Source organism: Streptomyces sp. NPDC058579, assembly GCF_042718575.1.
GTDB lineage: Bacteria > Actinomycetota > Actinomycetes > Streptomycetales > Streptomycetaceae > Streptomyces.
Map to the genome: position 1 here is coordinate 56,121 of NZ_JBHXPI010000004.1, position 56,204 is coordinate 112,324.

52 protein-coding genes and 1 tRNA gene (2 of these 53 cut by a window edge) are annotated in these 56,204 nt (G+C 72.6%); 25 read left to right on the top strand and 28 right to left on the bottom strand.

The window, feature by feature from the left end; all coding sequences use genetic code 11:
• Window positions 1–915, top strand: the final stretch of a protein-coding gene (gene treY, locus ACFWRO_RS07355) for a malto-oligosyltrehalose synthase (protein WP_384505594.1). It extends 1,446 nt beyond the left edge of the window; the window shows 915 of its 2,361 coding nt (coding positions 1,447–2,361); its start codon lies beyond the left edge, outside the window; its stop codon occupies window positions 913–915.
• Here treY and ACFWRO_RS07360 read toward each other — a convergent pair.
• From ACFWRO_RS07360 to ACFWRO_RS07370, 3 genes are all read right to left on the bottom strand, one after another.
• Window positions 899–2,038, bottom strand: coding sequence for a cytochrome P450 (locus tag ACFWRO_RS07360; protein WP_384505596.1), 1,140 nt, complete (start codon window positions 2,036–2,038; stop codon window positions 899–901). The genes treY and ACFWRO_RS07360 overlap by 17 nt on opposite strands.
• A 117-nt stretch (window positions 2,039–2,155) precedes the next feature.
• Window positions 2,156–4,363, bottom strand: coding sequence for an MMPL family transporter (locus tag ACFWRO_RS07365; RefSeq protein ID WP_384505599.1), 2,208 nt, complete (start codon window positions 4,361–4,363; stop codon window positions 2,156–2,158).
• Between the two features lie 119 nt (window positions 4,364–4,482).
• On the bottom strand, window positions 4,483–5,031 hold the full coding sequence (locus ACFWRO_RS07370) for an FHA domain-containing protein (protein WP_384505602.1): 549 nt from the start codon (window positions 5,029–5,031) through the stop codon (window positions 4,483–4,485).
• Between the two features lie 168 nt (window positions 5,032–5,199).
• On the opposite strand from ACFWRO_RS07370, the gene ACFWRO_RS07375 reads away from it, so the two are divergent.
• The gene (locus tag ACFWRO_RS07375) at window positions 5,200–6,189 is read left to right on the top strand and encodes a GNAT family N-acetyltransferase (RefSeq protein WP_384505605.1); all 990 of its coding nucleotides are present in this window, start codon (window positions 5,200–5,202) and stop codon (window positions 6,187–6,189) included.
• A gap of 99 nt (window positions 6,190–6,288) precedes the next feature.
• Window positions 6,289–8,040 carry a malto-oligosyltrehalose trehalohydrolase gene (treZ, locus tag ACFWRO_RS07380; protein WP_384505607.1) on the top strand — a complete coding sequence of 584 codons (1,752 nt, stop codon included), beginning with the start codon at window positions 6,289–6,291 and terminating at the stop codon, window positions 8,038–8,040.
• Between the two features lie 25 nt (window positions 8,041–8,065).
• Here the strand turns inward: treZ and ACFWRO_RS07385 are convergent, their stop codons facing one another.
• From ACFWRO_RS07385 to ACFWRO_RS07400, 4 genes are all read right to left on the bottom strand, one after another.
• Window positions 8,066–9,163, bottom strand: coding sequence for an aminopeptidase P family protein (locus ACFWRO_RS07385; RefSeq protein WP_384506314.1), 1,098 nt, complete (start codon window positions 9,161–9,163; stop codon window positions 8,066–8,068).
• 233 nt (window positions 9,164–9,396) lie between these two features.
• Window positions 9,397–10,365, bottom strand: coding sequence for a hypothetical protein (locus tag ACFWRO_RS07390; protein WP_384505609.1), 969 nt, complete (start codon window positions 10,363–10,365; stop codon window positions 9,397–9,399).
• A gap of 59 nt (window positions 10,366–10,424) precedes the next feature.
• Window positions 10,425–11,297 (bottom strand): LysR family transcriptional regulator, encoded by an 873-nt coding sequence (locus ACFWRO_RS07395; protein WP_384505611.1) that lies wholly within the window; start codon window positions 11,295–11,297, stop codon window positions 10,425–10,427.
• A gap of 54 nt (window positions 11,298–11,351) precedes the next feature.
• On the bottom strand, window positions 11,352–11,939 hold the full coding sequence (locus ACFWRO_RS07400; RefSeq protein ID WP_384505613.1) for a hypothetical protein: 588 nt from the start codon (window positions 11,937–11,939) through the stop codon (window positions 11,352–11,354).
• Between the two features lie 137 nt (window positions 11,940–12,076).
• On the opposite strand from ACFWRO_RS07400, the gene ACFWRO_RS07405 reads away from it, so the two are divergent.
• The gene (locus tag ACFWRO_RS07405; RefSeq protein WP_384505615.1) at window positions 12,077–12,817 is read left to right on the top strand and encodes a hypothetical protein; all 741 of its coding nucleotides are present in this window, start codon (window positions 12,077–12,079) and stop codon (window positions 12,815–12,817) included.
• On the opposite strand, the gene ACFWRO_RS07410 is transcribed toward ACFWRO_RS07405, so the two are convergent.
• Window positions 12,814–13,449, bottom strand: a complete 636-nt coding sequence (locus ACFWRO_RS07410) for a nucleoside/nucleotide kinase family protein (protein WP_384505617.1) — start codon at window positions 13,447–13,449, stop codon at window positions 12,814–12,816. The two genes, ACFWRO_RS07405 and ACFWRO_RS07410, sit on opposite strands and share 4 nt — an antisense overlap.
• Before the next feature lie 47 nt (window positions 13,450–13,496).
• On the opposite strand from ACFWRO_RS07410, the gene ACFWRO_RS07415 reads away from it, so the two are divergent.
• Window positions 13,497–13,889, top strand: coding sequence for a VOC family protein (locus tag ACFWRO_RS07415; RefSeq protein WP_384505620.1), 393 nt, complete (start codon window positions 13,497–13,499; stop codon window positions 13,887–13,889).
• A gap of 48 nt (window positions 13,890–13,937) precedes the next feature.
• Here the strand turns inward: ACFWRO_RS07415 and ACFWRO_RS07420 are convergent, their stop codons facing one another.
• On the bottom strand, window positions 13,938–15,293 hold the full coding sequence (locus ACFWRO_RS07420) for a TerD family protein (RefSeq protein WP_384505622.1): 1,356 nt from the start codon (window positions 15,291–15,293) through the stop codon (window positions 13,938–13,940).
• A gap of 116 nt (window positions 15,294–15,409) precedes the next feature.
• Between ACFWRO_RS07420 and ACFWRO_RS07425 the strand changes: the two genes are divergently transcribed.
• On the top strand, window positions 15,410–16,654 hold the full coding sequence (locus tag ACFWRO_RS07425) for a benzoate/H(+) symporter BenE family transporter (RefSeq protein WP_384505624.1): 1,245 nt from the start codon (window positions 15,410–15,412) through the stop codon (window positions 16,652–16,654).
• A gap of 17 nt (window positions 16,655–16,671) precedes the next feature.
• Here the strand turns inward: ACFWRO_RS07425 and ACFWRO_RS07430 are convergent, their stop codons facing one another.
• The 7 genes from ACFWRO_RS07430 to ACFWRO_RS07460 all read right to left on the bottom strand — a co-directional run bounded on the left by ACFWRO_RS07430 (window position 16,672) and on the right by ACFWRO_RS07460 (window position 22,416).
• Window positions 16,672–17,274 (bottom strand): NAD(P)H-dependent oxidoreductase, encoded by a 603-nt coding sequence (locus ACFWRO_RS07430; protein WP_384505627.1) that lies wholly within the window; start codon window positions 17,272–17,274, stop codon window positions 16,672–16,674.
• 58 nt (window positions 17,275–17,332) lie between these two features.
• Window positions 17,333–17,405 (bottom strand) — tRNA-Ala (locus ACFWRO_RS07435).
• Between the two features lie 155 nt (window positions 17,406–17,560).
• Entirely contained in the window at window positions 17,561–18,934 is a 1,374-nt protein-coding gene (locus ACFWRO_RS07440; RefSeq protein WP_384505629.1) for a hypothetical protein, read from the bottom strand.
• Between the two features lie 119 nt (window positions 18,935–19,053).
• Window positions 19,054–19,464, bottom strand: coding sequence for a peptide-methionine (R)-S-oxide reductase MsrB (gene msrB, locus ACFWRO_RS07445; RefSeq protein ID WP_384505632.1), 411 nt, complete (start codon window positions 19,462–19,464; stop codon window positions 19,054–19,056).
• A gap of 10 nt (window positions 19,465–19,474) precedes the next feature.
• A complete protein-coding gene (gene murC / locus ACFWRO_RS07450) occupies window positions 19,475–20,866 on the bottom strand; it encodes a UDP-N-acetylmuramate--L-alanine ligase (RefSeq protein WP_384505635.1) in 1,392 nt (463 codons plus the stop codon).
• Window positions 20,867–21,017: 151 nt separating this feature from the next.
• Entirely contained in the window at window positions 21,018–21,506 is a 489-nt protein-coding gene (locus ACFWRO_RS07455; protein WP_384505637.1) for an indole-3-glycerol phosphate synthase, read from the bottom strand.
• A gap of 106 nt (window positions 21,507–21,612) precedes the next feature.
• Window positions 21,613–22,416, bottom strand: a complete 804-nt coding sequence (locus ACFWRO_RS07460) for a pyrimidine reductase family protein (RefSeq protein WP_384505640.1) — start codon at window positions 22,414–22,416, stop codon at window positions 21,613–21,615.
• Between the two features lie 69 nt (window positions 22,417–22,485).
• On the opposite strand from ACFWRO_RS07460, the gene zapE reads away from it, so the two are divergent.
• The 5 genes from zapE to ACFWRO_RS07485 all read left to right on the top strand — a co-directional run bounded on the left by zapE (window position 22,486) and on the right by ACFWRO_RS07485 (window position 27,523).
• Window positions 22,486–23,568 (top strand): cell division protein ZapE, encoded by a 1,083-nt coding sequence (gene zapE, locus ACFWRO_RS07465; RefSeq protein ID WP_384506317.1) that lies wholly within the window; start codon window positions 22,486–22,488, stop codon window positions 23,566–23,568.
• A gap of 34 nt (window positions 23,569–23,602) precedes the next feature.
• Window positions 23,603–24,028, top strand: coding sequence for an OsmC family protein (locus ACFWRO_RS07470; RefSeq protein WP_384505643.1), 426 nt, complete (start codon window positions 23,603–23,605; stop codon window positions 24,026–24,028).
• Between the two features lie 175 nt (window positions 24,029–24,203).
• The gene (locus ACFWRO_RS07475; RefSeq protein WP_384505646.1) at window positions 24,204–25,562 is read left to right on the top strand and encodes an alkaline phosphatase PhoX; all 1,359 of its coding nucleotides are present in this window, start codon (window positions 24,204–24,206) and stop codon (window positions 25,560–25,562) included.
• 114 nt (window positions 25,563–25,676) lie between these two features.
• A complete protein-coding gene (locus ACFWRO_RS07480) occupies window positions 25,677–26,600 on the top strand; it encodes a PPK2 family polyphosphate kinase (RefSeq protein ID WP_384505649.1) in 924 nt (307 codons plus the stop codon).
• Between the two features lie 17 nt (window positions 26,601–26,617).
• On the top strand, window positions 26,618–27,523 hold the full coding sequence (locus ACFWRO_RS07485) for a polysaccharide deacetylase family protein (RefSeq protein ID WP_384505651.1): 906 nt from the start codon (window positions 26,618–26,620) through the stop codon (window positions 27,521–27,523).
• On the opposite strand, the gene ACFWRO_RS07490 is transcribed toward ACFWRO_RS07485, so the two are convergent.
• From ACFWRO_RS07490 to ACFWRO_RS07505, 4 genes are read right to left on the bottom strand one after another with little or no spacing between them, the layout of a single operon-like run.
• Entirely contained in the window at window positions 27,520–27,726 is a 207-nt protein-coding gene (locus ACFWRO_RS07490; RefSeq protein ID WP_384505653.1) for a hypothetical protein, read from the bottom strand. The two genes, ACFWRO_RS07485 and ACFWRO_RS07490, sit on opposite strands and share 4 nt — an antisense overlap.
• A gap of 14 nt (window positions 27,727–27,740) precedes the next feature.
• Window positions 27,741–28,394 carry an ABC transporter gene (locus tag ACFWRO_RS07495; protein WP_384505656.1) on the bottom strand — a complete coding sequence of 218 codons (654 nt, stop codon included), beginning with the start codon at window positions 28,392–28,394 and terminating at the stop codon, window positions 27,741–27,743.
• A complete protein-coding gene (locus ACFWRO_RS07500; RefSeq protein WP_384506320.1) occupies window positions 28,391–29,254 on the bottom strand; it encodes an ATP-binding cassette domain-containing protein in 864 nt (287 codons plus the stop codon). Before ACFWRO_RS07500 ends, ACFWRO_RS07495 begins: the two co-directional genes overlap by 4 nt.
• A complete protein-coding gene (locus ACFWRO_RS07505; RefSeq protein ID WP_384505658.1) occupies window positions 29,251–29,925 on the bottom strand; it encodes an AIM24 family protein in 675 nt (224 codons plus the stop codon). The genes ACFWRO_RS07500 and ACFWRO_RS07505 overlap by 4 nt, the downstream gene beginning before the upstream one ends.
• 197 nt (window positions 29,926–30,122) lie before the next feature.
• On the opposite strand from ACFWRO_RS07505, the gene ACFWRO_RS07510 reads away from it, so the two are divergent.
• The 5 genes from ACFWRO_RS07510 to ACFWRO_RS07530 all read left to right on the top strand — a co-directional run bounded on the left by ACFWRO_RS07510 (window position 30,123) and on the right by ACFWRO_RS07530 (window position 36,194).
• Window positions 30,123–30,782, top strand: a complete 660-nt coding sequence (locus ACFWRO_RS07510) for a peptidyl-tRNA hydrolase (RefSeq protein WP_384506323.1) — start codon at window positions 30,123–30,125, stop codon at window positions 30,780–30,782.
• A 236-nt stretch (window positions 30,783–31,018) separates the two neighbouring features.
• Window positions 31,019–31,774, top strand: a complete 756-nt coding sequence (locus tag ACFWRO_RS07515) for a DUF4142 domain-containing protein (protein WP_384505660.1) — start codon at window positions 31,019–31,021, stop codon at window positions 31,772–31,774.
• A 150-nt stretch (window positions 31,775–31,924) separates the two neighbouring features.
• A complete protein-coding gene (locus ACFWRO_RS07520) occupies window positions 31,925–33,373 on the top strand; it encodes a DUF692 domain-containing protein (protein WP_384505663.1) in 1,449 nt (482 codons plus the stop codon).
• A 7-nt stretch (window positions 33,374–33,380) separates the two neighbouring features.
• Window positions 33,381–34,424 carry a TIGR04222 domain-containing membrane protein gene (locus ACFWRO_RS07525; RefSeq protein ID WP_384505666.1) on the top strand — a complete coding sequence of 348 codons (1,044 nt, stop codon included), beginning with the start codon at window positions 33,381–33,383 and terminating at the stop codon, window positions 34,422–34,424.
• A gap of 69 nt (window positions 34,425–34,493) precedes the next feature.
• Complete coding sequence (locus tag ACFWRO_RS07530) at window positions 34,494–36,194, top strand: alpha/beta hydrolase (RefSeq protein WP_384505669.1); 1,701 nt, start codon at window positions 34,494–34,496, stop codon at window positions 36,192–36,194.
• A gap of 8 nt (window positions 36,195–36,202) precedes the next feature.
• On the opposite strand, the gene hemQ is transcribed toward ACFWRO_RS07530, so the two are convergent.
• Together hemQ and hemG are read right to left on the bottom strand one after the other, a co-directional pair.
• On the bottom strand, window positions 36,203–36,916 hold the full coding sequence (gene hemQ / locus ACFWRO_RS07535; protein ID WP_384505671.1) for a hydrogen peroxide-dependent heme synthase: 714 nt from the start codon (window positions 36,914–36,916) through the stop codon (window positions 36,203–36,205).
• 17 nt (window positions 36,917–36,933) lie between these two features.
• Window positions 36,934–38,436, bottom strand: a complete 1,503-nt coding sequence (hemG, locus tag ACFWRO_RS07540; protein ID WP_384505673.1) for a protoporphyrinogen oxidase — start codon at window positions 38,434–38,436, stop codon at window positions 36,934–36,936.
• A 150-nt stretch (window positions 38,437–38,586) separates the two neighbouring features.
• Here hemG and ACFWRO_RS07545 point away from each other — a divergent pair, with 150 nt between their 5' ends.
• The 3 genes from ACFWRO_RS07545 (at window position 38,587) to ACFWRO_RS07555 (ending at window position 41,415) form a co-directional block, all read left to right on the top strand.
• Window positions 38,587–39,513, top strand: a complete 927-nt coding sequence (locus ACFWRO_RS07545; RefSeq protein WP_384505676.1) for a DUF4349 domain-containing protein — start codon at window positions 38,587–38,589, stop codon at window positions 39,511–39,513.
• A gap of 27 nt (window positions 39,514–39,540) precedes the next feature.
• Complete coding sequence (locus tag ACFWRO_RS07550; RefSeq protein ID WP_384505679.1) at window positions 39,541–40,914, top strand: FAD-dependent oxidoreductase; 1,374 nt, start codon at window positions 39,541–39,543, stop codon at window positions 40,912–40,914.
• A 66-nt stretch (window positions 40,915–40,980) separates the two neighbouring features.
• Window positions 40,981–41,415: a hypothetical protein gene (locus ACFWRO_RS07555; protein WP_384505682.1), complete on the top strand. Its 435-nt coding sequence runs from the start codon at window positions 40,981–40,983 to the stop codon at window positions 41,413–41,415.
• Window positions 41,416–41,439: 24 nt separating this feature from the next.
• Here ACFWRO_RS07555 and hemE read toward each other — a convergent pair whose 3' ends face one another.
• The gene (gene hemE / locus ACFWRO_RS07560) at window positions 41,440–42,498 is read right to left on the bottom strand and encodes a uroporphyrinogen decarboxylase (RefSeq protein WP_384505685.1); all 1,059 of its coding nucleotides are present in this window, start codon (window positions 42,496–42,498) and stop codon (window positions 41,440–41,442) included.
• A 91-nt stretch (window positions 42,499–42,589) separates the two neighbouring features.
• Here hemE and ACFWRO_RS07565 point away from each other — a divergent pair, with 91 nt between their 5' ends.
• From ACFWRO_RS07565 to ACFWRO_RS07585, 5 genes are all read left to right on the top strand, one after another.
• Complete coding sequence (locus tag ACFWRO_RS07565; protein ID WP_384505688.1) at window positions 42,590–43,270, top strand: DUF3000 domain-containing protein; 681 nt, start codon at window positions 42,590–42,592, stop codon at window positions 43,268–43,270.
• Window positions 43,271–43,575: 305 nt separating this feature from the next.
• A complete protein-coding gene (locus ACFWRO_RS07570; protein WP_015037008.1) occupies window positions 43,576–44,241 on the top strand; it encodes a response regulator transcription factor in 666 nt (221 codons plus the stop codon).
• Between the two features lie 135 nt (window positions 44,242–44,376).
• Entirely contained in the window at window positions 44,377–45,651 is a 1,275-nt protein-coding gene (locus tag ACFWRO_RS07575) for an HRDC domain-containing protein (RefSeq protein ID WP_384505692.1), read from the top strand.
• A gap of 271 nt (window positions 45,652–45,922) precedes the next feature.
• The gene (locus tag ACFWRO_RS07580) at window positions 45,923–47,137 is read left to right on the top strand and encodes a thiolase family protein (protein ID WP_384505695.1); all 1,215 of its coding nucleotides are present in this window, start codon (window positions 45,923–45,925) and stop codon (window positions 47,135–47,137) included.
• On the top strand, window positions 47,134–49,272 hold the full coding sequence (locus ACFWRO_RS07585) for a 3-hydroxyacyl-CoA dehydrogenase NAD-binding domain-containing protein (RefSeq protein WP_384505698.1): 2,139 nt from the start codon (window positions 47,134–47,136) through the stop codon (window positions 49,270–49,272). The genes ACFWRO_RS07580 and ACFWRO_RS07585 overlap by 4 nt, the downstream gene beginning before the upstream one ends.
• A 75-nt stretch (window positions 49,273–49,347) precedes the next feature.
• Here ACFWRO_RS07585 and ACFWRO_RS07590 read toward each other — a convergent pair whose 3' ends face one another.
• On the bottom strand, window positions 49,348–50,451 hold the full coding sequence (locus tag ACFWRO_RS07590) for a hypothetical protein (RefSeq protein ID WP_384505701.1): 1,104 nt from the start codon (window positions 50,449–50,451) through the stop codon (window positions 49,348–49,350).
• A gap of 127 nt (window positions 50,452–50,578) precedes the next feature.
• Between ACFWRO_RS07590 and ACFWRO_RS07595 the strand changes: the two genes are divergently transcribed.
• Complete coding sequence (locus ACFWRO_RS07595) at window positions 50,579–50,947, top strand: NTP pyrophosphohydrolase (RefSeq protein WP_384505703.1); 369 nt, start codon at window positions 50,579–50,581, stop codon at window positions 50,945–50,947.
• Here the strand turns inward: ACFWRO_RS07595 and ACFWRO_RS07600 are convergent.
• The 4 genes from ACFWRO_RS07600 to ACFWRO_RS07615 all read right to left on the bottom strand — a co-directional run.
• Window positions 50,944–52,461: an amino acid permease gene (locus tag ACFWRO_RS07600; protein WP_384505705.1), complete on the bottom strand. Its 1,518-nt coding sequence runs from the start codon at window positions 52,459–52,461 to the stop codon at window positions 50,944–50,946. The two genes, ACFWRO_RS07595 and ACFWRO_RS07600, sit on opposite strands and share 4 nt — an antisense overlap.
• Window positions 52,462–52,614: 153 nt before the next feature.
• On the bottom strand, window positions 52,615–54,531 hold the full coding sequence (gene dxs, locus ACFWRO_RS07605) for a 1-deoxy-D-xylulose-5-phosphate synthase (RefSeq protein ID WP_384505708.1): 1,917 nt from the start codon (window positions 54,529–54,531) through the stop codon (window positions 52,615–52,617).
• Between the two features lie 209 nt (window positions 54,532–54,740).
• Complete coding sequence (locus tag ACFWRO_RS07610) at window positions 54,741–56,090, bottom strand: sugar ABC transporter permease (RefSeq protein WP_384505711.1); 1,350 nt, start codon at window positions 56,088–56,090, stop codon at window positions 54,741–54,743.
• On the bottom strand, window positions 56,087–56,204 hold the 3' portion of the coding sequence (locus ACFWRO_RS07615) for an ATP-binding cassette domain-containing protein (protein WP_384505714.1). It continues 689 nt past the right edge of the window; only the last 118 of its 807 coding nucleotides appear in the window; its start codon lies beyond the right edge, outside the window; the stop codon is at window positions 56,087–56,089. The genes ACFWRO_RS07610 and ACFWRO_RS07615 overlap by 4 nt, the downstream gene beginning before the upstream one ends.

Sequence of the window (56,204 nt, forward strand, 5' to 3'; positions counted from 1 at the left end):
CGTCCGGGCATCGGGCCCGAGGAGTTCCACGCGTACTGCCTGCGGCTGGCCCGGGACTGGCCGGCCACCGGGACGGTGCTGTCCACGCACGACACCAAGCGCAGCGCGGACGTCCGGGCGGGGATCGCCGTGCTCTCCCAATGCCCGCAGGTGTGGCGGGAGTTGCTCGACGAGGTGGCGGGCGTCCACGCGCCGGATCCGCATCTGGCGTGGACGGCGTGGCAGACGGCGTTCGGCTTCGGCACCCCGGACGCGGAGCGGATCGGCCCGGCGGTCCTCAAGTCCGTACGGGAGGCGGGGCTGCACACGAGCTGGACCGAGCCCGACCCGGCGTACGAGCGGGCGGTGACCGACTTCGTGGCCGCCGGGCCCGGCCGGATCCCGCTGCGGGCGGCCTCGGAGGCGGCGTTCGCCCTGGAGCCGCACATCCGGGCACACATGCTGGGCGCGACCCTGGTCCAGCTGACGATGCCGGGGGTGCCGGAGCTGTACCAGGGGACGGAGCGGGAGTACCGGGCGCTGGTCGACCCGGACAACCGGCGGCCGTTCACGGTCGGCGAGGACGACGACAGGACGGCGCTGGTACGGGCGGCGCTCACCGTGCGGCGGCTGCGGCCCGAGGCGTTCGCCGCACCGGACTCGTACGCCCCGCTGACGGTGACCGGGGCCGCCGCACCGCACTGTCTGGCCTTCGCGCGCGGAGGCCCGGGCGCCGCGCCCGAGGTGGTCACGGCGGTCACGCGGCTGCCGCTGCGCCTGGTGGAGGCGGGCGGCTGGCAGGACACCGAGCTGGTCCTTCCGCCGGGTCGCTGGGTCGATCTCCTGGACGGGGAGCGGGAGTTCGCGGGCGGGGCGGTGAAGCCGGTCGATCTGTTCGACGCGCGTCCGGTGGCGCTGCTCAGCCGCCGGGCCTGACGAGCAGGCTCCGCGGGGCGCGGGTGATCAGGCCGGTCCGCTCGGGCCGGAAGCCGTCGGCGAGCCGGAGGCGGGGCATGGCGTCGAGGAGCGCCCGCAGGGCGTACTCGGCTTCGAACCCGGCGAGGAGAACGGCCGGGCAGGCGCCGGTGCCGTACGTGAGCTGCCCGGGGTCGTCGCGGAGCGGGTCGTAGCGGTCGGGTTCGCGGAAGCGTTCCGGGTCACGGCAGGCGGAGCCGATCAGCAGGGCGACGGGCTCCCCCGCCGGGATCGTGCCGCCGCTGACCCGCACCTCGGCGGCGGTGCGGCGCACGGCGATCTGGACGGGCGGGTCGCGGCGCAGCGACTCCGTCCAGGCGCGGGCGAGCTGTCCGGAGGGCGCGGCGTGGAGTTCCCGCGCGTGGTCCGGGTCGGCGAGCACGTTGGCGAGGAAGGAGGCGAGGGCCTTCTCCCGTACGGCGATCTGGCCCGTGCACTGGCCCGCGAGCGCGGCTGCGGCGCGGCCCCTGACCAGGCGCATCATGTCCCGGTACGGCACGCCGACGGCGGCGGCGACGGTGCCGGAGGGCAGCCAGTGGCAGAAGTCGGCGACCAGATCGGCGTGGGGCCGGTCGGCGATCCGGCGGGCGAGGACGTGGGCGGTGCGCGCGGCGACGCTGCGCAGCTCGGCCTCATCGACGTCGACGTGACTGCGGGCGCAGGGCGGGTCGCCGGGGCGGTGGCCGTGGGTGAACCGGGCATCGGTGAGGGCGGTGGCCACGTCGGCGTACCGGCTCAGGACCCAGGCGCGCAGCAGCGGGTCGTAGGTGAGCGGGAACTCCTCGCGCAGGACGCGGTGGACCCGGTGCGGGTACCGCGTGCCGCCGGGGTCGAGGGGGCTGGGGGCCACGGTCCGGCCGGTAGCGGCCGTCCCACCGGTCGCCGTGGACCCGCCGGCCGCTGCGGACCCGCCGGGCGTCGCGGACCGCCCGGCGGCGGAGGGCGCGGCGGTCCGGAACCGCCCGGCGGCCGTCGCGGCGGCGAGCGTCGCGCGGGCAGGAGCGGCCGGGGGCGGCCCGGGGTCCATGGGCGGCAGGTCGGCCCAGCGGTCGGGGGGCGTCCCCGGCTTCGACTCGTCGCTCATCGCGCCCCCCTGTCGGGTCCGGCATGCGGGTGTCCCCCCACCTGACCACCGCCGGGGGCGGGGCGCAGCCGGCGTACCGCCGAACGGGTGAAAGGACTCCGCCCCGGCGGGGCTGGCTCAGACGAGGAGCTTCCGGTCGGCCGGCGAGGACGTCTGGCCCTGCGCCTGGGCCCCCGCCTGAAGGGGTGTAGGACCGGCCTCCGACGGGCGGTGCGGCCACCAGGCGCGTTCGCCGAGGAGGGCCAGCGCCGAGGGGAGGATCACCGCGCGCAGCACGATCGCGTCGAAGAGGACCGCGACCGTCAGGCCCACCGCGAGCTGCTTCATCTCGATGCGGTCGATGAAGAGGAAGCTCACGAAGACCGACACCATGATCACCGCCGCGCTCGTCACCACGCTCGCCGAGCCCGCGATCCCGTCGACCACCGCCTCCCGGGTCGGCACCCCACGCCGTACGGCCTCGCGGATGCGGCTGACCACGAAGATCTGGTAGTCGGTGGAGAGCCCCACCAGGATCGCGAAGACCATCAGCGGCATGCGGGAGCCGACGAAGCCCAGGGACTCGAAGCCCAGCAGGCCCTCCGCCCACGTTCCCTGGAAGACCAGGGTGAGCACGCCCCAGGCCACCATGACCGCGGCCAGGTTGAGGACCGTGCCGAGCGCCGCGAGGACCACCGAGCGGAACGCCGCGTACATGATCGCCAGGCTCGCCAGCGAGACGAAGAGGACCACCCAGGGCAGCCGCCGCTCCTGGTGCGCCGCGTAGTCCGCGCCGTACGCGATCTCGCCCGAGACCGCCCCGTCCAGACCCCGCGCGCCCGCGACGGCCGCGGGCAGCAGAACCTCGCGGACCCGGTCGAGGGAGCGCGCGGCCTCCGGCGAGTTCGCCGCGTACGGGACGGGCAGCGCGAGCAGAGCCGTACGCCCGTCCTCGGCGACCCGCACCACCGGCGCCGTGTCCTGCGCGAACAGCGCGTCGCCCCGGGTCGCCGCCGCCACCTTCCGCAGCGGCGCGGCCGGGTCCTCGCCCCGTACGAGTACGAGATGCGCGGGCCCCTCCGAAGGGAAGGCGGCCACGAGCCGGTCGTACGCCGCCACGGCCGGGACGCTGTCGGGGAACGTCTCCTTGCCCTCGGTACCGAGCCGCATCCCGAGCGCGGGCGCGGCCAGCGCGGCCGTCGCCGCGACCCCGGCGAGCAGCGCCACGAGCGGCCGGCGCACGACCGGCCCGAGCAGCGCCGCCCACACGCGCCCCTCGCCGCCCCCGCCCCCACGCCGGGCGGCGCGTCGACGGGCGAGCCGGCCGCCGTCCATCCGGTGGCCCGACTTCGCGAGCAGGGCGGGCAGGACGGTCAGGGAGCCGCCGACCGCCACCAGCGTGACCAGGATCGCGCCCGTGGCGATCGACGAGAAGATGACGTCCCCGACGAGGTAGAGACCGGCGAGAGAGAGGGCGACGGCGAGCCCGGAGTCGACGACCGCCCGGCCCGACGTCGCGGCGGCCAGTTCGACGGCGCGGGCGTGCGAGATCGTGCCGCCGGACCGCTCGCGCTCCTCACGGGCCCGCTTGAGGTAGAAGAGCGAGTAGTCGACGCCGACCGCCATGCCCATCATGAAGATGACGCTGAGCGCCGCGCCGCCCGCGTCCGGGAAGACCCAGGAGGCGATCCCGTACAGGCCGACCGCGCCGCCGAAGGCGAACAGGGCGAGGAGCACGGGGATTCCGGCGGCGAGCACCGCGCCGAAGACCACCAGGAGGATGAGGAAGGTGACCGGGAGGCTGATCATCTCGGTCCGCTGGAGTTCCTGCCCCTGCTTGTCGTTGACCGCGACGGAGACGGAGGCGCTGCCGGTCTGCTCGATCGTCAGGTCCGGGTGCGCCCGCTGGACGCCGGCCGTCTCGGCGAGGAGCGTCTCGACGTCCTTCTTCGCCGTCTCCCGGTCCCCGCGCAGCGTGACCGCGACCCGCACCGTGTCCGGGCGCCCGGCGGAGGCGACGGGTGCGCCGACCTCCTCGACGGCGGGCAGCGCCGCCATCCGCCGCCGGATCTCCTCCGCGGCGGTAGTGGCTCCCGCCTCTGTCTTCCCCTCGATCAGCACCTGCTCCACCGGCGGAGGCGTCAGGCCGCTCCCGGAGGCCATCGCCTCCGCCCGTCCCGCCTCACCGATCCAGAAGTCGGCGAAGGTCCCCTTGTTCGTGCCGACGGCCGCCCCCGCGCCGACGCACAGGCCGATCAGCAGCACCCAGCCCGCGATGGCCTTCCACGGGTGGGTCGCGCACCACTGCGCCGTGCGGACCGTGACCGGAACGTCTGTTCTTCTCATGGTGAGAAGCCTCCCGGCGGAGGCGGTACGCGGTCACTGGTGGACTCCCGCGTACGGAAGGGGGGTTACCCCCACCCTCAAGGGAAGTCCCGGTACTTCACTGGGCGTTGGGGAGTCGCTCAGCGCAGCGACAGCCTGAACGTCATCTGCCCGAAGCCGACCGCGTCCCCCACCCGGACCGCCACCGCGCCCGTGACCCGGCGTCCGTTGACCGTCGTGCCGTTGGTCGAGCCGAGGTCGCGCAGGACCCAGAGCCCGCCCTGGAGGGAGAGTTCGGCGTGCAGCCGGGAGACCGTCTCGTGGCTGAGCCGCAGCCCGTTCACCGGGTCGCGGCCGATCCGCAGCGGGTGCGGCCCCGGCTCCGGCATCAGCAGCTTCGGCAGCCGCTCGGTGTGCCAGGCGCGGCCGAGCTTCGCCGTGAACGCGGACACCTTCTCCACCGCCCCGACCAGCCGCCGCGTCCAGCCGGACTCGGTGCGCAGGTCGGCGGTGAGAAGGGCGAGTTCGTCCGGCTGCCGGGCGGCGAGGGCCCGCTCCATCCGGAACAGGAAGGTGTCGTGCGAGAGCCTGCCCTGCGCGGCACCCTCACGGAGGAGCTCCAGCGCGCGGTCCCGCTCGGCGTCGGAGAGCCGAGCGGGGTGCGTGGAGAACTCGAAAGGGGTGGTCACACGGTGATTGTCCGTCCGAGGGGCCCGAGGTGTCCAGAACGGGTGCGAAGGGGGCCGCACGACGCCCCGTCGGTGGTTCGGGGCAGGCCGCATCGCCCCGTAATCCCGTACCGGCCGCGTCAAGATCGCTGGTAGCTTCTGCGGACTCGACTCCCTGGGGGATATGACGTGACCGCGTCCTCGACCGCCACGCCCGACGGCGTGATACTCCGCCCGCTCGCCGGACCGGAGGAGCTGGAGCTGTTCCAGCGGCTCAGCTACGTCCTCGACCACGAACTCGAGGACGACCTCGCCACCGGCCGCCGCGTGCCGGCCTGGATGTGGGTCGCCCTGCGCGGCGACCGGGTCCTCGCCAGGATCTCCTGGTGGACCAAGAAGGCGGGCGGCGAACCGCTCGCCCTCGACTTCTTCGACCTCGACCCCGAACTGCCCGAGGAGGAGCGCGCCGAGATCGGCCTCCGCCTTCTGGAGACGGCGACCGCCGCGGTCGTACCGGCGGGCACGGACCGTCCCGAGTTCAACCGGTTCCTGCCGGCGGACTGGCGCGAGGTGCCGGGGACGCGGGCCGAACTGGAGACGCTGTTCCGTGTCCTGGAGACCTCGGGCGCGCGCCCGCTGGTCGAGCGGCTGCGCCTGGAGTGGCTGCCCGGCACCCCCGTGCCGGAGCCGACGGGCCGGCTCGACTTCCGCCCGGTGCGCGACCGCGAGGACCTGGTCGCGCTGATGGCCCCGGTCCTTGAGGGCACCCTCGACGCGCACGGGCAGGCCGACCTGGCGTCCGGGTTGACGCCCCGCGAGGCCGCGGAGCAGCACTACGACGAGGAGTTCGCGCAGTACGCCTCGCCCCGCGCGTGGTGGCGGGTCGCGCGGCTGGCGGAGACCGGCGAGCCGGTGGGCTTCGTCGTGCCCGCGCGCAACAACTACAACCACACGATCGCCTACATCGGTGTGCTCCCCGCCCACCGGGGCAAGGGCTACATCGACGACATCCTCGCCGAGGGCACCCGCGTCCTGGCCGGAGAGAACGTGCCCCGCATCCGGGCGGCGACCGACCTGGGCAACGTACCGATGGCCAAGGCCTTCGCCCGGACGGGGTACGCGACCTTCCAACGGGCGATCGACTTCGTGTGGGACACGCCGGGCGCGGCCGGGTCCTGACTGCCAGGATGGTCGCCGTATCCGCAGTTCCTGGCGGAAGCAGCCGTGGTTCCTGGCGGGGCTGCTGTGCGCGAGGACCATCGACGAGGGGATCGGCCGGTGCTGTTCGAGGTGTGGGCCCCGCAGGCCCGTGACCGGGTGACGCTGGAGCTCGACGGCACCGGGCACCCGCTGGAGCGGGACGCCGAGCGGGCCGGCTGGTGGACCGGCGTCGTGCCGGCCGAGGACGGCGACCGGTACGGCTACTCCCTGGACGGCGGCCCCGTCCTGCCCGACCCCCGGTCCCGCCGCCAGCCGGACGGCCCGGACGGGCTGAGCGCGGTCGTCGACCACTCCGCGTACGTCTGGTTCAACGAGGCCCCGCGGCTGCGGCTGCGCGCCGCCGTCCTGTACGAGCTGCACGTCGGGACCTTCACCCCGGACGGGACCCTGGACGCGGCGGCGGAGCGGCTCGGGGAGCTCGCGGGGCTCGGCATCACCCATGTGGAGCTGATGCCGCTCTGCCCCTTCCCGGGCACCCGCGGCTGGGGGTACGACGGCGTGGCGCCGTGGGCGGTCCACGAGCCGTACGGCGGCCCGACGGCGCTCAAGCGCTTCGTCGACACCGCCCACGGGCTCGGGATGGGCGTGGTCCTGGACGTCGTCCACAACCACCTGGGCCCGGACGGGAACCACCTGCCGTCCTTCGGCCCGTACTTCACCGACACCCACCACACGCCGTGGGGCGCGGCGGTGAACCTGGACGCGCCGGGCTCGGACGAGGTCCGCCGCTATCTGCGGGACAGCGCGCTCGCCTGGCTCCAGGACTACCGGATCGACGGGCTCCGCCTCGACGCCGTGCACGCCCTGGTGGACGACCGGGCGCTGACGTTCCTGGAGGAGCTGAGCGAGGCGGTGGACGAGCTGGCGCGGGAGCAGGGCCGCCAGCACTTCCTGATCGCCGAGTCGGACCTCGCCGACCCGCGCACCACGACCCCGCGCGTCTCGGGCGGCCTCGGCCTGCACGCCCAGTGGAACGACGACTTCCACCACGCCCTGCACACGGCGCTCACCGGCGAGGACCAGGGCTACTACGCCGACTTCGCGAGCGCCCCGCTGGCCGCGCTCGCCAAGACGCTGACCCATGTCTTCTTCCACGACGGCACGTACTCGAGCTTCCGGGCCCGCCACCACGGGCGCCCTGTGGACCGGGTCCGTACGCCCGCGCACCGCTTCCTCGGCTACGCCCAGACGCACGACCAGATCGGCAACCGGGCGCTGGGCGACCGGCTTTCGGCGACCCTCTCCCCCGGGCTGCTCGCCTGCGCGGCGACGCTCGTCCTGACGGGGCCCTCGGTGCCGATGCTGTTCATGGGTGAGGAGTGGGGGGCGACCACGCCCTGGATGTACTTCACCGACCACACCGACGAAGAGCTCGCGGAGGCGGTACGGCGGGGCAGGCGGCGGGAGTTCGCCGAGCACGGCTGGGCGGAGGAGGACATTCCGGACCCGCAGGACCCGTCCACCAGGGACCGTTCCGTCCTGGACCGCACGGAGCGCGAGCGCGCCCCGCACAACCGGCTGGCGGCCTGGCACCGGGAGCTGATCGCGCTGCGCCGCACCCTGCCGGACCTCACCGACCCGGACCTGGCGGCGGTCCGGGTCGCCTTCGACGAGGAGGCCCGCTGGCTGGCGTTCCGGCGCGGGGTGCTGCGGATCGCGGTCAACCTGGGCAAGGAGCCGGTGGCGATCCCGCTGGGCACCAACGGCCGCGACCGGGTCCTCGCGGCCTGGGAGCCGGTCGAGGCCCCGGGCGCCGACGGCCTGCTGCGGCTGCCCGCGGAGTGCGCGGTGGTCCTGACGGACGGGTGAGCCCAGGGGGTGTCTCGGGGCTGGGCTACTCGACGATCGCCATCTCGTGCGGGGTGTTGTTGAAGCGGTGGCCGGAGCCGGTACCGTCCGGGCCGCCGTCCTCCGTCGCCGTCACGATGTCCTCGATACGGACCCCGAAGCGGCCCGGCAGATAGACGCCCGGCTCGATGGAGAAGCACATGCCCGGCACGATCGGGCGCTCCTCGCCCTCGATCATGTACGGCGGCTCGTGGGTCGTGACGCCGATGCCGTGGCCGGTGCGGTGGATGAAGTACTCGCCGTAGCCCGCGTCCGTGATCACCTTGCGGGCCGCGCGGTCGACGTCCTGGCAGGCCGCGCCGGGCCGTACGGCCTCGAAGCCGGCCTGCTGCGCCTCCCGTACGAGGTCGTGGACGCGCCGCTCCTCGCCGGTCGGTTCGCCGACGTGGACGGTACGGGTGGTGTCGGAGCCGTACCCGTGCTTGAGGCCGCCGAAGTCCAGGACGACCATGTCTCCGCGCTCGATGACCCGCTCGCCCGCCTCGTGGTGCGGGTTGGCGCCGTTGGGTCCGGAGCCGACGACGGTGAAGTCGACCTGGGAGTGGCCGAACCTCATGAGCAGCGCGGCGAGGTCGGCGGCCACCTCGGTCTCCCGACGGCCGGCGAAGGCGACCTCGATGATCTCCCCGTACGCCCGGTCGGCGGCGGCGCCCGCCGCCGCGATCCGCTCCAGCTCGTGGGCGTCCTTGACGGCCCGCAGCATCGGCAGCGCCTCGGTGAGGGAGACGTACGACGTGTCGGGGAGCCGCTTCTGGAGGCCGAGCAGGTGCATGGCCCAGGCGTTGTCGCTGACCCCGAACCGGCCGTCGACGTCGAGGAGCGGCGCGGTGACGGCGTACGGGTCCTTGCCGTCGGTCCAGTCGCGCAGCGCGAGCGCGGCGGCGCCGGGGGCCTTCTGGGCGTCCGGGGCCTCCAGGGTCGGCACGACGAGCACCGGGTCCTGTCCTGCGGCGAGGACGAGGACGGTGAGGCGTTCGGTGATCGCGGTCGGCTGGTAGCCGGTCAGGTAGACGAGGTCGGGGCCGGGGGCGACGAGGACACCGGCGAGTCCGGCGTCGGCGGCGGACTCGGCGGCGCGGGTCATCCGGGCGCGGTAGTCCTCGGCGGTGAAGGGCGCGGGAGCGGACTCGGTGGTACGGGCTTCGGACGTACGGGACTCGGACGTACGGGACTCGGGGGTACGGGACTCTGGCGTACGGGACTTGGGCGTACGTGACTCGTGCGTACTCGGCATCTCGGGCGTACTCGGCATGGGGTCATCCTGCCCGCCGGGGACGGGGGACGCGACTGGTCAGCGTGTGTCGGGGCCGGGCCCGGTCAGCGTTCGGGGCCGGGCCCGGGGCCCTGGGAGATGAGGCGTTCGAGCAGGTCGTGGAAGTCCTCGCCGACGACGATCCGCAGCTCTCCGCCGTCCTCGTCGTGGTCGCTGAGCTGGGTGAGCGTGCCGCCGCGCCACCAGAAGACGTACGGGCTGATGGCGCCGGGGGTGTCCTCGTAGCCGGAGGCGGCGAACGAGGCCATCGCGCCGAGCGCGGGGACGATCGTCGTGTCGCGGATCGGGTGGAAGGCCAGCTGGTGCCGGAACGGCATGGCGACCAGGGCCCCGTGCTCGCCGAGCGGCCGCCCGGTGACGCGCCGTACGACGGCGTCCAGGTCGAGGACGCGGCTCGCGGTGTAGAAGGAGTCGCCGAGGACGACCTCGAAGCACATGCCGTCGGCGTCCCGGACGGTCTCGTGCCCCTCGACGGGCAGCCCGCGCAGGTTGGCGAGCGCGCGGTCGCGCAGGTCGTCGAGGTCGCCGAGGGGTTCGAGCGCCTCGTCGGTGAGCATCATGACGCTCTCGGGGAGGTCGAGGGCGAGGATCTCGTACAACCCCGGCGCGACGCTGCGGGCGTAGCCGAAGGCGCCGGGGTCGATGCCCTCGCCGCTGACGACGCGGGGGTAAAGCTGGGCGCGGATCTGCTCGGGCCGGAGGGTGTCGAGGGCCGAGGGGCCGTCCATGGTCCGCAGCACGAGGCCGACGTGGCGGCGGATCAGCGCGGGCCAGACGCGCGGTCCGCGCCGGTCGTTGTGGCAGACGGCGGCGAGGTTGCCGAGGCCGAAGGCGCGTCCGTCGGCGTCGCGCACCAGGTCGGCGTAGACGGTGACTTCGAGGCCGAGTTCGGCGAAGGCCTCGCGGACACGGCTGCGGAAGAGAGCGGCCTCGCGGACGGAGAAGTACGAGAACTCGGGGTCCCTGGGCGCGTCGTCACCGTCACGCCGTGGCCCTCGCCGGAACAACCCCACGTCAGCCCCCGCCTTCCCTCATGCCCTCACCCTGGGAACAGCCTAGGGGGTGTCTCCGCTCAGGCGGCGAGCTGTCCGGCCAACTTCGTTGCCGGGCCGCCGGGTTCGGTGCCGGTGTGGAGGAGTTCGACGCGGTGGACGAGGCGCGGGGAGGTCAGGGGTACGGCGACGGCTCCCGGGACCGTGGCGGCGAGGGAGACGGGCAGCAGGGTGAGCCCGTGCCCGGCTGCGGCCAGGGCTCCGAGGAGGCGGCTGTCGGTGCCCTCGTGGCGCAGTGCGGTACGGAAGCCCTGACCGGCCGGGCCGCCGTGTGCGGAGCGGAGCCGGTCGAGCGGGATGCCGGCGTCGGGGGCGTCGAGCCAGCGGGCGTCGACGAGGTCGGCGAGGCGCAGGCCGGGGCGCCCGGCGAGCGGATGGCCGACGGGCAGGACGACGGCGAGCGGCTCCTCGGTGATCCGGGTGGCCGTGAGCGGGGCGACGTCGGGCAGCCTCAACGGGTCGCTGGGGGCGGCAAGTCCGTCGACGAGGCCGAGGTCGGCCGCTCCGGTCGCGACGGCCGCGGGCACCTCGTCGCGGGGCAGGGTCCGCAGGGTCACGCCGACGGCGGGAAGAGCGGCGAGGGTACGCGGGTGCAGGGCGAGCGGGGAGGCCGCGAGGGTCAGCGTCTCGGGCGGCGCGGCCGCGAACCGGGCGAGGTCGGCGCGAGCGGCGTCGAGCCGCAGCAGCAGCGAACCGGCGTGCTCGAGCAGCCGCTCGCCTGCGGGGGTGAGCACGACGGGCCGCCGACGGAGGAGCGGCAGACCGAGGTCGCCCTCCAGGGCGGCGATGTGCTGGGAGACGGCGGACTGGGTGTATCCGAGCTCGCGCGCGGCCTCGGAGAAGGACGCGAGCCGGGCGACGGTGGCGAAGGTACGGAGGTGGTGCGGGTCCATGGGGTTGGTGCGGGTCCTTGAGGTGGTCGGGTCGGGTCGGGTCGGGTCCTCGGATCAGAAATCCGGCAGGTCCAGGCGGCTCAGGAAGCGTCCGGGCCACGAGTAGAGCGCGCCGCTGAACGACAGATTGCGGGTGTAGGCGCCCTCCAGCAGGATCGCGAGGCCGATGTCCAGGCCGTCGCAGTCGCCCTGCCCGGACCCGGAGATGCGCTCCGGGTACCGCCAACTCGCCCGCGCCATGGTGAGAACGGCTCCCGTTCGCCGCAGCTCATGCCGGTTCTTGCTGCCAAGGACCTGGTAGCGGTACGAACGCCCGGCGATGTCGATCCGCAGCGCCCGCCCGCGCGGGGTGACCGCCAGGTGGCGGCGCTTGAGCTTCCCGCTCCACCCGTCGACGGTCAGGGTCATGTCCGCCATGCGCGGCCGGTCACGGAAGCCGACGCCGAGGAACGACATGTGCGGTATCCCCCGCCCGGACACCCACGCGCCGACGAGATCCCGGGACAACTGCTCCTCCGCGGGCGTCGACAGCTCGACGGTCCCGAAGCCGGCCACCGTTCCCGCCCACGAGTGCGTGGAGCGCTTCCTCAGCCCTCCGTGATGCGGGCCCTGGTACGGCAGCTCGAACTGGATCGGATTCATGTGCGACGACTCCCCGGCGAACGTGTGCGCTCGCGAGGCTACCTGGTCAGCGCGGGTCGACGTCATAAGCATTCGCGATCGGGAGTGCAGGAATCATCGTTGGACGTGAACGAGCCCGTCCGACCAGCATGGTCGGCATGAACCAGGCATCGACCGCACCCACGCACACCCCCCGCGTCGCCCTCGTCGGCGACCGCTCCCCGCACGTGAAGTCCCATGTCCGTATCCCCTCCCTCTTCGACGCGCTGACCGAGCGCGACGGCCTCGTCCTCGACGCGTACTGGATCCCGACCGGCGACGCGGAGGCCCCGGGCGCGGTGAAGGGGTTCGACGCCGTGTGGGTGCTGCCGGGGAGCCCGTACGAGAGCGAGGAGGGCGCGCTGGCCGCGATCCGTACCGCCCGCGAGGACGGCATCCCCTTCCTCGGCACCTGCGGCGGCTTCCAGCACGCGCTGCTGGAGTTCGCGCGCGACGTCTGCGGCCTGACCGCCGCCGCGCACGCCGAGAACGACCCGTCGGCGGCCGACGACGACCTGCTGATCGCGCCGCTCGCCTGCTCGCTGGTCGGCCACGAGGGCGCGGTACGGGTCACGCCGGGCTCGCTCGCCGAGTCGGTGCTCGGCGCCGAGCGGACGACGGAGCGGTACCACTGCGACTACGGCCCCGACAGCCGCCACCTGGACACGCTGCGGGCGCACGGCCTGCGGTTCACGGGCGAGGACGAGGACGGCCAGGTCAGGATCGCGGAACTGCCGAGCCACCCCTTCTTCCTGACCACGCTCTTCCAGCCGGAACTCGCGGGCGACGGCTCACGCCCCCACCCGATCGTCCGGGCACTGGCGCAAGCGGCGACGGACCACGCCCGCCGGCCCCGCTAACTCATTCTCACGACGAGGTGGGCACGGTCCTTGCCCCGGGCGACGAGCCGGGCGTTGGACTCGTCGGAGTCGCGGACCCACCGCTCGGCGTGGGCGCGGTCCTTGCCGAACCGGACATGGCGTTCGACGAGCCGGGGCACCCGGCGGTTGTCGTCGAGCTCCAGGAACCACGCCTCGTCGAGCAGCGGCAGGACCCCGGCCCACGGACCCTCGTCGTGGAGCAGGTAGTTCCCCTCGGTGACGACGAGCGGGACCTCCGGCGCGACCGGCACCGCCCCGGCGACGGGCTCCTCCAGGGCGCGGTCGAACGCGGGGGCGTAGACGGTCGTACCCGGCTCGGGGGCACGGAGGCGGGCGAGCAGGGCGGCGTACCCGGCGGCGTCGAAGGTGTCCGGCGCCCCCTTGCGCCCCGCACGGCCGAGCCGCTCCAGCTCTCCCTGCGCGAGGTGGAAGCCGTCCATCGGTACGAGGACGGCTCGGCCGTCGAGCCGGGCGACGAGCCGCGCCGCGAGGGTGGACTTCCCGGCCCCTGGCGCCCCGGCCAGCCCGAGGATGCGCCGCCGGCCGGGGACGGCGAGGAGCCGGGCGCGGTCGGTGAGCTCGGCGAGCAGCTGGGCGTCCATGCGGTGCATTGTCGCACCGCGTGGCGCTCCACCGGTCATACGTATAACCTCGTGGTATGTCCTTCATCGCTCTCGTCACTCTCGTCGTCCGTGACTACGACGAGGCCGTCGCCTTCTACACCGACGCGCTCGGCTTCGACCTCGTCGAGGACACCGACCGCGGCGACGGCACCCGCTGGGTCGTCGTCCGCCCGCCGGGCGTCCCCTCCGGCACGGCCCTGGTCCTGGCCCGGGCGAAGAACCCGGCGGAGGAATCCGCCGTCGGCGCCCAGACGGGCGGCCGGGTCGGCTTCTTCCTCCACACCGACGACTTCACCCGCGACCACACCCGCATGACCACGGCTGGCGTCCGCTTCCTGGAGGCCCCACGCCACGAGCCGTACGGCACGGTCGCAGTCTTCGAAGACCTCTACGGCAACCGCTGGGACCTGCTGGAGCCGAAGGGCTGAGAGGCCGAAGGTCCGAGGAGTCGAGGAGTCGAGGAGTCCGAGGTACGGTCAGCGCTTCCCTCTCCGTAGCCAGCCCTGGGCCTTGCTTATGTCGGTCACGGGTGCGGGCCGGCCGTCGACCGGCGTGCGGCTGTGGGGTTGCAGGTGCTTCAGCCGCCCTCGCCACGGGCCGTCGGCCATCTCCATGTGCACGATGACCGGGCCCTCCGGCAGCGGAACGGTCTCCCGGCGCTTGCCGATCTCGTTGACCACGTTCTCGTAGCTGGGCAGCGTCGTGGGGTCGTCGTGGCCCTCCAGTTCGTAGAGGTGGACGATGAGGTTGTCGTCGCCCCGGTAGTGCAGGGCCAGATCGGCCGTGCCGCCCGTGTGGAGGAAGACGTCCGGGCCGCGGTTCTCCACCTCCTGCTCCGTCAGGCGCGTCGCGGCGGCCAGCGGCAGCACCTGGAACTGCCAGGGGCCCTCCGCCCGCAGCTTCAGGCGCAGTCGACCGTTTCCGGGGACCTGGACGAGCGTGCGGCCCCGGAAGTTCTCCTCGGTGCTGTTGACGAGGTTCTCCCCCTCCTTGTTCAGCCGCGTGAGGGTCCAGAGGCCCGTGTATCCGTCTCCCCGTATCTCGAGATCGACCACGACCGGCCCCGGCGGAAGGCCGTCCACCGTGAGGACTTCGTTGTCCCGGCCGCTCTGCGTGTACGGCGGGAAGACCCCACCGAACGTCCAGTCCGGCGCGCTCGGCGGGGGAGCCGGAACCACCACCGTGGGCGCGGGCCCGGGAACCTTGACCTGCGCCGGCGACGGAACCTGGAAAGCCGGGCCCGGAGCCGGAGTTGGGGTCGCGGTCGGGGGCGGGGGCGGAGTCGGCCCCTTAACCGGGCCCGCACCCGCACCCGGCCCCAGCCCCGGCCCCGCACCCGCACCCGGCTCCTCCGCCACGTCCACGCCGTAGTCGCTCGCCAGGCCCGCCAGGCCGTTCAGCCAGCCCTGGCCCACCGCGCGGAACTTCCAGCCTCCCGCCCGCCGGTACAGCTCCGCGAGGACCATAGCCGTCTCGCCGCCCGCGTCCGTCGCCTCGTACCGAGCGACCGACGTCCCGTCCGGCGCGAACGCCTCCGCGGACAGCCCCCGCGCGTCCCGCAGCGCGCCGTTCTCCGTCGATCCGACCACGAGGACCCGGGCGATGTCCGCCTCGATCGCCGTGAGGCCCGTCTCCAGCCAGACCGTGCCGTGCTCCTCCCCCAACAGGCGCACCGCGCCCGAGGGATGGACCGGCGCCCCGTGGAACACGATGTCCCCGTCCCCCCGGACCCGGCCCGCCTCCGTCAGCAGCAGAGCCGCGACGTCCACGCCGCCCCGCACCGCGATCCGCAGCGGCACCGTCGGCACGAAGGCATTGCTCCCCTTGATCATTTTCCCCTCCCCAAAATGGATCACTCCTGGATCTTGCGGCCATCCAGGCCCCCTCGACAAGGCCTGTGGAAAACCCCTCGGGCGCCCGTGACTCGGTGTGCCAGGATGCCCAGGCCATGGCTTTCATACGACATATTCGATCCGCCGCGCCGACCACCGCCGTCTCCGCCGGATTCCTCGCCGTGCTCATCGGCGTCACCAGCTCCGTGGCCGTCGTCTTCACGGCCGCCAAGGCCGCGGGGGCCACCTCCGCCGAGCTCACCTCGTGGGTCTTCGCCCTCGGCATCGGGATGGGGGTCACCTGCATCGGCCTCTCGCTGCGCTACCGCGCCCCCGTGGTCACGGCCTGGTCGACGCCCGGCGCCGCGCTCCTCGCCACCGGTCTGCAAGGTGTGACGATGGCTCAGGCGGTCGGGGCGTTCCTGCTGTCCGCCGTGCTCATCGTGATCAGCGGGGTCACCGGCTGGTTCGAACGGATCATGAACCGGATCCCGGTCCCGCTCGCCTCGGCGCTGCTCGCCGGTGTCCTGCTCCAGTTCGGTACCGAACTCTTCACGCAGATGGAGCGGAACGGCGTCATCGCGGTCCCCATGTTCCTCGCGTATCTCGTCGGCCGGCGCTGGTTCCCCCGGTACGCGGTCGTCGCGGCGCTCGCCGTCGGTGTCGCCGCGACGGCGTGGCAGGGCTCGTGGAAGCTGGACGGCTTCGAGCTCACCCTGGCCGAACCGTCCTTCGTACGCCCCGAGTTCGACTGGCAGGTCCTGATCGGCGTCGGCCTGCCGCTCTTCGCCGTGACCATGGCCTCGCAGAACCTTCCCGGAGTGGCCGTGCTCCGCAACGCCGGATACTCCACGCCGATCTCACCCATCCTGACCTGGACGGGCACGGTCAACGCCGTCCTCGCGCCCTTCGGTTGCTTCGGCCTGAACCTGGCCGCCATCACCGCCGCCATCTGCAGTGGCGAGGCTGCCCACCCCGACCCCAGGAAGCGGTACATCGCCGGTGTCTGGACCGGTGTCTTCTACCTGCTGGTCGGCCTCTTCGGCGGAACGGTCGGCTGGCTGCTGACGGCGATGCCGCCGGCCCTCGTCCTGGGCATCGCGGGCATCGGGCTGCTCGGCACGATCGGCGGCTCCCTCACCTCGGCCCTCCGCGACGACCGCCTGCGCGAACCGGCCGTGGTCACCCTGCTCGCGACCGCCTCCGGTTTCACGCTCTTCGGCATCGGCTCGACCTTCTGGGGCCTGCTCGCGGGCGTCCTGACCCTCGCCGTCGGCGACTTCGCCCGGCGGCGCGAGGGCCGCCCCGACGAGCAGTCGCAGACCACCGCCCCCGAGACCGAGGCGGCGAAGAGCCGCTGAACCGCTGAGCATCGGAATCAGATCGAACGCGCAAGCGCCGCTGCCCTGGCCAGGTGCTCCCCCTTGAGCACCTGCCAGCCGCTCGCACTCGCGCCCGCCGATCCGCCGAGGACGACGAACTCGCTCGTCCTCGCCCGCTCGCCGATCCGGTCGGTCAGCATGACGGTCCTCATCGCCCGGTAGCAGCCTGAGGCTTCGAGCTCGGCGATGTCGTAGCCGGCCGTGCAGAGGACCAGGGCCTTCTCGGCCACCGTACGGCGCAGACCGGTGGTCGTGGCCCCCCGGGCGAACCCCACCGTCCAGACGCGGTCGAACCAGCCCTTGAGCCGGGCCGGGCAGTCCGCCCACCACACCGGGTAGACGAACACCCACGTGTCGGCTGCGGCGAGCCTGGCCTGCTCGGCGGCGACGTCCTCGGGAACGGGCGCGTCGGCGTCGTACCCGGACTCGCGCTCGTACTCGGCCCGCGTGAGTTCCGAGCGGAAGTCCATCGCGTAGAGGTCCGAGACCGTGTGCGGACGACCGGCGTCGGCCAGGCCGCCGAGGAACGCGTCGAGCACCTCGCGCGTGAAGCTCCGCTCACTGGGGTGCGCGTAGACGACGTGTACGGCGGCGGTCACGCGTCCACCTCAGGACGAAGGAAAGAGCATGAAGGAATCAGCCAGGAGAGTCGGGCGGCGGCAAGGGCAGGATTCGAACCTACGTCCACCCGGAATGCGAGCCGGGCGCTCCTCCGCAGAGCTTCCTCGCCGCCGCGCTCATCTCATCGGACCGCGCCTCACGGGTCAACCGATTTCCGCGCCGCCCGCGCCCTCCCGCAACCGCCCGGCCCGCCAACCCCGGACCACCACCCGGCCGGGCGACCCGGCCCGCCACCCCCGTCCGCCACGCCGACCCGCCGCGTCCTCACAGCCACTCCCCCGCCGCCGCCCGCTGCCCCTTGCCCGAGAAGACGCCGGCGGACCGCATGGCGCTCGCCATCAGCGGATCGGCGACCTGGACTCCGTGCACAAGCTCGGGCGTACGCCGGAACCGCACCGGTTCGGCGGCCGGCCGGGGCGCGGTCCAGCCACCGGCCACCGGGTCCACGCCGTGGCGCGCGCAGACCCGCTCGACCAGCGAGCGCGGGCACTCCGTCTCGCCGCGCAGCACCTCCCAGGGCAGCGGAAGGTCCGCCCACACGTACGTGTCGGGGTGCAGGCCGCCCTTGGTCTTCCGGTGCCAGTAGGCGACGTCGGCGGCCATCAGCCGGGGCACCTTGCCCGGGCAGACGCGGTCGAGGAAGTCCTCCCGCCCCAGTTCGGTGAGGAGCGCGAGCCAGTGCGCCCGGGCCGTGCTCCAGGCCTGCGCCGCCTGGTTCCACGTCGAGGAGTCGTTGCCCGGGCGGACGATCATGGTGTCGCGCTCCAGGGCGCACCGGTTCCAGGCGTCCTCGAGGAGTCCTGCGACCTCGCGCAGGAAGCGGCTCCAGTGCGCCAGGAGCTCCGAGAGTTCCCGGTCGGAGAGGTGCCCGAGCACCTCCTCGGTCGGGTCGGCGTGCGCCACGACGTACCAGTCGGTCCGCTCCGGCTCCGCGCGCAGTCGCCGGAACAGGGCGTCGGCCACCTTGTCGTACGGGCGGCGCTGCTTGCCGTTGGTGAAGATGCTCCGCATGTACCCGCGGGAGGTGAGGTACGCGACGAAGGCGGCGGTTCCGGGGTCGGTGGCGAACCGTTCGTACGGCAGGGTGTGCGCGATCGCCCCCTTGCCGGTCAACGTGACCTCGCGGCGCCGCTGTTCGTGGACGACCCGGGCGAGCTTGGCCTCCATCCGGCGCAACAGCCGGAAACGCTTGTTGTACTGACGCTTCGACAGCTCGCCGAGGCCCGCCCCGGCCCGTTCCTCCCGGTTGAGCCGGTCCATGCCGAAGTCGTTCTCGCCGTACGCGCGCCCGATCTCCTCGCCCGCCCGGCGGATCACCGCCTCGATACGCGCGGGATCGTCGCCGGCCTCCGCGGGAAGCTCCGGAACGTTCGTGAACAGGGCGGCCGCACGCCCGAGTTGGCGCTGCGCGCCGACGGGACGGGCGAAGTCCTCGCGCATGGAGGTGTAGCCGTGCCAGAGGCTGCGCAGGGAGTTCACGGTGGCCGTGTCGAGGGCCTTCGCGGTGGCCGGGTCGAGGTCGACCCCTTGGGCGGTGAAGAGATCGAGAACGAGCTGGGCCACGTCCTCAGGCCGTTTGCGCAGTCCCAGCGAGGCATGCAGCTCCGTCAGGAGCCGCTCTGCGTGGTGCGACGTCATGCGCCACACCCTGACAGTGCCCCGCCGGGACCTCCACCGAATATCCGAGCGACCGGTCAGCCGTCATGCCCGCGCGGCCCGTCAGCCGGCGTCATGTCCGCGCGGCCCGTCAGCCCTCGTCAGCCCTCGTCCGGCGTCAGACGCAGCGAGATGCTGTTGATGCAGTACCGCTGGTCCGTCGGGGTCGCGTACCCCTCGCCCTCGAAGACATGGCCCAGGTGCGAGCCGCAGCGCGCGCACCGGACCTCGGTACGCATCATCCCGTGCGAGCGGTCCTCGATCAGCTCGACCGCCTCGCTCTCCTTCGGGTCGTAGAAGGACGGCCAGCCGCAGTGCGACTCGAACTTCTCCGTCGACGTGAACAGCTCGGAGCCGCACGCCCGGCAGGAGTAGACGCCCTTCGTCTTCGTGTCCGTGTACTCACCCCGGAACGCCGGCTCGGTGCCCGCCTCGCGCAGGACCTGGTACTCCTGCGGGGTCAGCTCCGCACGCCACTGCTCGTCCGGCTTCTCGACCTCGTACGACGCCATCACATGCTCCTCAGCTCGACAGGCGGGCGAGGATCTCCGGACCGAGGTCCGTGACGTCGCCCGCGCCCATCGTCAGAACGAGATCACCGGGCCTCGCCATTCCCGCCACGACGTCCGGGACCGTGCCCTTGTCGTGCACCGCCGTCACGTCCGCGCCGGCCGCGCGGGCCGCCGCGATGATCAGCTCGCTGGTGATGCCGGGGATCGGGTCCTCGCGGGCCGGGTAGATGTCCAGGACCACGGAGGCGTCGGCGAGGCCCAAGGCGTCGCCCATCTCCTTGCCGAGCTCCTGGGTGCGGGAGAAGAGGTGGGGCTGGAAGACGACCAGGAGGCGGGCGGCCCCGGCGGCGCCGCGCATGGCCTCCAGGTCGGCGGTCATCTCGGTGGGGTGGTGCGCGTACGAGTCGATGACCTGCACGCCGGCCGCCTCGCCCTTGAGCTGGAGGCGGCGGCCGACTCCGGTGTACGCGGTGAGGGCCTGGGCCAGCTCCGCCGGGTCGATGCCCACGCGGGAGCCGGCGGCGAGGGCCGCGGCGGCGTTGTGCGCGTAGTGGCGGCCGGGGACGGAGACGGTGAAGGCGTGCTCGACGCCGTCGAGCAGGACGACGACCTCGCTGGTCATGCCCTTCGGCGTGATCGAGAGGATCCGGGCGTCGGAGTCCGCGGACTCGCCGACGGTGAGGATCCGGAGGTCCTGCCGGCCCGCGACGCGGCGCGCCAGCTCGCGCGCGCCCGCGTGCTCGCCGACGACGAGGGTGCCGCCGGGGCGGATCTTGGCGCTGAAGGCCTCGAAGGACTCGTAGATCTCGTCCATGGAGGCGTAGTTCGCGTGGTGGTCCAGCTCGACGTTGAGGACGATCGCGACCTCGGGGTCGTACTTCTGGAAGCTCCGGTCGCTCTCGTCCGCCTCGGCCACGAAGACCTGACCGTCGCCGTGGCGGGCGTTGGTGCCCGGGCCCGCGAGGTCGCCGCCGATGGCGTACGAGGGGTCGAGGCCGAGCTCGGTGAGCGCGACGGCCAGCATCGACGTGGTCGTCGTCTTGCCGTGCGTGCCGGCGACGGCGATCGCGCGCAGGCCGTCCATGAGGGAGGCGAGCGCGTCGGAGCGGTGGACGACCGGGATGCCCAGCTCGGCGGCGCGGGCCAGCTCGGGGTTGTCGGCGCGGATGGCGCTGGAGACGACGACGGCGGAGGCGTCGTCCGCGAGGTGGGCGGAGGCGTGCCCGATGTGCACCGTGACCCCGAGGGCGCGCAGTGCCTCGGCGGTCGCGGACTCCTTCGCGTCGCTGCCGGCCACCTTCGCTCCGCGCTGGGCGAGGATCTTCGCGATGCCCGACATTCCGGCACCGCCGATGCCGATGAAGTGCGGCCGTTCCATGGCGGTAGGGATGGCGGGTGCCATGAGTGTTCTCCCCGGGGGACGACGTACAGGAGGTCCCCAGCCTAGTGGCTCCCTGTGACAGCCCCTGGCTGCCGCCCCCGGGGCGCGCCCGCGCCCCGCGCGGGCCGTGTCCGCCCTGCCCCGCGCGGGGCGGGGCAGGGCGGCACGCCCCTTACCCCTCCGCGCTCTCCGCCTCGCTGTGCGCGAACAGCTTCAGGACCGGTACGCCGACCTTGTGACGGGCCCGTGACGCCCAGTCGCGGTGGAAGAACTCCTCCACATAGTGCGGGGCCGTCAGCACGATGACCTCGTCCGCCTCGGACTCGTCGACCACGGACTTCATCTTGTCCAGGGGGTGGTCCTCGACCACCTGTCCGACCGCCTCGCAGCCGGCGTTCCGCAGCCCCTGGAGGGAGTACTCCAGTGCCTCCTCGGCGGGGACGCGGGCCGCCTTGCCCTCCGGTTCGTCGCCCTCGCGGCTCGCTTCCTTCAGTTCGCCCATGGCGACGTCGTCGATGGCGCGCAGCAGTACATCGGCCTGGTCACCACGGGGCTGCATCAGAACGATGAAGGACACTTCCTCGTCGCCGTGCAGGGTGGTGACGAATTCCACGTCGACGGACGTGAGGGGCTTCTCGATCATCAGAACGCTTGTGAACACCTCAGGAGCCCTTCTGCGGAAACCATCCTTCCCCGTGCCCGCACGGGGTCTACGGAGGTAAGTGTGCCCAGCGGAAGCTAACCGGAACGACAAATTCCGCCGATTGTCAGCTCCGACGGTAGCGGGTGAAGAGGAACCCGGCCTCTTCCAGCACGGACGCCACGTCGAACCGCTGCGGGACGGCCACGGACGGCCCTCCGGCGATGCGCTGCGAGCTGCCCGCCGTCATGGTCGGCGAGACCGTCAGACACATCTCGTCGAGGACCCCGGCCGCCACGAACTGGCCCAGGAGCCGGGGGCCGCCCTCGGTCAGCTGCCGCCGGAGACCCCGCTCGGCGAGCGCCGCCACGGCGCGGCCCGGCTCGACGCCGGTCCCGTCGCCCGCGATCACCACCTCCGCCCCGGCCGCCGCCCGGGCCTCGGCCAGCCGGTCGGCGGGGGCCCCGGCGCCGGTCAGGACGAGGGTCGGGACCAGGGGCTCGGTGAAGAGCGGCAGCGTGAAGTCGAGGTCCAGGGAGGCACTGACCACGGCGATCACCGGCGCGACACCCTGCCCGGCGGCCGCCCGGCGGGCCGCGAAGGCCTCACGCGCGCGTGCCGGGCGGTATCCCTCCTGGCGTACGGTCTGCGCGCCGACGACGATCACGTCGGCGAGGCCGCGCAGGGTGCCGAAGATCCGCATGTCGCTGTCCGAGGAGAGCGGCTGGGACCGGCCGTCGTGCTGCCCGGCGCCGTCGAGCGAGGAGACCATGTTGGCGCGCAGCCAGCTCTCACCGGGGGCGAGGTCCGGGTACGCGTAGGCATCGGCGAGCTCGTCGAGGGACCACTCCCGGTCCGAGGCGTCGATCGCCGTAGTCGCCGTCGTGGCCGTTGTGGCTGTCATGTCCGTCACAGGGAACAGGCGTCGCATCCTCGCAGTCTGACACGGCGCTTACAGTGGGGAACTGTGTCGACCCGTGCCTCCCACGCCCCCCGCGCCATGACCGAAGCGGCTTCCACCGAAGCGGCTCCGGCCTCCCTCTGCGCCCGGGAGCCCCATGTCCCCGCCGACCGCCTCGTCGCGGAGATGGTGCCGCCGCCACGCTTCGACTCGGTCCGCTTCGACACGTACATCCCGGACCCGAACCAGCCCAGCCAGACCGACGCGGTCAAGATCCTGAGCACCTTCGCCGAGGGGCTCGGCGGCGCCCACGCCACCGGCGCGGGCAAGCGGCCGGCCCTCAGCCGCTGGTTCGCGAAGAAGCCTGCCGCCCCCAGCGGGCCCCGCGGTGTCTACCTCGACGGCGGCTACGGCGTCGGCAAGACCCACCTGCTCGCCTCCCTCTGGCACGCGACCCCCGCCGAGCCGGGGCTCAAGGCCTTCGGCACCTTCGTCGAGCTGACGAACCTGGTCGGCGCGCTCGGCTTCCAGCAGACCGTGAAGACCCTGAGCGGCCACCGTCTCCTCTGCATCGACGAATTCGAACTGGACGACCCGGGCGACACCGTCCTCGTCTCCTCCCTGCTCAGCCGCCTGGTCGAGGCGGGCGTGGCGCTCGCCGCCACCTCCAACACGCTGCCGGGCAAGCTGGGCGAGGGCCGGTTCGCCGCCGCCGACTTCCTCCGCGAGATCCAGGGCCTCTCCGCGCGCTTCCGTCCGCTGCGGATAGACGGCGAGGACTACCGCCACCGCGGGCTGCCCGAAGCACCGGCGCCGTACTCCGACGAACAGGTGACGAAGGCGGCGTACGCGACCCCCGGCTCCTCGCTCGACGACTTCCCGCACCTGCTCGACCACCTGGCCAAGGTCCACCCCAGCCGGTACGGCGCGCTCACCGACGACCTGACGGCGGTCTGCCTCACGGACGTACAGGCGGTCCCGGACCAGTCGACCGCGCTGCGGCTCGTCGTCCTCGCCGACCGGCTCTACGACCGGGAGGTCCCGGTCCTGGCCTCCGGACTCCCCTTCGACCGGCTCTTCAGCGAAGAGATGCTGAACGGCGGGTACCGCAAGAAGTACTTCCGGGCGATCTCCCGGCTCACCGCGCTGGCACGAGACGCGAAGGGCTTGGTCGAGCAGTAGGTTGGGGGCCATACCCGATCGAAAGGGATTCATCATGGCCGCAACCCGTACCGCCCACACCGTCTGGCAGGGTGACCTCCTCAAGGGCAACGGCGTCGTCACCCTCGACTCCTCCGGTCTCGGCTCGTACGACGTCTCCTGGCCGGCCCGCACCGAGGAGCCGAACGGCAAGACCAGCCCCGAGGAGCTGATCGCCGCCGCCCACTCCTCCTGCTACTCGATGGCGTTCTCCAACATCCTGGCCAAGAACGACACCCCACCGACCCGCCTGGAGACCAAGGCCGACGTCACCTTCGTGCCGGGCAAGGGCATCACGGGCAGCCACATCACCGTGCGCGGCGAGGTGCCGGGCCTGGACAAGGACAAGTTCCTCGAGCTGGCCGAGGACGCGAAGAAGAACTGCCCGGTGAGCCAGGCGCTGACGGGTACGACGATCACCCTGACCGCCGAACTGGCCTGATCCGTAACGTTTCTGACGCTGCATGAGGCTGTGTGGCCCGCATGGTTCACGTGTCACCAGAACACGTGGTACACACATGCGGGTCACACAAACACGCCACACGAGTACGTCCTGCGTACCCGTACGCGTACCCGCCACACCTCTCTGTCCGCCAACAGAAGTGGGTTGCCTCAGCATGTCCGCGACGCGACGTCAGATCCTCTCCCGCACCGGTGCATCCGTCGCCGGTATCGCCTTCTCGGGCGCCGTCGGCGAGCTCTTCGCCGGTACGGCCGCCGCCCGGGGCCACGCGGGCTACGGCCCCCTCGTCCCCGACCCCGCCGGTCTCCTCGACCTCCCCAAGGGCTTCCGCTACACGGTCCTCTCCCGCCAGGGCGACCCCCTCCGCTCCGGCGAGGGACCCGTCCCCAGCAACTTCGACGGCATGGGCGCCTTCGCCGGCCGCCGGGGCCGCGTCCATCTGGTCCGCAACCACGAGAACCGGGTCACCGGCAAGATCGGCGTCCCGACGGTCGAGGGCCTGACGTACGACCCGGCCGCGAAGGGCGGCTGTACGGCGCTCACGCTCGACGGGCGCGGCAACGTCCTCGACGAGCGGGTCGCGATCGCCGGCACCGCTGTCAACTGTGCGGGCGGGCCGACCCCTTGGGGCACCTGGCTCACCTGCGAGGAGACCGAGGACAGAGCCGGGACCAACGGCTACACCAAGGACCACGGTTTCATCTTCGAGGTCGACGGCGCCGACCCGCGCCGCACCGGAGCCGTACCGCTCACGGCCATGGGCCGGTTCCAGCACGAGGCGATCGCCGTCGATCCGCGCAGCGGGATCGTGTACGAGACGGAGGACGCGTTCGAGAAGCCGTTCGGGCTCTTCTACCGCTTCCTGCCCGAGAGGCCCCTGGGCGGCCACGGTTCGCTGCGCGCGGGCGGGGCGCTGGAGGCCATGCGGGTGCCTGGCGTGCCGGATCTCTCGGTGATCCAGGAGACCGGGGCGAGCTTCGACGGGGTCGAGTGGGTTCCCGTACCGGATCCGCAGGCGACCGAGACGCCCATCAGGCTCCAGGACTTCGGGCCGCGTGGCATCACGCACGCGCAGAAGCTGGAGGGCTGCTACTGGGGCGACCGGTCCGTCTACTTCGTCTCGTCCTTCGCGCGGACCGCCGACGGTTCGGGCGCGACGCACTTCGGCCAGGTGTGGCGGTACGAGCCGCAGCGGCGCCGGCTGACCCTCGTCGTCGTCTTCGGCCCGAGCACGGACATCCAGCTGCCCGGCGAGTCACCGGACAACATCTGCCTCGCACCGAGCGGCGGCCTGATGGTCTGCGAGGACGGCGAGGGGGCGCAGCACGTGTACGGCCTGACCCGGAAGGGCGAGGTGTACGCCGTGGCCCGCGGCGCCCAGAACATCGGTACCCCGCAGGCCCCGGAGTGGGGCGAGTTCGCGGGTGTCACGTTCTCCCCGGACGGCACGACGATGTACGTCAACTGCTATACGCCGGGGACGACGTTCGCCGTGCGGGGCCCTTGGTGCTGACGTCGCCGACGTAACCGCCGCCGACGCCCGGTCGCGCGCCCGCGCTTTCCGTCGCAGGATCGGGGGAAGGCGCGGGCCGGGCAGGCGGATGGACGGACGGGAAGGGTCGGCGAGGTGGCCAAGAAGGACAAGGACAAGCAGAAGCAGGACAAGCCCGAGAAGCACGGGAAAGGCCGGCAGGACGGCAGGCAGAAGAAGGACCCCGTCCTCCGGGACGTCCTGCGCCTGCCCGTCGGCAAGCCGGTCGACCTGTCCGCGTACTCCGCCTCGGAGATCCCGGCCGGGCCCGCGGGCAAGACGGACGGCATCGCGGCGACAGCCCTGCTTGCTCCTGACCTCGCCGACCTCCAGGAGCGCCTGTACGCGGCGAGCACGGCCGGCGACCGGCGCCGGCTGCTGCTCGTCCTCCAGGGCATGGACACCAGCGGCAAGGGCGGCACGGTCAAGCACGTCATCGGCAACTTCAACCCCTCCGGCTGCCGGATCCGGGCCTTCAAGGCCCCGACGGCCGAGGAGCGCGGCCACCCCTTCCTCTGGCGGATCACCCGGGCGCTGCCGGTGCCGGGCGAGATCGGCATCTTCGACCGCTCGCACTACGAGGACGTCCTCATCGCCCGGGTCCGCGAACTGGTCCCCCGCCGCGACCTCGGCCGCCGCTACGGCCAGATCAACCGCTGGGAGCAGTCGCTGGTCGACGACGGCGTGACGATCGTCAAGGTCTTCCTCCACGTCAGTTACGAGGAACAGCGCGCCCGTCTCCTGGAGCGCCTGGACAACCCGGAGAAGCACTGGAAGTTCAACGCGGGCGACATCGACGAGCGGGCGCTGTGGCCGGCGTACCAGGAGGCGTACGAACTCGCTCTCGAACGCTGCGCGACGGAGGAGTCCCCCTGGTACCTGGTCCCGGCGGACCGCAAGTGGTACCGCAACTGGGCGATCAGCAAGCTCCTCCTGGAACACCTCAACGCCCTGGACCCGCAGTACCCGCCGGGCGACTTCGACGTGGCGGAGTGCCGGAAGCGGCTGCTCGCGACCTGATCGGTTAGTTTCCGTGCGTGACCATTTCTGTACGAAAACTGTCGGCACTTGCTCTGCTGGGTGCCGTACTCGTCGGCTGCGGCGGGGGCGCGGCCGACACGGCGGCGGGGCCTGACAAGCCGTCCGCCACGCCGCCGAGCCCCACGCCCACCGCGAGTGCGAGCGCGACTCCCGGTGCCGCGCCCGGGCCCGCCGTCGTGCGCAAGGCGCCGCCGACGATGGCGCCCGGGCCCGGTGGGCTCACCCCGGTCTTCGAGCGGGCCCGCAAGGGTGGCGACAAGGTCGTCGCCCTCACCTTCGACGCCGACATGACGGCCGACCAGGGGCGTCGGGCCGCGAGCGGCGAGCGCTTCGACAACCCGGCGCTGATCGAGACCCTGCGGCGGCTGAAGGTCGACTCGACCGTCTTCATGACGGGCCGGTGGGCCGAGGAGTACCCGGACCAGGCGCGTTCCATCGGCACCGACCCCCGCTTCGAGATCGCCAACCACTCGTACAGCCACTACGCCTTCGCCTCGCCCTGTTACGGCCTGCCGACGGTCGGGAAGCAGGACATGGCCGCCGACGTGAAGCGGGCCTTCGAGGCGTTCCGGAAGGCGGGGGCGCGCAATGTCGTGCCGTACTTCCGGTTCCCCGGGGGCTGCTACGACGACGGGGCGCTGCGCGCGCTGGCGCCCGCGAAGGTCACGGCGGTGCAGTGGGACGTGGTCAGCGGCGACGCCTTCGCCAAGGACGGCGACGCGGTCGCCGAGCAGGTGCTCGACGGGGTGAAGCCCGGCTCGCTCGTGGTCATGCACTGCACGCGCAGCGCCGCGCCCGTCACCGAGCAGGCGATCCGGAGGATCGTGCCCGAACTGCGGGCGAGGGGCTACCGCTTCGTGAAGGTCTCGGAGCTGATGGCCGGCCGCCCAGGCAGCTCCTAGCCCGAGCAGGCGGACCGCTGGGCCTCCTGCCACTCGCAGACCGGGCAGAGCGTGATCCCCTTGGCCGACTCGGGGTACTCGGTCGGCTTCCGGCACAGCACGCACTCGGCGTACGGCGGCCCCTCGGCCGTCATCCGTCCGGTCGCCACGGCATCCGCTTCCGCGCGTACGGGTTCGCAGTACGAGTCCGAGTCCGAGTCCATGGCGTCGAGCGTACTCACTCCCGCCAGGCCGTGGCCCTGACGCTGACGGCCACCGCGACGGCGGCGAGGAGCAAGGCGCCCGGGAAGGCGGCCCACGGCAGCGTGACCGTCGCATCGCGCGCGCCGGTGATCAGGCTCGTCACGGCGTACTTCGCCGGGGAGCCGCTCGTCACCAGGGCGAGGAGCGAGCCCAGGACCAGCGCCGCGAGCGACCACCCACGGGAGCGCAGCAGCGGCCGGCCGGTGAGGGCGCCCACGGCGGCGCCGGTCAGGACACAGGCCGTGGTGGCGATGAGCCCCGAGGCCACGGCCCAGGCGAAGCCCACGCCGCGCAGGTCGCTGACGACGGTCACGCCGAGCACCGCCACCACCCCGAGCGGGGCCGCGCAGGCGAGGGCGGCCAGGAGCGCCGCCACGTGCGCCCGCTGCCGCCCGGCCGCGGCGGCCACCACGTTCCGCGCGGCGGCGGGCTCCTGACCGAGGCAGATCCGTACCAGCCAGGCCGTGACCGGGAGCAGCGCGGCGGCAGCGAAGCCGAGGGCGCCGAGCACGGGCTCCCCGGTGCGCACGCCGACGGCGAGGAAGACCGCGTAGAGGAGCAGCGGCGCGAGCCAGCGCTGGGAGCGCAGCAGCAGGTCGGTCTGGTAGCGCAGCAGTGCGGTCGTCATGTCCGGGCGCCTTCGGTGCTCAGCTCGTGGATGTGCCAGGAGGCGTCGAGCAGCGCCCGGAGCAGCGCGTCGGAGTGCGCGGCGTCGACCGCGTACACCGTCGCCGTGCCGTCGGGTCGCGGCCCGGGCTCGCTGGAGGGTGCCCCGGGCAGCCCGTCGGGGAGCGGGCGACCGCCGGAGGCGACGATCCGGGCGCGGGGCGGCGGTACGACGGGACTCCCCTCGGCGGCCCCCGTCACCGCCCCTGCGGCCCCCACCCGTACCCGGCCCGCCTCCACCTCGTACACCGCGTCGGCCTCCCCCGCCAGCCGGCGCGGGTCGTGGTCGACGAAGACCGCCGTGCCGCCGGCCGCGACCCGCTCGCGGACCGCGCGGTCGAGTTCGCGCCGCGCGGCCGTGTCCAGGCCGGTCCACGCCTCGTCCAGGACGAGCAGCGCCGGGTCCACGAGCAGGGCCTGGGCGACGGCGACCTTCTGGCTGCTGCCCTTGGAGAGCTCGGCGAGCGGCTCGTCCGCGAAGGCGCCCGCGCCGAAGCGCTCCAGCCACTCACGCGCCCGCGCGGCCGCCTCGGCCCGGCCGAGTCCCTGGACGCGTCCGAGATGCGTCAAGTAGCGGGTCGCCGTGAACGGCAGGGCGACCGGGAAGCGCTCCGGCACGTACGACGTGCGCGGGGGCCGGCCGATGATCCGGCCCTCCGTCGCCGCGTCGACGCCCGCGACGACCCGCAGCAGCGTCGACTTGCCGCTGCCGTTGGCGCCGGTGAACCGGACGAGGGCGCCTGCGGGCAGCGCGAGGTCGACCTCGCGCAGAACCCATGGTCCGCGCGGGCCGTAGCGGCGCCCCACCCGCTCCAGGTTCAGTTGGAGGCCTTCTGCGGGGTGGCCTCGCTCGGGCGGACGATGACGAAGCCCTGGCCGTCGAGGCGGAGCTGGACGGCCTCGCCCGAGCCGCCGCGGATCATCGAACCGATGGACTGCGAGCGGTGGAGCGAGGTCTGCAGCTGCTCGCTCCAGCCGACGACGGCGTCGGTGTCGACGAAGACCGGGGACTGCGGTGTGACCGGGATGACGATCGGGGTGCCCTCGCAGGCCAGGGCGATCTTCCCCTGACCGGTGAAGACGCTGTTGAACAGGCCGCCACCGGTCATGCCGGCGCCCTTGACCGTCCTGATCTCGTACGAGAGCGTGGCGTCGAAGCAGAGCACGTTCCGGCCGTTGACGGTGAGCGCGTCGTTGGGCTCTATCTCGACGATGAAACAGTTCTGCGCCTCCTGCGCGAACCAGGCCTCGCCCTGGCCGCGCACGGCCATCAGCGCGAGGCCCTCGCCCGTCACGGCGCGCTTGAGCATGCCGCCGATGCCCTGGCCCTTGCGCTCGAACTGGAGGTCGCCGCGGAACGCGATCATCGATCCCTGACGGGCGTGCATCTCTCCGTTGACGACGTACTTCACGCACTTGGCGTTCTGCAGGCTCATGCCCGGCAACGCGGCGGTCTCGGCAAGGTGTTCGGTGGAAAAAAGATCACTCTTCATGAAAGGCATCCTGTCCCGGAACCGGCCAATCCGACAAGAAACGCCTGTGCGAGCAGTGGCAAACTGGCCGGGTGAGCAGCAACGAGACCGAAATCCACACCGAGGACACCGAGGGCACCGACGTCCGCACAGATGTCCACACGGATGTCCACACCGCCGTCCCCGCCGATGTCCGCGACGAGAAGCCCCAGTTCGTCCTGCCCCTCGTCGTGCGGATCGAGCGGGCCGAGCCCCCGGCGCGCACCGACGCGCTGGAGACCGCCGCCCGCGCCGTCCTGGAGATCCTCGCCGACGAGCGCTCGACGGGCGAAGGCGAGTGGGCGCGGGCGATGACGGAATGGCAGGACGCCCGGATCCGCAAGGTCGTGCGCCGGGCGCGCGGCGCGGAGTGGCGGCGGGCCGGGGAGCTCCCGGGGATCACGGTCACGGGCGAGTCCGCGGAGGTACGGGTGTTCCCGCCGATCCCGCTGGACGGCTGGCCCAAGGAGCTGGCGAAGCTCCAGGTGTCCGGCACGGACCTGGAGGACCCGACGGCCCCCGGCGCGGCCCTCCCCGAGGCTCCGACGCTCTGGCTCAACCCGCACCTGGACATGTCCGCGGGCAAGACGATGGCCCAGGCGGGGCACGCCGCGCAGCTCCTGTGGTGGGAGCTGTCGGACACGGACCGCAAGTCCTGGCGCGAGGCCGGCTTCCCCCTGTCCGTACGTCCGGCCACCCCCGACCACTGGGCTGAGCTGACGGCGAGCGCCCTGCCGGTGGTCCGCGACGCGGGCTTCACCGAGATCGCCCCCGGACCGACCTTCGTCTCCGAGGGAAGCGACCGGTTCGGCGCCCATGTGCGCCTGGGGCAGAGGTGACCGTGGTGCGCCCGGGGCAGGGGTGACCGTCCGGCTCGTGCCCGTTCGTGCCCGTTCGCGCGCGTTCGTGGCCGAGTTCTCCGAGTTCGGTCCGGTCGGCGACTGAACACGGCCGCCCTGTCGCACGTATCTCCCGATACCGCCAAGTGGGTTGTACGACCGCCTGGTTGGCGGTTCAGTCTGCGGTGAACGGCACCGGTGACCCGCACCGGCGCGGAGAACGTACGGGAGACACCTTGTCGCTACGCGTCAACGGCACGGCCCTGATCATCGCGGCGCTCGTCGCCACGATCGGCGCGCTCGCCTTCCCCGTCTGGTCCTACGCCGACCGCTCGGGCACCGGTCAGGCGAATCTGACCGCTTCGAGCGTGCCCACTCCGTGGGGGCCCCTGTCCGCCACCGACCGGGACTTCCTGGTGAAGGTACGGCTCGCGGGGCTGTGGGAGCTCCCGGCCGGCCAGCAGGCCGTCGAGCGCGCGCCGAGCCGGGCGATCGTGGAGTGCGGCGACCATCTCGTCGTCGGCCACACGGACCTGGACCGCCGGGCCCGCACCGTGGCCGCGAGGCTGGGCGTGGAGCTGCCGAACCAGCCGACCGAGCAGCAGCAGGGCTGGCTGCGGGAGCTGACGGCGGCGAGCGGGGAGGAGTACGAGCGGAAGTTCGCGAACCTGCTGCGCAACGCGCACGGCAAGGTGTTCGCGCTGGTCGCGGAGGTCCGGCACACCACCCGCAACTCGCTGATCCGGCAGCTGGCCAGTGACGCGAACCAGACCGTGCTCGACCACATCACCATGCTGGAGGCGACCGGGATGGTCGACTTCGACGCGCTGGCGAACGAGGCGGCGGGGCGGAAGACGGCGCCGCCGACCGGGCCGCCGGTGGTTCCGTCGCCCGTGACGCCCTTGCCGGTGCGGCCGACGGGGACGGACCAGTCGTTCACGTCCCGCCCGGTGCCGGACGGGGGGATCGTGACGCCGCACTCGATGCCGTAGGGCCGGGACACCCGGGGCCGAGACCGGCCGAGACACCCGCTAAGACCTCCGGAAGACCTCCGGAACCTCAAATCAACCTCTGAACGTCTCCCTGACTGGATTCGAACGGCTTGTTCCGGGCCATCAGGTGAGGGACTGAAGGAGGGGGACATGACGGAACTCGGGGTCGGAATCGGGTGGCGGCCGGAGATCGCGGGCGCGGTGGAGGCGCTGCCGGGCGTCGACTGGGTGGAGGTCGTGGCGGAGAACGTGTGCGCGGGCCATCTGCCGGACTCGCTGGCGCGGCTGCGTGCGCGCGGGGTCACGGTCGTCCCGCACGGGGTCTCCCTGGGGCTCGGCGGCGCCGACCGGCCGGACGCGGGGCGGCTCGCGGACCTGGCGGCGACGGCGACCGCACTGGGCGCCCCGCTGGTGACGGAGCACATCGCGTTCGTCCGCGCCGGGGGCGCCCTCACGGCGACTCCGGTGCTCGAAGCGGGCCACCTGCTGCCCGTGCCGCGCACCTGGGACGCCCTGGACGTGCTCTGCGAGAACGTACGGATCGCCCAGGACGCGCTGCCGGTGCCGCTGGCGCTGGAGAACATCGCGGCGCTGATCGCCTGGCCCGGCGAGGAGCTGACCGAGGGCCAGTTCCTTGCGGAGCTGGTGGAGCGTACGGGGGTACGGCTCCTGATCGACGTCGCGAACCTCCACACGAACCACGTCAACCGGGGCGAGTCCCCGGCGAAGGCGCTCTCCGAGCTGCCGGTCGAGGCGATCGCGTACGTCCACGTGGCGGGCGGCCTCGCCCGCGACGGCGTCTGGCACGACACCCACGCCCACCCGGTCCCGGAGCCCGTCCTGGACATCCTGTCGGACCTGGCCTCCCGGGTCTCCCCGCCGGGCGTCCTCCTGGAGCGGGACGACAACTTCCCCCCGGCCGAGGAACTGGCCTCGGAAATGACGACGATCAGGGGCCGGCTGAGGGACGCCGGCGGACGACCCGCAGCTGCCCGACCCGCCGCCGCCCGGGCGGCCACTGCCCACGCGGCCGACCCCGCACCCCTGATCGGCGCGGGGGCACGCGTCTCGGGCGGCCCGATGCCGCACTCCCGGCGTACGGCCGAGGAGGCCGAGCAGCCCGCCGAAGCGGACACCCACGCGCCCCACGCTCCCCGCGCGAACCGGCCGCACCCGAACCCCGCCGCACGGCAGAACGTGGCCGTCGCGCAGGCCTCGTTGCTGTCCGCGCTCGTCGCCGGGGCGCCCGTGCCCGAGGGGTTCGACTCGCGGCGGATCGGGGTGCAGGCCCGCGCCCTCGTCGGGAAGCGGACGGACGTGATCGCCAAGATCGCGCCCGAGCTGCCCGAGATCCTCGGCGACGGCTACCGCCCCGCGTTCCGCGCCTACGCCCGGACCCGCCCGATGTCCGGCGGCTACCGCCGCGACGCCCTCGACTTCGTCGCGCACCTGCTCGTCGCGGGACGCCCCGAGGACCCCGACGCCCGGCGTCGGCTGACCCGCTGGTGGCAGGAGCGCGCCGGCGCCCGACCGCCCCGCCCGGCCGGGCGGCTCGCCCGCGCGGCCCGTGCCGCCCGCACCGCACTCGTACGGAGGTGACGTCCCCATGAACCTGTTCGCCCTGCTCGTCTGGGCCGCCGTTCTCACCGGCTCCGCCCTGCTGATCGTCCACCTCCGCGCCGCCCGCGCCGACCGCGGGGGCTCGATCCACGACCTCAGCGAGGCCGCGTTCCTCATCGGCGGCCCGCCCCGGGTCGTCGACAGCGCGCTCGCCGCCCTGCACTCCGACGGCCGGATCGCCGTCGGGGGCCCCGGCATCGTCCTCCCGCGCCCCGGCGCGGCCCCCCGCAGCCATGTCGAGCGGGCGGTCCTCCAGGAGCTCGCCGCCGCCCCGCACGGGGCCCTGCACGACCTGCGTCTCGCCGTGATGCGCGGCCACGCCGTCCAGGAGATCGGCGACGCCCTCGCGGCGCGCGGCCTGATGGTGCCCCCCGAGGTCCGCCGCAACGGCCGGCGCAGGTGCCTCGCCCTCGCGCTCGGGTCCTTCGGGATGTTCATCCCCTCGATCGTCCTGAGCGTGGCCGTCGACCTCGACTCGTTCCAGGTGCCGTTCGTCTTCAAGGTGGGCCCCGTCCTGTTCGCGGGCTTGATCACCGGCCTCGTCTGCGGGGCCTACAACGCCGGCCGCACCACCCGGGGCGGCCGCCGGGCGGCCGGCGCGTACCAGCGGGACCACGCCTTCGCACCCGACGCCGCACACCAGGTCGCGCTGCGCGGACTGCGCGCCGTACCGGACGAGGAGCTGCGCACCCAGCTGATCGCGGCCGCGCGGATGCCCAGGGCCGCCCACGCCTCCTCCTCTGCCTCCTCGTCCGCCTCGGACGCCGCCCTGCTCGCGAGCCTGCACTGGTGCGCGGGTACGCCGGGCAACGCGGGCCCGTGCGGCGGTGGTTCGGGAGGTACCGGTGGCGGGGGCGGCGGTACGGACAGCGGCTTCGGGGGCGGCGGGTGTTCCGCCAGTGCCTGCTCCGGAGGGTCCAGTGGATCCGGCGGCGGGGGCAGCTCCTGCTCCAGCGGGTCCAGCAGCGGCGGCAGTTCGTGCTCCAGCAGTAGCAGCAGTTCCAGCTGCGGCGGCGGCTCCAGCGGCTGACCGGGTCATTTCCGCCGACACGCCCCGACGGTCCTTTACACGGCGCCCGTTCACTCCAACGATCCTGCCGTGAAAGCCCTCGCCGTGACCGGAACCGTCGGGTCGTTGACGGCCGCGCTGCTGTCCACCCTCACCGCCGCGCCCGCCACCGTGCGGGACGCGCCGCCCGCCGAGTCGGGCGGCGTGCTCGTCGCCGCCCGTCGCGCGGCCGCCGAAGGCATCGCCTTCGGCGGCTGCCCGGCGGCCGAGAAACTACCGCCGACGGTCCGGTGCGGCACCCTCCTGGTCCCCCTCGACTACGCGGACCCCGACGGCACCCGGATCCCGCTCACGGTCAGCCGGATCGAGGCCTCGGGACCGGCCGCCGACCGGCAGGGCGCGCTCCTGTACAACCCGGGCGGCCCCGGCGCGTCGTCCACGTACTTCCCCCTGGTCGCCGAACTCCCCGCCTGGAAGCGGATCGCCGCCGCGTACGACCTCGTCGGCTACGCCCCGCGCGGCGTGGGCCGCTCGGCGCCCGTCTCGTGCCAGGACCCCGTCGACCGCTCCACGGGCCCCACCCCGGCGCCGACCCAGCCGTCCGAGGTCTTCAAACAGGAGCGGATCGCCCGCGCGAAGACGTACGCGCAGGGCTGCGCGACCCGCACCGGCGAGGCGCTGCGGCACTACCACTCGCTCAACAACGCCCGCGACCTGGAGCTGCTGCGCGCCGCGCTCGGCGAGCCGAAGCTGACCTACATGGGCGCTTCCTACGGCACGTACTTCGGCGCGCTCTACGCCACGCTCTTCCCGCACCGGGTGCGCCGGATGGTCTTCGACGCGCCCGTGCACCCCGCGCCGCGCCAGATCTGGTACCTCAACAACCTCGACCAGTCACGGGCGTTCGAGCGCCGCTGGGCCGACTTCCGCACCTGGGTCGCCAAGCACGACAAGGTGTACGGCCTCGGCTCCACGGCCCAGAAGGTGCAGGAGAGTTACGAGAAGGTCCGCGCCGAACTCGCGGCGAAGCCGGCCGGCGGGCGCGTCGGCCCGGGCCAGTTGCACGGGGCGATGCTCCAGACCGGGTACCACGACGGTTACTGGCCGTTGCGCGCCACGGCGCTGGCCCGCTATCTGAAGGGCGACGCGCAGCCGCTGATCGCGCAGGCGGCGCCTAGCGAGGAGATCACGGAGGACACGGGCAACCAGGCGGCCGTCTACTCGGCGGTGGAGTGCAACGACGCGCCGTGGCCCGAGGACTTCGCCGTCTGGGACCGGGACAACACCCGGCTCGCGGCGGTCGCGCCCTTCGAGACCTGGGACAACGTCTGGTCCAACCTGCCCTGCGCGTACTGGAAGGCGCCACGCCAGAAGCCTCTGGACGTGCGGACCGGCCCGGGGGCGCTGCCGCCGGTGCTGATCCTGGCCGCCGAGCGGGACGCGGCCACGCCGTACGAGGGGGCTCTGGAGCTCCAGCGCAGGCTGGCGGGTGCGGCCCTGGTGACCGAGCGGGACGCCGGGACGCACGGCATCGGGGGCGGCGCGAACGCCTGCGTCAACGGGTACCTGGAGCGCTATCTGCTGACGGGGGCGGTGCCGGACGCTTCCGTACCGGTGACTTCGGTATCGGGCGCCCCCGAAAAGACGCCGGTGCGGCGCGCATCATGCGCGCCGCACCCGGAGCCGGACCCGGTGTCGCTGGAGCGGCGGTCGGAACTCCGTCCACCCTCTGATCTTCCGGGTCAAGGGGTGACAGCCCGGCTGGTCGCCGGGCCGCCACCGAGTCGGTAGGGCGGCCGTCAGGCCAGACCCGCCACCAGGTCCGCCACGGAACGGCGGCGGCCGGTGTAGAAGGGAACCTCCTCGCGGACGTGCATCCGCGCCTCGGAGGCGCGCAGGTGGCGCATGAGGTCGACGATGCGGTGCAGCTCGTCGGCCTCGAAGGCGAGGAGCCACTCGTAGTCGCCGAGCGAGAACGAGGCGACCGTGTTGGCGCGGACGTCCGGGTAGCCGCGGGCCATCTTGCCGTGGTCCGCGAGCATCCGGCGACGGTCCTCGTCCGGCAGCAGGTACCAGTCGTAGGAGCGCACGAAGGGGTAGACGCTCACGTAGTCGCGGGGCGTCTCGTCGGCCAGGAAGGCCGGGATGTGCGACTTGTTGAACTCGGCGGGGCGGTGCAGCGCCATGTTCGACCAGACCGGCTCCAGGGCGCGGCCCAGCTTGGTGCGGCGGAAGAGGTTGTACGCCTCCTGGAGCTCGTCGCTCGTCTCGGCGTGCCACCAGATCATGACGTCCGCGTCGGCGCGCAGACCGGAGAGGTCGTACGTGCCGCGCACGGTGATGTCCTTGGCGGCGAGCTGGTCGAACAGCTCCTGGACCTCGTCGGCGTAGCCGGCGCGGTCCTCGGGCAGGTTGTCGCGCAGCTTGAACACAGACCACAGGGTGTAGCGGATGACCTCGTTGAGGTCCTTCGCCTTCTTACCGGCGTTCGGGATCTTTTCGGGCGCACTCATACGCCTATTCTCGCCCGTCACGGACAGTGCCCAGCACCAGGGTGGGTGGTTTCCGACGTGGCGATGATCTCGTCCGCGTTCTCCGTCCCGATCTCCGCCACGATCTCGTCCGCCGCGCGTCGGCCCGAGGCGACGCAGGCGGGGATGCCGACGCCCTCGTACACGGCGCCGGCCAGGCGCAGTCCGGGTACGGCCGCGACGGCGTCACGGATGCGGGCGACGCGGGCGAGGTGGCCGACGGGGTACTGCGGGAGGCCGTCCGTCCAGCGGGTGACGGTGGTGGCGACGGGCCGGGCGGTGAGCCCGGTGGCCGCGGCGAGGTCCTTGAGGGAGGCCTCGACGAGGTCGGCGTCGTCGCGGTGGACCTGCTCCTCCTCGCCGTAGCGGCCGACGGAGGTCCGCAGGACGAACAGGTCGGGGGCCGCGTCGGAGACCCACTGCCACTTCTGGCTGGAGAACGTGGACGCCTTGATGGTGTGCCCGTCGACGGGCGGCACGAGGAACCCGGAACCGGGCAGCCCGTGCACGTCCTGGCGCCGGAAGGCGAAGGTGACAAGGGCCATCGAGGCGTACTCGACCCTGGCCAGCTCCCCCGCCGCCGCGGGCGCCTCGGGCCCGAGGAGCTCGGCGGCGGCCCAGGCGGGCGCGGCGACGACGACCGCGTCGGCGCGGAACTCCCGGCCGCCGGCGACGATCCGCCACCGTCCGCCGTCCGCCGCCCGGCGCACCTCGGTCACCGGCATGAGGGTCAGGATCTCGCCGCCCGCCGCGCGGATCGCCGTGGCGACGGCCTCGGGGAGGGTGCCGATCCCGCCCTCGATGCCCGCGAAGACGGAGCCGCCGAGGCCGGTGCCGGCGCCCGCCGCGTCGGACGGGGTCGCGGCGCCCGCCCGCTGGACGGCGCGGACGGCGTCGGTGAGCGTCGGGTGGCTGCGGGCGGCGGCGAAGAGGGCGGGCACGGCGGCCCGCAGGGAGATGCGGTAGGCGTCTCCGGCGTACACCCCGCCGAGCAGCGGCTCGACGAGCCGGTCGACGACCTCGTGGCCCATGCGCTCGGCGACGTACGCGCCGATGGCGATGTCCTCGCCGATCTCGGCGGGGGGCAGTTCGCGGTCGCGCCCGACCCGGCGCAGGCCCTCGTCGGAGAGCAGCTCGGCGAGGGCCGCCGCGTCGCCGGGGACGCCCATGACGTGGCCCTTGGGCATCGGGCGGAGCGTGCCCCGGCTCCAGACGGACGCCGTGGTCGTGGCGGGCGCGCACAGCCGGTCGCCGAGTCCGACGGCGCGGGCGAGCGCGACCGCCTCGGGGCGGCGGGCGAGCAGCGACTCGGCGCCGAGGTCGACGGGGGCGCCGGCGATCTCGCCGGCGAGGAGCTTGCCGCCGAGCCGGTCGCCGCCTTCGAGCACGGTCACGCGCAGGCCGGCCGAGACCAGTCTGTGGGCCGCCGCGAGACCCGCGATTCCGCCTCCGACGACAACGACATGCGCCCGTGCCCTGCTGACCGTGGTGTCCGCGTTCATGGCTCCACTCTCTCAAACCCGTTCCGAGGCCAGAACGTGACCGCTTCGCTACCGCCGGAGGGCAACCCGCGAGGCGGGGTCGCACGTCGAACCGACATCACTCACCACCACCTCAGGGGGGATCCTGTGCGAGGAGCGCGAAGAGCAGCCGTGGCGCTGCTGATGGTCTCGTTGGCGCTGACCGGCTGCGGCGCCGGCGCGTCCGACAGCGGCGCCGACGAAAAGGGGGTGAGCGCGGCGAGGCCGGCCGAGGGCGCCGCCGACCAGGGGTACGAGTCCGACAAGGCCGCGGGCAGCGGGGCGCCGGACGCGAAGAACCCCTCCGCCCCCGCCAAGGGACAGCAGCAGCACATCATCCGTACCGCCGAACTGACCGTGGAGGTCAAGGACGCGACGAAGGCCCTGGCCACCGCCCGCCGGGTCACCGAGAACGCGGGCGGTCATGTCGCCAACGAGGCGACCGAGCGGATCGACGACTCGCACGTGACCTCCCGGATCGTGCTGCGCGTGCCGCAGGCCTCCTACGAGTCGGTGCTGGGGGAGCTCGCGGGCACCGGGAAGCTGCTCTCCCGTAAGGCGGACGCCAAGGACGTCACCGAGCAGGTGGTGGACGTGGAGAGCCGGATCGCGAGCCAGCGGGCGAGCGTCGACCGGGTCCGCAAGCTGATGGACCAGGCCACGAAGCTGAGTGACGTGGTCACCCTGGAGGGCGAGCTGAGCCGCCGTCAGGCCGACCTGGAGTCGCTCCTCGCCCAGCAGGCCTCGCTGAAGGACCGTACGGCCCTGGCGACGATCACTCTCGAACTCACCGAGAAGGAGACGGCGAAGCCGGCGGAGAGCGAGGAACGGCCGGGCTTCCTGGACGCGCTCGCGGGCGGCTGGAACGCGCTGGTGGCCGCGCTGACCTGGATCGGGATCGTCCTGGCGGCGCTGGCGCCGTGGCTCGCGGTGGCCCTCGTCGGCTACCTGGTGTGGCGGTACGTGATCCGGCCGCGCCGCGCGGCGCGGCGCCCCGCGCCGGGCCCGTGGACCGGCCCGGCGGCCGGCGCGGAGGAGCGGCCCGCTTCCACCGACTGAACGACCGCGCCGACGTAGCGTGTTCGTATGAGCGAACGACTGGTGGTCATCGGCGGCGACGCGGCGGGCATGTCCGCCGCGTCGCAGGCACGCAGACTCAAGGGCCCCGAGGAGCTGGAGATCGTCGCCTTCGAGCGCGGTCACTTCAGCTCGTACTCGGCCTGCGGCATCCCGTACTGGGTCGGCGGCGACGTCGCCGAGCGCGACGAGCTGATCGCGCGTACCCCCGAGGAGCACCGGGCGCGCGAGATCGACCTGCGGATGCGGACGGAGGTCGTCGAGATCGACGTGCCCGGGCAGCGGGTGCGCGCGCGGGACCTGGAGTCGGGCACGGAGGCGTGGACGGGCTTCGACAAGCTGGTGATCGCGACCGGCGCGCGACCGATGCGGCCGCCGCTGCCGGGGATGGACGCGCCGGGCGTGCACGGCGTGCAGACCCTCGACGACGGGCAGTCGCTGCTCGACTCGCTGGCGCGCACGGAGGGCCGGCGTGCGGTCGTCGTGGGCGCCGGGTACATCGGCGTGGAGATGGCCGAGGCGCTCCTGAACCGGGGCTACGAGGTGACGGTCCTCAACCGGGGCGAGCAGCCGATGGCGACGCTCGACCCGGACATGGGGCGCCTGGTCCACCAGGTGATGGACGGCCTCGGGATCACGACGGTCGGCTCCTCGCCGGTCACCAAGATCCTCACGGGGGACGACAGCCGGGTCCGGGCGGTGGCGACGGAGGACGGGGAGTACCCGGCGGACGTGGTGGTCCTCGGGATGGGTGTCGTACCGGAGACGCGCCTCGCGGCGGCTGCCGGGCTGCCGCTCGGTGCGTACGGCGGGCTGCTCACCGACCTCGCGATGCGGGTGCGGGGTCACGAGAACATCTGGGCGGGCGGTGACTGCGTCGAGGTCCTCGACCTGGTGTCGGGGCGCGAGCGGCACATCGCGCTCGGCACGCACGCCAACAAGCACGGTCAGGTCATCGGTTCGAACGTGGGCGGTGGTTACGCCACGTTCCCTGGCGTGGTGGGCACGGCGGTGTCGAAGGTCTGCGATCTGGAGATCGCTCGGACGGGGCTGCGCGAGAAGGAGGCCCGGGAGGTGGGGCTTCGGTACGTCGCGGTGACGATCGAGTCGACCAGCCGGGCGGGCTACTACCCCGGCGCGGCCCCGATGACGGTGAAGATGCTCGCGGAGCGCCGTACGGGCCGGCTGCTCGGGGTGCAGATCGTGGGCCGCGAGGGGGCCGCCAAGCGGGTGGACATCGCGGCGGTGGCGTTGACGGCCGGGATGACGGTGGAGCAGATGACGGCGCTCGACCTGGGGTACGCGCCACCGTTCTCACCCGTGTGGGACCCGGTGCTCATCGCGGCGCGGAAGGCGGTGGCGGCGGTCCGGGCGGCGGGCTGACCCGAGCGGAGCACGCATCACGGGTGACGGCTTGCGACCCTCCCATCACCATGGGTGACTGGTCACATGATCCGACACACTCTGCGTGCGCTCTGCGCCGCCACCCTCGTCATAGCCCCGCTCGCCCTGACCGCGACGCCCGCCCACGCGGCGACCACGTGCACGGTCAACGGCGCCGCCGTCACCTCCACGAACGTGGTGGGCACGGCCGGCGCCGACTTCATCACCTGTGGCACGGTCTCGGCCGGCGACACGGTGAACGGTCAGGGCGGCGCCGACTACATCATCGTCACCGGCAACGTCGCCGGCACCGTCAGGGGCGGCGCCGGCCGCGACTACGTCCAGGTCGGCGGACCGGTCGCGGCGACCGGCGCCGTGCACGGGGACGCGGACAGCGACTACGTCCGCGCCGGCGCGAACGCGGGCGTCGTCAACGGCGGCCTCGGGTTCGACTTCTGCCGCGTGGCTTCCGGCAACCCGCCCGTCAACTGCGAGGGCTGAGCCCCACCCGCGCGCGGACGGCCGTCAGACGGCCGTCCGCGTGTGCACGTGCTCCACAAGACGCGTCAGGGCCGTCGGGTCGGTCGTCGGCAGCACGCCGTGGCCCAGGTTGAAGATGTGCCCCTCGAGCCTCTTGGCGGCGGCCAGGACCTCGTCCGCCTTGGCCTCGACGGCCTCCGTGGTGGAGAAGAGCACGGCCGGGTCCAGGTTGCCCTGGAGCGCCTTGCCGGGGCCGACGCGGCGGGCGGCCTCGTCGAGCGAGACCCGGTAGTCGACGCCCATGACGTCCGCGCCGGCCTCGCCCATGAGGCCGAGGAGCTCGCCGGTGCCCACACCGAAGTGGATGCGCGGGACCCCGTACGAGGCGACGGACTCCAGGACCTTCGCGGAGGCGGGCATCACGGAGCGGCGGTAGTCGGCCGGGGCGAGCGCGCCGACCCAGGAGTCGAAGAGCTGGACGGCGGAGGCGCCGGCCTCGATCTGGACCTTGAGGAAGGCCGAGGTGATCTCGGCGAGGCGGTCGAGCAGATCGGCCCACAGCTGCGGGTCGCCGTACATCAGCGCCTTGGTGTGCTCGTGATTGCGGGACGGGCCGCCCTCGACGAGGTAGCTCGCGAGGGTGAAAGGCGCGCCGGCGAAACCGATGAGCGGGGTGGAGCCGAGCTCGCCGGTGAGCATCCCGATGGCCTCGGTGACGTAGTGGACGTCCTCGGGGGTCAGGTCGCGGAGCCGGGCGAGGTCGGCGCGGGTCCGGATCGGGTCGGCGACGACCGGGCCGACGCCCGGCTTGATGTCGAGGTCGATGCCGATGGCCTTCAGCGGGACCACGATGTCGCTGAAGTAGATCGCCGCGTCCACGTTGTGGCGGCGCACGGGCTGCAGCGTGATCTCGGTGACGAGCTCGGGCCGCATGCAGGACTCGAGCATCGGGATGCCCTCGCGGACCTTCAGGTACTCGGGCAGCGAGCGCCCGGCCTGCCGCATGAACCAGACCGGCGTGTGCGGCACGGGCTCACGCCTGCAGGCCTTCAGGAAGGCGGAGTCGTACGTCTGCGGCTGGTGCTTCGTCTCAATGGCGCTCACGCCCAGAATCTTCGCATGCACGCGCAAGCCGCCCGCCGGGGTGGGGTGTGCCTCCCTGCGCGCGGCCCCCGTTCCGCCTACTCTTCCCCGCATGGCTGCGGCTCAGGGACATTTTTCCGATCATTCCGACGGTGACGGAGGCAAAGACGACACGGAGGCGAACGCGGTGCCACCCGCCTTCAAGAGAGCGGTCGACGCCCTGCGGGCGGCCCGGCTGCGGCCGGAACTGGAGATCGACCCGACCAGGCCGCCGCAGCGCCTGGCCCCGTACGCGTACGCACTGGAGGCGGCCGTCGTGGAGGGCGAGGACGATCTCGCCGACGGCCGGCTGGTGCTGCTGCACGACCCGGCGGGGCACGACGCCTGGAAGGGTACGTTCCGGCTCGTGACGCTCGTACGGGCGGAGCTGGAGCCCGAGATGGCGGCGGACCCGCTGCTGCCGGAGGTCTGCTGGTCGTGGCTGACCGGCGCGCTGGAGGCGCGCGGCCTGGCGTACGGGGAGGCGAGCGGGACGGTCACCCAGGCCGGTTCGCACTACTTCGGCGGCCTCGCCGAGCGGCGCCCGGCGACGCAGATCGAGATCCGGGCGTCGTGGACGCCGCAGGAAGCGCTGGGCGGGGTGCCGGACACCGGGGCGCATCTGGCGGCCTGGTGCGACCTGCTCTGCCAGATCGCGGGCCTGCCGCCGTCGCTCGCGGACCCGGGGGCGGGAACGATCTCGGGCGCGGGGGTCGTCTCGCTGCCACAGCGCAGGGGCCCGCAGCAGCCGTAGTCGGCGGGTCCGGTCGGGGCGCGGGGGCCCCTCGGGAGGGGCCCCCGGGAGGGGCTCCGGCGGGCCCTCGACGGGCCCCCGGAGAGGGTCTCGTACGGGCCGTCGGCATCGCCCGTACGGAGGCAAACTCGTAGGATGATCGATCACGCGTCCGAATTGCCCGAATTGTTACTCACCAAATCGTGATCTTTCCCTAAAGGCGGGCGGCCGAGCTGCCGAAGAGGTCATTGACCCCTTCACCGCACGGGTTCGCCCCCGGCTTCTTCCCCGAGCCGGCTCCGTCCCGCATCTCCCCAGGAGGCCGTGTGTCCGTTCTCCTCGAGCAGCCCGCAAGCCTGGTCGCCTACCGCCCGAACAAGCCGACGGCCATGGTCGTCGTGGCCGACCCGCGTGTTCGCTCCACCGTCACCCGCCACCTGTGGGCCCTCGGCGTACGCGACGTCATCGAGGCGTCGTCCATCGCCGAGGCCCGTCCCCGCGTCGGCAACCCACGCGACATCTGCGTGGCCGACGTCCACCTCCCCGACGGCAGCGGCCTCACGCTGCTGTCCGAGACCCGCGCGGCGGGCTGGCCCAACGGCCTGGCCCTCTCCGCGGCCGACGACATCGGCGCGGTACGCAACGCGCTGGCCGGTGGCGTCAAGGGTTACGTCGTCACCGGTACGCGGACCAACATCGGGCACCCCACCCGCCCCGGCGCCGCCCCCATCGGCGCCGCGGCAGCCCGTCTCGGCCACCGCCGCCCCCCGGGTGCTCCGAGCCACCCGGGCGGCTACCGCGAGCTCTCCGGCCGTGAGGTCGAGGTGCTCCGGCTTGTGGCCGAAGGCCAGTCGAACAAGGCGATCGGCGTCTCCATGGGCCTGTCCGCCCTGACCGTGAAGAGCCACCTCGCCCGGATCGCCCGCAAGCTGGGCACCGGCGACCGGGCCGGCATGGTCGCGGTGGCGCTGCGCACCGGAATCATCCACTGAACCCATCGAGTCCACCGAGTCCACTGAGCCCCTGGAGTCCCCGAACGGGCACCCCGCGCGGTTGACGAAACATCGGCGCCTGTCGACGGAACGTTCCGTCGACAGGCGCTTGCCGTTCACAGATACCCTTGACACGTGACCGACGCCCAAGAGACCGCAGCAGACACAGCACTGCGAACCACCGGGGGCGCTCCCCCGGACGACGACGTCCCTGCGAACGGGCTGCCGATCCCCTTGCTGGAGCCCCGTGAGGGCATGCCGCCCGTCGTGGCGACCGACGAGGCGCTCGCCGAGGTGATCGCCGCCTTCGCCGCGGGCCGCGGGCCCGTCGCCGTCGACGCCGAGCGCGCCTCCGGGTACCGCTACGGCCAGCGCGCCTATCTCGTCCAGCTCCGCCGCGAGGGCGCGGGCACCGCGCTCGTCGACCCGGTGGGCTGCCCGGACCTTTCCGGCCTCGGTGAGGCGCTCGCGGGGACCGAGTGGATCCTGCACGCCGCGACCCAGGACCTGCCGTGCCTGCGGGACATAGGCATGGTGCCGAGCCGGCTGTTCGACACCGAGCTGGCGGGCCGGCTCGCGGGCTTCCCGCGGGTCGGGCTCGGGGCCATGGTCGAGTCCGTACTCGGTTACGCCCTGGAGAAGGGGCACTCCGCGGTGGACTGGTCCACCCGCCCGCTGCCCGAGCCCTGGCTCCGGTACGCCGCGCTGGACGTCGAGCTTCTCGTCGACCTGCGTGACGCATTGGAGAAGGAGCTCGACCGGCAGGGCAAGCTGGAGTGGGCCCTGGAGGAGTTCGACGCGATCGCCTCGGCTCCGCCCGCGCCGCCGCGCAAGGACCCGTGGCGACGGACCTCCGGCATGCACAAGGTCCGCCGTCGCCGTCAGATGGCGGTGGTACGGGAGCTGTGGGAGGCCCGGGACCGGATCGCCCAGCGGCGGGACGTCTCGCCGGGCAAGGTGCTGAGCGACGCGGCGATCGTGGAGGCGGCGCTGGCGGTTCCTTTGAATGTCGCGGCGCTGACCGCGCTGCCCGGGTTCGGGCACCGCATGGGCCGCCGGCAGCTGGAGCAGTGGCAGTCGGCCGTGGACCGGGCGAAGGCCCTTTCGGACAACGAGCTGCCCCAGCCGGGCGCGCAGGTCGCGGGCCCGCCGCCGCCGCGCGCGTGGGCGGACAAGGACCCGGCGGCGGCCGCGCGCCTCTCGGCGGCACGGGCGGCGGTCTCGGCGCTCGCGGAGGAGCTGAACCTCCCCCAGGAGAACCTGATCACCCCGGACACGGTCCGCCGCGTCTGCTGGGAACCCCCGACCCCGGACCAGGTCGCCACCGCCCTGTCCGGCTACGGCGCCCGCCCGTGGCAGGTGACCCTGGTGACCCCGCTGCTGGTGGAGGCCCTGGCGGCAACGGAGTAGCTTTCCCCCACCCCGCCCCGAAATCCAGCCCCGCCGGCGTTTGAGGCGCGGGGTCTGGGGCGGAGCCCCAGTTCGGGAAGGGGCGGGGTGGGGAAAGAGCCCGCCGCAGGCGCCCCGGGCTCCGCACGCCCTCCACTCCCCGAGTGTGACCTTCGCCGCTCCCGCCCAGGGGGCTGGGCAGCTTGGTTACCCACAAGTAGCATGGGGGGAGCAAGCGCACGCTTAGTCGCGTGCCGCAGCAGTGCCATCCCGCACCTGGAGGAGAGCCATCGTGCCTCGTACCGTCAGGGACGTCGTCTTCGTCGACGGCGTCCGCACCCCGTTCGGCAAGGCGGGCCCGAAGGGCATCTACCACGAGACCCGCGCCGACGATCTCGTCGTGAAGGCCATCCGGGAGCTGCTGCGCCGCAACCCCGGCCTCGACCCCGCGAAGATCGACGAGGTCGCCATCGCCGCGACCACGCAGATCGGTGACCAGGGTCTGACCCTCGGCCGCACCGCCGGCATCCTCGCCGGGCTGCCGCAGTCCGTCCCGGGCTACTCCATCGACCGCATGTGCGCCGGTGCCCTCACCGCCGTGACGAGCGTCGCCGGCTCCATCGCCTTCGGCGCGTACGACGCCGTCATCGCGGGCGGTGTCGAGCACATGGGCCGTCACCCCATGGGCGAGGGCGTCGACCCGAACCCGCGGTTCGTGAGCGAGAAGCTCGTCGACGAGTCCGCCCTGTTCATGGGCATGACCGCCGAGAACCTGCACGACCGCTACCCGAGCATCACCAAGCAGCGTGCCGACGAGTACGCCGTGCGCTCGCAGGAGAAGGCCGCCAAGGCGTACGCCGACGGCAAGATCCAGCAGGACCTGGTGCCGATCTCGGTCCGCCGCACCAACGCCGAGGCCGGCGAGACCGGCTGGGGCCTGGTCACCGCCGACGAGCCGATGCGCCCGGGTACGACCCTGGAGTCGCTGGCGAACCTGAAGACGCCGTTCCGCGTCCACGGCAACGTCACCGCGGGCAACGCGGCCGGTCTCAACGACGGCGCCACCGCCTCGATCATCGCCTCCGAGGACTTCGCACGCGAGCACAACCTCCCGGTGAAGATGCGCCTCGTCTCGTACGCCTTCGCCGGCGTCGAGCCCGAGGTCATGGGCTACGGGCCGATCCCGGCCACCGAGAAGGCGCTCGCGCAGGCCGGTCTGTCCATCGAGGACATCGACCTCTTCGAGGTCAACGAGGCCTTCGCGGTCCAGGTCCTCGCCTTCCTGGAGCACTACGGCATCGCCGACGACGACGCCCGCGTCAACCAGTACGGCGGCGCGATCGCCTACGGTCACCCGCTCGCCTCCTCCGGCGTCCGCCTGATGACGCAGCTGGCCCGCCAGTTCGAGGAGAACCCGCAGGTCCGCTACGGCCTCAACACCATGTGCGTCGGCTTCGGCATGGGCGCCACTGTCATCTGGGAAAACCCCCACTGGGAGGGCAAGTGAGCACCACCGCCGAGCTTCTGAAGGGTGCGGCCGAGCTGTTCCCGGACGAGGTCGTCACCAGCGCCCACGTACGGCACTTCGAACTCCCGGCGAACGCCGGCCGGTTCGCGCTGATCACGCTGGACAACGGCTTCGACCACACCAAGCCGACCACCTTCGGTCCGCAGTCCCTGGCGAACCTCAGCATCGCCATCGACCAGGTCGAGAAGGAAGCCGCCGAGGGTTCCATCGTCGGTGTCGGTGTCACCGGTAAGCCGTTCATCTTCGCCGTCGGCGCCGACCTCAAGGGCGTCGAGCTGCTCAAGCAGCACTCCGACGCGCTCGCCATTGGCAAGGGTGGCCACGACGTCTTCAAGCGTCTTTCCGCGCTGGCCGTGCCGACCTTCGCGTACTACAACGGCGCGGCGATGGGCGGCGGTGTCGAGGTCGGTCTGCACTGCACCTACCGCACCGTCTCCAAGGCCCTGCCGGCCTTCTCGCTGCCCGAGGTCTTCCTCGGTCTCGTCCCCGGCTGGGGCGGCTGCACGATCCTGCCGAACCTGATCGGCGCCGAGAAGGCCGTCACGGTCATCATCGAGAACTCGCTGAACCAGAACCGTCAGCTCAAGGGCAAGCAGGTCTTCGAGCTCGGCATCGCCGACGCGCTCTTCGAGGGCGCGGACTTCCTGGAGCAGTCGCTGATCTGGACCGCCTCCGTCCTCAACGGCACGGTCACGGTGGAGCGTCCGGAGATCGACCGCGGTGAGGGCTGGGACCAGGCCGTCGCCAAGGGCCGGTTCATCGCCGACTCCAAGGTGCACGGCGCGGCCCCGGCCGCGTACCGCGCCCTGGACATCATCGCCGCCTCCAAGGACGGCGACCTCCAGGCCGGTTTCGACGCCGAGGACCAGGCGCTCGCCGACCTGATCATGGGCGGCGAGCTCCGCTCCGGCATCTACGCCTTCAACCTGGTGCAGAAGCGCGCCAAGCGGCCGGCCGGTGCCCCGGACAAGTCGCTGGCCCGCCCGGTCACCAAGGTCGGTGTCGTCGGCGCCGGTCTGATGGCCTCCCAGCTCGCCCTGCTCTTCCTGCGCCGCCTGGAGGTGCCGGTCGTCCTGACCGACATCGACCAGGAGCGCGTCGACAAGGGCGTGGGCTACGTCCACGGCGAGATCGAGAAGCTGCTCGGCAAGGGCCGGATCAACCAGGACAAGGCCAACCGCCTGAAGGGCCTGGTCTCCGGTGTCCTGGACAAGGCCGCGGGCTTCGCGGACGCGGACTTCATCATCGAGGCCGTGTTCGAGGAGATGTCGGTCAAGCAGAAGGTGTTCGCGGAGGTCGAGGCGGTCGCCCCGGCGCACGCGATCCTCGCCACCAACACCTCCTCGCTCTCGGTCTCCGAGATGGCCTCGAAGCTCCAGCACCCGGAGCGCGTGGTCGGCTTCCACTTCTTCAACCCGGTCGCGATCCTCCCGCTCCTGGAGATCGTCCGCGGCGAGAAGACGGACGACGCCTCGCTCGCCACCGCCTTCGGTGTCGCGAAGAAGCTGAAGAAGACCGCGGTCCTCACCAAGGACGCCCCGGCGTTCGTCGTGAACCGCATCCTGACCCGCTTCATGGGCGAGATCCAGAACGTCATCGACGAGGGCACCTCGGTCGAGACGGCCGAGAAGGCGATCGAGCCGCTCGGTCTGCCGATGTCGCCGCTGGTGCTCCTGGAGCTCGTCGGCCCGGCGATCGGTCTGCACGTCTCCGAGACCCTGAACCGCGCCTTCCCGGAGCGCTTCACCGTCTCCCCGAACCTGGCGGCCGTCGTCAAGGCCGGCAAGCGCGGCTTCTACGTCTACTCCGCCGAGAACAACTTCAAGCCGGAGCTGGACCCCGAGGTCGCCGCCCTCCTCAAGCAGGGCGACGTCGTCCTGACGGAGGAGCAGGTTCGCGCCCGCGTCCTGGACGCGGTGGCGCAGGAGATCGGCCTGATGCTGGAGGAGGGTGTCGTCGCCGAGGCGCAGGACATCGACCTCTGCCTGATCACGGGCGCGGGCTGGCCCTTCCACCTGGGCGGCATCACGCCGTACCTGGACCGTGAGGGCGTCTCCCAGCGGGTGAACGGCAAGCCGTTCCTCGCGCAGGGCGTCGCGAGCGTCCCGGCGTAACGTACGGGACGTAGCAAGCGAACGGCCCCGGCACCAGAAAGGTGCCGGGGCCGTTCCGCGTTCTCGTCTTCCGGGTCAGGCCAGCGACTGCCACGCGCCGAGCTGGAAGCCGTCTGCCGCGGTCTTCTGACGCATGGTGAGCAGCAGGGGTCCCTTCGGGCCGTCCGCCGCCGTCAGGGCCACCAGACCGCCGTCCAGGCCCTGCGCGAGGGTCGTGGTCAGCGGGCCGCGGGGCTCGCCCGTCTCGGTCCACTTGGTGACGGCGGTCTCCTCCTCGGCGGGGAAGGCCACCAGGGCGAGCCGCCCGTCGGCGGACTGCTGGGCGAGCGCGGTGCACTCGACGCCGTCGACCACGCACGGGGTCGCGGCGAGCGGGCCCGTGCCCACCGCGTCCAGGAACGGCGTCGGCTCCAGCGAGCGTCCCGGGGACCAGGCGCAGACGCGCTGCTCCTCGTCGAGGTAGTAGAGCGTGACGTGGCCCGAGGACCCGGTCACCGCGGCCAGGGTCCCGAAGGTCACCGGCGCGGGCACGGGCACCACGTCGTGCCGGACCGGCTTGCCGCCGGACTCCTGCTGCTCGTAGCGGAGCAGGCCCTCCGGCTTCGCCGAGTACAGCTCGACGAAGCCCTCGCCGTTGGTGACCGCGACCGGCGACGGGTCGGAGCGGTTGCCCCACAGGTCCCACCACGGGTGCCAGCCGCCGCCGTCCTTCTGGGCCCGTACGCTCAGTCCGCCGCCACCGTTCTTGGTGAAGATGTACGCGCGCCCCAGGGCGTCCACCGCGACGGCCGGGTTGCCGGTCCACGGGAAGCTCTTGCCGTTGGAGTGCTGGATCGAACGCCACTCCACCGCCGGGCGGCCGGTCTGGAACTGGGTCGAGTGCACCAGCTCGACATGGTCCTCGGTGTCGGGCACCGGACGCAGCCCCACCATGTGGACGTAACGGTTCACGCCCTGCCCGAGCGACAGGATCGGCCGGAGCGTCCCTCCGCCGCCGAGGGAGACCGGGCCGCTCCAGCGGCCGTCGGTGCCCTCGGTCCAGCGCAGCACCTCGCCGTCGCTCATCAGGTAGGCGCTGAAACGGCCCTCCGCGCCACGGGTGAGCCAGCTCCCGCGCAGGGTCGGGACGGTGAACGGCCCCTGGAGACGGCGGGTCGGGTCATCGGATCGATATGCCATGAGGTGCGGCGCTCCGGTCGACAGATCAGCGGTGGAAAGGTGCAGGTCCGCTCGGACTGCTGTTCGTCGACTTTAGTGGGTGCCCGGAGGTCCCGACTCCCCCGGTGGGGGCTGAGATCCTGTGGGCATGGACCAGGAGCTGCCTCTGCTGATCGTCGACGGCGCCAACGTGGTGGGCTCGGTGCCCGACGGGTGGTGGCGCGACCGTCGTGGGGCCGCCGAGCGGCTGCGCGACCGGCTCGCGGCCGGGGGCGGGCCCGAGGGCGGCCCCTTCGAGATCGTGCTGGTCGTGGAGGGCCGGGCGCGGGGCGTGGAGCCGGTGCCCGGCGTACGGGTCGAGGAGGCGCCCGGCAGCGGCGACGACCTCATCGTGGAGCTGGCCCGGAACGCGGCCGGTCGGCCGTGCCTGGTGGTCACGGCCGACCGTGAACTGCGGCGGCGGGTGGGTGAGCACGGGGCCCGGTGCGTGGGCCCGCGTGCGGTCCTGGAGGGCTAGTACCGCGCGTCCTGGCCCTGCTTGCCCAGGCGGCTGTGGGAGCGGCCGTAGAGGAAGTAGACGACGACGCCGATCGCCATCCAGACGGCGAAGCGGAACCAGGTCTCGCCCGGCAGGTTGAGCATCAGCCACACCGACGCGGCGATCGAGATGATGGGGAGCCACGGCACCCACGGCGTGCGGAAGGCGCGGTGCAGGTCGGGGCGGGTGCGGCGGAGCACCATCACGCCGAGGGCGACGACGACGAAGGCGAAGAGCGTGCCGATGTTCACCAGCGTCGCGAGCTCGTTGATGCTGGTGAAGCCGGCCACGATGGCGATGATCACGCCGAGCAGGATGGTCGGCCGGTACGGCGTCCTGAAGCGCGGGTGCGTGACGGAGAAGAAGCGGGGCAGCAGCCCGTCGCGGCTCATCGCGAAGAACACCCGGGTCTGGCCGAGCAGCAGGATGAGGCAGACGGTGGTGAGGCCGACGGCGGCACCGAAGCTGATCACGCCGGCGTAGAACGGGTGTCCTACGGACTTGAAGGCGTCGGCGAGCGGAGCGCTCACGGAGAGTTCGCTGTAGTGCTGCATGCCGGTCACGACCAGCGCCACGGCGACGTAGAGCACGGTGCAGATCAGCAGCGAGCCCAGGATGCCTCGGGGCATGTCGCGCTGCGGGAGCTTGGTCTCCTCGGCGGCGGTGGCGACCACGTCGAAGCCGATGAAGGCGAAGAAGACGACGGAGGCGGCGGTGAAGATGCCCATGACGCCGAAGTTGGTCGCCTCGTACCCGAAGATCGTCTGGACCAGCGGGGCGTCCCAGGCGGAGCCGCCGCCCTCCGGGGTGATCGCGGGGGGAATGAACGGGTCGTAGTTGTCGCCGACGATGAAGAACAGGCCGGCGACGATCACGATCATGACGACGGTGACCTTGATGGCCACGACGAGCGCGGTGATCCGGGCGCTGAGCTTCATGCCGAGGACCAGGATCACCGTCAGGACCAGGACCAGCAGGAAGGCGAGGATGTCGAACGTCCCGCCGGGGGCGTCCGGGCCTTGTAGCGCCGCCGGTAGGTGCCAGTCGACGTTGTCCATCAGCGAGCGGACGTAGCCGGACCAGCCGACGGCGACCACGGCCGTGCCGAGCGCGAACTCCAGGACGAGGTCCCAGCCGATGATCCAGGCCGGCAGTTCGCCGATCGAGGCGTACGCGAACGTGTACGCCGATCCGGCGACCGGGACGGTGGAGGCGAACTCCGCGTAGCAGAGCGCCGCTAGCGCGCAGACGATGCCGGCGGCGACGAAGGCGAGCGCGGTGGCCGGGCCGGCGTTCTCCTTGGCCACCTTGCCGGTGAGCACGAAGATGCCGGTGCCGATGATCACTCCGACGCCGAAGACCGTGAGGTCCCAGGCGGAGAGCGACTTCTTGAGCGCGTGCTCCGGTTCCTCCGTGTCACGGATCGACTGTTCGACCGTTTTTGTCCGGAAGATTCCGGAACGTGCCTGTGGCGGTTGCTGGTCCGTACTCACCGTCGTACCTCCGTGCCGTCGGTCCCAGAACCCCATGATCGAGACACGAAAGGGGTGGCGCCCGTCGAGCGAACACGTTTCACACGAAAGGGCCGGTCGGTCACCCCGTGGGGTGCTCCGACCGGCCCAATGGTGACGCGGTGTGACCTCCGGTCAGTCGCGCGCGGGCTCCACGGTCCTGCTCTCCTCGGTGAGCCCGTCCAGACGCGAGACCAGGCCGGTGACCTGACGGGCGATGTCCGGGGCGGTCAGACCGATCTCGGCCATCACCTCGGCGCGCGAGGCGTGGTCGAGGAAGCGCGGCGGGATGCCGAAGTCGCGCAGCGGTACGTCCACGCCGGCGTCGCGCAGGGCCTGCGCGACGGCCGAGCCGACCCCGCCGACGCGGCTGTTGTCCTCGACGGTGACGACGACCCGGTGCTGGTCGGCGAGGGGCGCGAGGGCCTCGTCGACCGGCTTGACCCAGCGGGGGTCGACGACGGTCGTGGAGATGCCCTGCTTGTCGAGCAGGTCGGCGATGTCCAGGCACATCGGCGCGAGCGCGCCGACGGAGACCAGGAGCACGTCCGGTCGGTCGGTGCCGGGCTCGCGGAGCACGTCCATGCCGCCGATGCGGCGCAGGGCCGGTACGGCGGGGCCGACGGCGCCCTTGGAGAAGCGGACGACGGTCGGCGCGTCGGTGACCTCGACGGCCTCGCGCAGCTGGGCGCGGACCTGGTCGGCGTCGCGCGGGGCGGCGAGCCGCAGGCCGGGGACGACCTGGAGGATCGACATGTCCCACATGCCGTTGTGGGAGGCGCCGTCGGTGCCGGTGACACCCGCCCGGTCCAGGACGAACGTGACGCCGCACTTGTGCAGGGCCACGTCCATGAGGACCTGGTCGAAGGCGCGGTTCAGGAAGGTCGCGTAGACCGCGAAGACCGGGTGGAGGCCGCCGGTGGCGAGGCCGGCCGCGGAGACCGCGGCGTGCTGCTCGGCGATGCCGACGTCGTACACCCGCTCGGGGAAGGCCTTGGCGAACTTGTCGAGGCCGACGGGCTGGAGCATGGCCGCGGTGATCGCGACGATGTCCTCGCGCTCCTTGCCGAGCTTCACCATCTCCTGGGCGAAGACGCCGGTCCAGTCGGCGCCGGAGGAGGAGATCGGCAGGCCGGTGTCGGGGTGGATCTTGCCGACGGCGTGGAAGCGGTCGGCCTCGTCCTGGAGGGCCGGCTGGTAGCCGCGGCCCTTCTCGGTGAGGCAGTGGACGATCACCGGGCCGCCGAAGCGTTTGGCGCGCGTCAGGGCGGACTCCAGGGCCTCGATGTCGTGGCCGTCGATGGGGCCGACGTACTTCAGGCCGAGGTCCTCGAACATGCCCTGCGGGGCGATGAAGTCCTTCAGGCCCTTCTTGGCGCCGTGCAGGGTCTCGTAGAGCGGCTTCCCGACGACGGGGGTGCGCTCCAGGATGTCCTTGCCACGGGCGAGGAAGCGCTCGTAGCCGTCGGTGGTACGGAGCGTCGCCAGGTGGTTGGCGAGGCCGCCGATCGTCGGCGCGTAGGAGCGCTCGTTGTCGTTGACGACGATGACCAGCGGGCGGTCCTTGGCGGCGGCGATGTTGTTCAGCGCCTCCCAGGCCATGCCGCCCGTGAGGGCTCCGTCGCCGATGACGGCGACGACGTGGTCGTCCTTCTTCAGGACCTCGTTGGCCTTGGCCAGGCCGTCGGCCCAGCCGAGGACCGTGGAGGCGTGCGAGTTCTCGATGATGTCGTGCTCGGACTCGGCCTGCGAGGGGTAGCCGGAGAGGCCGCCCTTCATCTTCAGCTTCGAGAAGTCCTGGCGGCCGGTGAGCAGTTTGTGGACGTAGCTCTGGTGGCCGGTGTCGAAGAGGACCTTGTCCTTCGGTGAGTCGAAGACGCGGTGCAGGGCGATGGTCAGTTCGACCACGCCGAGGTTGGGCCCCAGGTGACCGCCGGTCTTGGAGACGGCGTCCACGAGAAACGTCCTGATCTCTTCGGCCAGCTGTTCCAGCTGTTCCGGGGAGAGCCGGTCCAGATCGCGCGGTCCCCTGATACGGGTCAGCAATGCCACCCGTGCCTCCTTGCCATTGAGCTGGTCGAGCTTGCCGATTTGTCGAGTCTAATGTTCCGTCGCCGATCGTGGTCATCGGGCGGCGGGGTGCGCGTCACACGTGTGGCCGACACACCGCTGAGCGTACGGGCGGTACACAGGGCCAGACGCAGCAGTGCCCGGCACCGGTTCTCCGGCGCCGGACACTGTGTGCTTGCCGACAGTGGCCGCTATGCGCGGCCCGCGGTCTTCTGCGTTCGGCGCGAGATCGAGTCGATCACGACGGCGGCGAGGAGCACGGCGCCGGTGATCATGTACTGGATCTCGTTGGCCATGCCGATCATGTTCAGGCCCTGCTGGATCGACTGGATCACGATCATTCCCAGGAGTGCCGACCAGACCTTGCCGCGTCCGCCGAAGAGGCTGGTGCCGCCGATGACGGCCGCCGCGATGACGAGCATCAGCGTGTTGCCGCTGCCGAGGCTCTTGGTGGCGCCGCCCGAGAGGCTGGCCACGAAGAGACCGCCGAAGGCGGCGAGCATGCCCGAGAGGCCGAAGACGATGATCCGGATCCGGTCGACGTTGATGCCGGCGCGGCGGGCGGCTTCGGCGCTGCCGCCGACCGCGAAGACCTTGCGGCCGAACAGGGTGCGGCGGGCGACGAAGTCGGCGATCACCAGGACGGCCAGGAAGAGGACCAGGGCGAGCGGCAGACCGCGGGCGCCCTCGGGCTCGTTCAGGACGTAGGCGACGACGAAGCAGAGGATCGCGACGACGGCGGTGCGCAGCACGATCTCGCTGACCGGCCGGGACGGCAGGGCGGCGGCCTTGCGGCGCTTGGCGTCGAGCAGCAGGGAGCCCGCGTAGGCGAGGACCGCCACGAGGGCCAGGCCGTACGCGGCAGCCTTGTCCTCGAAGTAGTACGCCGTCAGGTTCTCCACGATCGAGCCGGAGGGGGCGTTGATCGAGCCCTCCTTGCCCATCAGCCAGATCTGCAGGCCGCTCCAGCCGAGGAAGCCGGCGAGGGTGACGACGAAGGCCGGGACGCCGATCTTGGCGAAGAAGAAGCCGTGCAACAGGCCGATGAGGAGGCCGGAGACGACGGCGAGGACGACGGCGAGCAGGTCGTTCACGCCGTTGGTGACCTGGAGCACCGCCCAGACGGCGGCGCCGACGCCCGCGACCGAGCCCATCGACAGGTCGATCTCGCCCAGGATGAGGACGAAGACGATGCCGACGGCCATGATGCCGAGGCCGGAGGAGTAGACCGCGATGTTGGCGACGGAGCTCGCGGAGAGGAAGTTGCTGTTCTGGACCTGGAAGACGATCGCGATGACGATCAGGCCGAGAACGACGGGCAGGGAGCCGAGCTCGCCGCCGCGGATCTTGCGGCTGAACTCGGTCCAGTAGCCCTTGAGGCCCTCCTCGCGGACCAGCAGGCGCGGGTCGACGGCGGGGATCGGGGCGGCGGAGGCCTCGGGGGCGGTGACCTCCGAGGCGGTGGCCTGGGCCGGCACAGCCGCGTCGGCGGCCTCGGGAGCCGTCTCGGGCGTCTCGGGGGTCTTGGCGAGGTCGCTCACTTCGCGTCCTCCTTCGTGGCCGTGACCGAGGCCGTCCGGGCCTGCCGACGGGTCACGGCGTTGTCCGTGGCACCGGTGATGGCGGCGATGATCGTCTCGTGGGTGGTGTCCTTC

What these genes read in the sequence shown, in the direction of transcription:
- ACFWRO_RS07360 (WP_384505596.1), bottom strand. Translation starts at nt 2,038, where the DNA reads ATGAGCGACGAGTCGAAGCCGGGGACGCCCCCCGACCGCTGGGCCGAC.
- ACFWRO_RS07365 (WP_384505599.1), bottom strand. Translation starts at nt 4,363, where the DNA reads ATGAGAAGAACAGACGTTCCGGTCACGGTCCGCACGGCGCAGTGGTGC.
- ACFWRO_RS07385 (WP_384506314.1), bottom strand. Translation starts at nt 9,163, where the DNA reads ATGACCCGCGCCGCCGAGTCCGCCGCCGACGCCGGACTCGCCGGTGTC.
- ACFWRO_RS07395 (WP_384505611.1), bottom strand. Translation starts at nt 11,297, where the DNA reads ATGGACCCGCACCACCTCCGTACCTTCGCCACCGTCGCCCGGCTCGCG.
- ACFWRO_RS07400 (WP_384505613.1), bottom strand. Translation starts at nt 11,939, where the DNA reads ATGAATCCGATCCAGTTCGAGCTGCCGTACCAGGGCCCGCATCACGGA.
- ACFWRO_RS07405 (WP_384505615.1), top strand. Translation starts at nt 12,077, where the DNA reads ATGAACCAGGCATCGACCGCACCCACGCACACCCCCCGCGTCGCCCTC.
- ACFWRO_RS07410 (WP_384505617.1), bottom strand. Translation starts at nt 13,449, where the DNA reads ATGCACCGCATGGACGCCCAGCTGCTCGCCGAGCTCACCGACCGCGCC.
- ACFWRO_RS07415 (WP_384505620.1), top strand. Translation starts at nt 13,497, where the DNA reads ATGTCCTTCATCGCTCTCGTCACTCTCGTCGTCCGTGACTACGACGAG.
- ACFWRO_RS07420 (WP_384505622.1), bottom strand. Translation starts at nt 15,293, where the DNA reads ATGATCAAGGGGAGCAATGCCTTCGTGCCGACGGTGCCGCTGCGGATC.
- ACFWRO_RS07425 (WP_384505624.1), top strand. Translation starts at nt 15,410, where the DNA reads ATGGCTTTCATACGACATATTCGATCCGCCGCGCCGACCACCGCCGTC.
- ACFWRO_RS07440 (WP_384505629.1), bottom strand. Translation starts at nt 18,934, where the DNA reads ATGACGTCGCACCACGCAGAGCGGCTCCTGACGGAGCTGCATGCCTCG.
- msrB (WP_384505632.1), bottom strand. Translation starts at nt 19,464, where the DNA reads ATGGCGTCGTACGAGGTCGAGAAGCCGGACGAGCAGTGGCGTGCGGAG.
- murC (WP_384505635.1), bottom strand. Translation starts at nt 20,866, where the DNA reads ATGGCACCCGCCATCCCTACCGCCATGGAACGGCCGCACTTCATCGGC.
- ACFWRO_RS07460 (WP_384505640.1), bottom strand. Translation starts at nt 22,416, where the DNA reads ATGCGACGCCTGTTCCCTGTGACGGACATGACAGCCACAACGGCCACG.
- zapE (WP_384506317.1), top strand. Translation starts at nt 22,486, where the DNA reads ATGACCGAAGCGGCTTCCACCGAAGCGGCTCCGGCCTCCCTCTGCGCC.
- ACFWRO_RS07470 (WP_384505643.1), top strand. Translation starts at nt 23,603, where the DNA reads ATGGCCGCAACCCGTACCGCCCACACCGTCTGGCAGGGTGACCTCCTC.
- ACFWRO_RS07475 (WP_384505646.1), top strand. Translation starts at nt 24,204, where the DNA reads ATGTCCGCGACGCGACGTCAGATCCTCTCCCGCACCGGTGCATCCGTC.
- ACFWRO_RS07490 (WP_384505653.1), bottom strand. Translation starts at nt 27,726, where the DNA reads ATGGACTCGGACTCGGACTCGTACTGCGAACCCGTACGCGCGGAAGCG.
- ACFWRO_RS07495 (WP_384505656.1), bottom strand. Translation starts at nt 28,394, where the DNA reads ATGACGACCGCACTGCTGCGCTACCAGACCGACCTGCTGCTGCGCTCC.
- ACFWRO_RS07505 (WP_384505658.1), bottom strand. Translation starts at nt 29,925, where the DNA reads ATGAAGAGTGATCTTTTTTCCACCGAACACCTTGCCGAGACCGCCGCG.
- ACFWRO_RS07520 (WP_384505663.1), top strand. Translation starts at nt 31,925, where the DNA reads ATGACGGAACTCGGGGTCGGAATCGGGTGGCGGCCGGAGATCGCGGGC.
- ACFWRO_RS07525 (WP_384505666.1), top strand. Translation starts at nt 33,381, where the DNA reads ATGAACCTGTTCGCCCTGCTCGTCTGGGCCGCCGTTCTCACCGGCTCC.
- hemQ (WP_384505671.1), bottom strand. Translation starts at nt 36,916, where the DNA reads ATGAGTGCGCCCGAAAAGATCCCGAACGCCGGTAAGAAGGCGAAGGAC.
- hemG (WP_384505673.1), bottom strand. Translation starts at nt 38,436, where the DNA reads ATGAACGCGGACACCACGGTCAGCAGGGCACGGGCGCATGTCGTTGTC.
- ACFWRO_RS07550 (WP_384505679.1), top strand. Translation starts at nt 39,541, where the DNA reads ATGAGCGAACGACTGGTGGTCATCGGCGGCGACGCGGCGGGCATGTCC.
- ACFWRO_RS07555 (WP_384505682.1), top strand. Translation starts at nt 40,981, where the DNA reads ATGATCCGACACACTCTGCGTGCGCTCTGCGCCGCCACCCTCGTCATA.
- ACFWRO_RS07565 (WP_384505688.1), top strand. Translation starts at nt 42,590, where the DNA reads ATGGCTGCGGCTCAGGGACATTTTTCCGATCATTCCGACGGTGACGGA.
- ACFWRO_RS07590 (WP_384505701.1), bottom strand. Translation starts at nt 50,451, where the DNA reads ATGGCATATCGATCCGATGACCCGACCCGCCGTCTCCAGGGGCCGTTC.
- ACFWRO_RS07595 (WP_384505703.1), top strand. Translation starts at nt 50,579, where the DNA reads ATGGACCAGGAGCTGCCTCTGCTGATCGTCGACGGCGCCAACGTGGTG.